Below are 56,430 nucleotides of genomic sequence, written 5' to 3'. Positions count from 1 at the left end.
TCATTGCCACCCGAATGGATCATCAGCCCGTAAGAGGCAATGAGCAGCACCTCGAAAAACACAAAGAGATTAAAGAGGTCACCGGTCAGGAACGCGCCCATGATCCCCATCAACTGGAACTGGAAAAGCGCGTGAAAATGCCGCCCCCGATCATCCCAGCCAGATCCGATCGCGTAGAGCAGCACGAAAAATGCCAAAACCGAGGTCAGCAGCACCATCAGGGTCGAGAGCCGGTCGCCTACGACAACGATGCCGAAGGGCGCGGCCCAGTCGCTCAGCCGGTAAAGCATCACGGTTCCATCTGAGGCTTCCCAGGCAAGACCGGCGGTGATCGCGATCAACGCCAACACGCCCGCCACGGAAAACACCCGCTGGATGCCGATATGATAGCGCGCCGCCAGCACGATGAACGGGGCCAGGATCGCGGGCAAAACAACGGGAAGGATGATCCAGTGGGTCATTGGGCCTCCTCCGCTGCGGGTTCAGCCGGGTCATCCACATGGTCGTCATCCGACCCCAGATAAGCGCCAAGCGCGATCATCACGATCACTGCCGTCATCCCGAACGAGATCACGATTGCGGTCAGCACCAGCGCCTGCGGCAGCGGGTCGGTATAGGTCTCGACACCTTTGATCAGGATGGGCGAGGCGCCGATGGTCAGTCGTCCCGAGGCGAAGAGAAAGACATTGACCGCATAGGTCAGCAGCGACACGCCCATGATCACGGGGAATGTGCGCAGTCGCAGCACCAGGTAAAGCCCGGCGGCGGTCAGGATGCCAATGGCAGAGGCGACAAGCAATTCCATCTTACACCTCTCCTTTCGTGCCGGGCTGGATCGGATCGGGCAGATCGTCGCGCGACGGATTGATATCCATCGCATGTTCGCTGTCGGGCATGTGGGCGCGCCGCGCCAGCCGCGAGAAGCTTTCAAGCGACAGCATGACTGCGCCGACAACCGCGAGGAAAACGCCCAGATCGAAGGCGGCAGCGGTGGCCAGCTCGAACTTGTCGAAGGGCGGGATGCGGTAATAGGCGAAATCCGACGTCAGGAACGGCTTGCCCACGAACCATGATCCGATGCCGGTCAGCCCGGCCACCAGCACGCCCGCGCCGATGATACCGTGATAGGGATAGTGTAGCCGCGCCGAGGCCCAGCTGAATCCGCTGGCCATATATTGCATCACCACCGCGATTGACACGATCAGCCCGGCGATGAACCCGCCGCCCGGTTCGTTATGGCCGCGCAGGAAGATGTAGAAACCCACCATCAGCGCCACCGGCATCAGCACGCGTGTCAGCACTACCATCATCATCGGATGCCGGTCTCCGGCACGGGGTTGATCCGGCAAGCGATTCAAGAGCCGGGCGCGCACCGGCCCTGACAGCAGCGTCTCGGTCAGGGCGTAAATCAGCAGCGCCGCGATGCCGAGCACGATGATTTCGCCAAAGGTATCGAAGCCCCGGAAATCGACAAGGATCACGTTTACCACATTGGTGCCACCGCCGCCCTTGTAGGAATTCGCCAGATGGAATTCCGAGATCGAGGGTGAGACGAAGTCGCGCAGCAGGAAGTGATAGGACATCGCCGCGGTAGCTACCCCTCCAGCGATGGCGACCGCCCCGTCGCGGGTGCGCCTGAGGACGCTGCTTTCAACCGGTGTCCGGTTGGGCAAAAAGTTAAGCGCTAGAAGCAGCAGAATGATCGTCACCACCTCGACCGTGATTTGTGTCATCGCTAGGTCAGGCGCGCTGAAATAGACAAACCCGATCGAGACCATCAGCCCGACAATACCGATCAGGATCAGCGACAAAAGCCGGTTGCGGTGTAAAAAGACCAACCCGCCGGTGGCCGCCACCAGCATCAACCAGCCCGCGACCGGTAGTGCGCCTGCGGGCTGCATAGCCCGCGTCATTTCGCCCAGGGTGCCAGTGCTCCAGGCATGCAGTCCGGCGGCGATCACTGTGACCGCCATGATCGCGCCGTATCGGGTAAACGCGCCATTATGCAGGGGGTGCGTCAGAACCCGGGACAAAGCCACAGAACCCGCAATTACGCCCTTCTCAAAGATTGTTTTCGCCTCGGGGCGTGGGGTGTTGTCCCAGAACCGCAATGCCGGTCGATAGGCCGCCAGCAGAGCAAGACCACCCAGAACCGCCACCAGCGACATGAAGAGCGGCGGTGTCAGCCCGTGCCAGAGCTTCAGATGCGCCTTGGGCATTTCCACCGTGCCGCCCAGCACGGCCTCGGTAACCATACGCACGTAAGGTTCGGCCAGAAACGGAGCGAGGCCGATGACCACCACCAGCAGCACCAGCAGCGCCGGAGGGAGCCACATGCCCGAGCCCGGATCATGCGGCTTGGTTGGGTAATCGTCGCGCACCGGACCCAGAAACACATGGCCGATCAAGCGAAAACTGTAAGCGGCGGAAAAGAGCGAGCCGACAACCACCAGAACGGGCATCATCCAGTGCGAGCCCCAGAGAACTGTGTGGGTGGCTTCCTCGAGCATCATTTCTTTCGACAGGAAGCCGTTCAGCGGCGGGATGCCTGCCATCGACAGCGCCGCGATGGTCACGATCACGAAGGTCACCGGCATCAGGGTACGAAGCCCGCCAAGCCTTCGGATATCACGGGTATGCGCTTCGTGGTCGATGATCCCGGCTGACATAAAGAGTGCCGCCTTGAAGGTGGCGTGGTTCAGGATGTGAAACACCGCCGCCATCGCGCCAAAGGCCGTGCCGGTGCCCAGCAGCATGGTGATCAGGCCCAGATGGCTGACCGTCGAGAAGGCCAGCAGTGCTTTCAGGTCGTGTTTGAAAAGCGCGATGACAGCGCCCAGCACCATCGTGACCAGACCCGCCGTGGTGACGATCGCAAACCATTCCGGCGTGCCCGACAGTACCGGCCACATCCGAGCCATCAGGAAGATGCCCGCCTTCACCATCGTAGCGGAATGCAGGTAAGCCGAGACCGGCGTCGGCGCGGCCATGGCATGCGGCAACCAGAAGTGGAACGGGAATTGCGCCGATTTGGTGAAACAGCCAAGCAGGATCAACAAAAGCGCGGGCACGTAAAGCGGTGATGCCTGGATCATCTCGCGATTCTCTAAGATCACGCTCAGGTCATAGCTGCCCACGATCCGGCCCAGGATCAGCATGCCACCGACCATCGCCAGCCCGCCCATCCCGGTCACCGCCAGCGCCATCCGTGCGCCCTGACGTCCTTCGGGCAAGTGCTTCCAATACCCGATCAGCAGGAAGGAGGATAGCGAGGTAAGCTCCCAGAAGATAAGCAAAAGCAAAACGTTATTGCTTAAAACAATGCCTACCATCGCGCCTTGGAATAGCAGCAGATAGGTAAAGAACTCGCCCATATTGTCATCGCGTGAGAGATAGGACCGCGCGTAGGTGATGATCAGCAGCCCGATGCCAAGGATCAGACTGGCAAAGAAAAACCCCAACCCGTCCAGCATCAGTGTGAAGTTCAGCCCCAGAAGCGGAAGCCAATCCACCCGTGCCATTACCACTTCACCGGCGATCACGGCGGGCAGGTTGGTCAGAAGGCCAATAAACGCGGCCAGCGAGACGATAAAGGTGACCCCGCCGCATGCCTGCCGCCCCGCGGTATTCATCAGACCTGGCAACAGCGCGCCGAAAAAGGGCAGTGCGACGATGATAAAGAGGCTCACGAAAACTCCTTTTGCGGGAACTTAAATCATTTACCCTTTTTGCAGAAGTTTCAACGCTATCTCAATACTAACCGGCCAAAGCCCTCAGTTCCGCTGTGATTTCGGCCTGAAACGGGTATTCCCGAGCCGTTCCTCACAGATTTTCCGACCTACTCTCGCGAATCCAGGGCGCGGCGGTGGAAACCGTCGAAAACATAACCGACCCGGCGGGCACATGGGCGATATCGGATCACCCATTCAGCAAAACCAAATCAATCAGACTTTCAGAGAGGAAGGCAAAAAACAAGCGCGCTGGGCCGCTGGTCACCGCAGTCATCCGGCATAGTAGCCTGCGCCGCAGGTTGTTACCCGGGCGAAGGCCATGATTTTATAACAAATACGATGTTGCGCAGTCAGAGCAGCTTGAGATCGCCAGCCATTTGACGCCCGTCGCGCCCATCCTGAAGCTCATAAGAAACCTTTTGATTGTCAGCCAGCCCTGTCAGGCCGGAGCGTTCGACGGCCGAGATATGCACAAAGACATCCTTGCCGCCATCTTCGGGTTCGATAAAGCCGAAACCCTTTGTTGTATTGAACCATTTCACGGTGCCGGTAGGCATGCCGCTTCTCCTTCTTGACTTCCAGTCCCCGGGAATATGCCGGGCCATGCGGCGAATGTGCCGCCGCGCTACCGATGATTGCATGGCCCCTGCAAAAAGCAAGTGAAACCCCGTGACCTTTGCGTTACCGATCGTTATGGAAGGTGGAAAATACCGGGGGGAACGATGGTTATTTATGGTCTCAAAAATTGCGATTCCTGCCGTAAGGCATTGAAATCATTTCCTGATGCTGAACTGCGTGATGTCCGCGCCGATGGCGTGCCCCAAAGCGTGCTGAAATCCGCCTATGCGACTTTTGGTGTAGCACTTCTCAATACCCGCTCTACAACCTGGCGTGGACTAAGTGATGCAGATCGCGCCACCGCACCGCTTGACCTGCTGACAGAGCATCCGACGCTAATGAAGCGCCCTCTGATTGAGCAGCATGGTCAGCTATATCTGGGTTGGAATGCCGAGGTTGAGGCCGCCCTACTTGGATAAACTGGCAGGAATGCCTATCTGCATCTCGTAAGTTGGAGGGTACTGATGCGTAATGCGGCACTTGTTCTGGGTATCATTGGCGGTGTTTTTGCCATGTTCGTCGGTTTTTTCGGCTATGGATATACCGAGGCGATCGAGCGGTTCGGCGAGATCGATGGCCTTGCCCATCAGGTGGACAACGTGGATTTGATCCGCATTGCCAGCTTCCTGTCCCCCGTGCTGGCCATCGCTGGTGGTGCCATGGCCAGTGCACGTGCTTTATGGGGGGGAATGTTGATGCTGATCTCAGCCGGGCTGATGTATTATGCCTTCGGTTTCAGTGTCTTCACCATGTTCCCCATCGGGTTTACCCTGCTGGGCGGACTGCTGGCCGTTGCAGCCGGAAAACCGGATGAGCCTAAAGCTCATTTTTAGGCTCGGCGTTGTTGGCGAGCACGCGGTCCACTGAAATCGGGCCTGCCCCTTTGAAAACGATCACCAACAGCAGGAAAATCCACAGCGCCCGCTGATCCATGATGATCGCGTCCGGCATCTTGTCGAACCATGCTCCGACCGACGCCGCCTCATTGATCACACCGTGGCCGTAGAGGTCTGTCAGAGTCTGCACTGCGATAAATCCGATCATACCAAGCGCAGCCAGACGGCTGAATAACCCGATAACGATCAACAGCGGCAGCAGGAATTCGGCATAGGTACCGGCCAGAACAACCAGCGTGTGAAAGATTGACAGTTCCGCTGCATCATAGTTCGCCGCTTCCATCGCCTTAGGGAAAATCTGGGCATATGCGTTGAAGGATGGGCTGAAGAGGCCAAGAAAGCCATCGCCCAGTTTGGTGGCGCCGGAGACCCAGAAATAGAACAGGAAGAGCGCGGCAAAGAGAAAGCGCGCGAGTGTCGGTAACAACCAGCTTGCGCGTTCAAGTCGACCGAACACGGCATCATGCAAGGAAATCAGCGCGTACATCAATCATCTCCAGTAGTTATGTGTGTGATGGCCTGGGCTGACAGCAGAAGGCCAAGGGCTTGCGACAGATCGAAGGTGTCATGTGCGGCCTGCGCGCTCTCGTTGGCATCCGCCAGCATTTCTCCCCGCATCATCGCGGCGATAAAATCTGCCGTTCCCGGTGAGATAGGGATCACTTCGGGGTCGAATTCCGGCCGATGGATAAGTACGTCCTGCGCACCACCGGTTGGCTTGGGCGCGCCGTCTTCAAGATTATAGGCCCATATCTGATGGATCGGCCAGGAAGAGCGGACAAGCCGCACGGATGGCGCAAGGTCGAACCGAGCCGATGCAAGCGCGTCCGGCGCCAAAGCCTGGAGGTCTTCAGGGTCGATTGGGGTCGCATCTGCAGAGTGATACGAGACCCGCACAGCTTGTTCCAGCCGGGCAACGTCGGGCAGATAGCCGATATGGGAGAGCTGCTCGATTCCGGCCAGAAAATCGGGGAAGGCCGCACCATATTGCATCATGATCGGCGTTTCGGGTGGATGCTGGCGCAGGAAGATACCCGACAGCCCCTTGAAATTCTGCTCGCCCAGTAACTTTGCGATGGCTGGGAAGCTCAACTCCAGCGCCTCCGTCAGGCTAACGGCGACATTATTGCGATAAACTGAAAACCGGCTGCCCGCAGGCTGGCCCAACCCGTCGCTCAACCCGCCGGGTACGGCTTGCGAAGGGTCCAGCAAAGCCGTGTGGAACGTTGTTTGTGAAACATTCATGCTGGCACTTTCTGAAGTGCATTGGCCGCGCGTTCGGCTTCTGCCGCCAGTTCAGCCCATTCGGGGATATTTGCATCCCACTCGATCAGGATGGGGCGAACACCGGATCTTTCCAGCGTGTAGTCCAGCAAGGTCCAGACCGGATCGGCGACTTCGCGTCCATGACTGTCGATCAGCAGTGGCGCTCCGTGGTCATCGGTTTCCTCATCATGTCCGCCCAGATGTATCTCGCCGACGCGGGCCAGCGGAAAGGCATCGATATAGGCGTAAGGGTCGATCTGTAGGTTCGTGGCCGAGACAAAGACGTTGTTCACATCCAGCAACAGGCCACAGCCGGTGCGTTTGGCTACCTCGTCGAGGAACTCGGTCTCGGCATAGGTACTTTCGTCAAAGGCCAGATAGCTTGAGGGGTTTTCCAGCAGCATCTGGCGGCCAACGACCTCTTGCACCTGATCAATGTGATCGGCAACACGGGAGAGGGTGGCCTTGGTATAGGGCAGGGGTAGCAGATCATTCAGGAAGTGGCTGTCATGGGTGGACCACGCCAGATGTTCCGAAAAACTCTCTGGTTGCAGCCAGTTGCAGATATGCTTGAGACGGGCGAGATGATCCGCATCAAGCTCCGTTTCACCACCAATGCTAAGGCCGACGCCGTGCACGGAAATTGCAAACTGCTCTGACAGATGGCGAAGCTGCGCAATCGGGCGACCGCCATCACCCATATAGTTTTCGGCATGGATCTCCAACCATTCCACCGGTGCGGCATCATTCAGGATATCGCTAAAATGCTGCGGTTTGTATCCCACTCCCGGCGCAGCAGGAAGGGCAGGGAATTTCGGTGAGTTATCCAGCATGACGATTGCTTTCAGTCAGGTCGGAAGCGGAAGGGGGGATGCGCATGTTCATCCTATGCGCATCCCGGGTTTGGTTAGGACGGCAGGTCGCGGCTCAGCTCTTCCAGCGAACCTTGACGTGGAGTGCCGTCTGCCGTTGCAGGCAGTTCAATCTCGGCACAGGTACCCGCGTCAACAAGCGTCCAGGCATTGCCTTGGTAATCGACGGTCGAGGTGCCTGCACAGGTGGTGCCTGCACCGGCTTTGCAGCCGTTTTCGCCTGCCAGAGCAACGCCATAGCACTTTTCTTTTCCAGCTGCGCTTACGCTAGTGGCCTGAGCTGCGATAGCTGCGGTGACTGCGCCAGCAATGGCTACGGTTTTCATCATCTTCGACATTCGGGAAGCTCCCTAATCAGTTACATCACGTCGCGTTTGGCGACGGGTTCATCTTATCGCCGTGGCGGCGATAGGTAGAACATAATTGCGGAGGTGGGCAGAAAACCACTCACGACATCGTTAGACACGGGCGTGTCAGGACGCGTGAAGCCGATAGGGTTGCGCAACTTTATGATTATAAAGGAAAATAGAGAAAGCTCTCGGCCGAAAGCTTGTGTAATGTTACAGCTTCCGGCCGAGGAAACGGGTGTTTGTTACAGCAAGTCGGGGGGCGTCGCCTCGCGGGCCAGTTCAATTGTAACAGTATCAAGCGGCTCAACGCTGGTTTGTTTCTGTCCCAGGCGTCGAACCGAGACAGTATCGTTCTCAATTTCCTTCATGCCGCAGGCCAGAATGACCGGCACTTTGCCAACCGAATGTTCGCGCACTTTGTAGTTGATCTTCTCATTGCGCAGGTCGGCCTCGGCTCGGATGCCCGCAGCGGTTAACGTATCAACCACTTTCTGCGCATAGTCGTTTGCCTCTGTGACGATGGAGGCGACGACTACCTGGTGCGGGGCCAGCCAGAAGGGTAGTTTGCCGGAATAGTTTTCGAGCATGATGCCGAGGAAGCGTTCAAAACTGCCGAGGATCGCACGGTGCAACATAACGGGGCGGTGTTTTTCGCCATCCGCACCGATGTAGGACGCGTCCAGCCGGTCGGGCAGGTTGAAATCCGCCTGGAAGGTGCCGCATTGCCATTCACGCCCGATGGCATCGGTCAGTTTGAAATCCAGTTTCGGACCGTAGAAGGCGCCTTCGCCGGGATCGACCTCGTAATCGTTGCGCACGCTCAGGATTGCTTTTTCCAGCGCTTCTTCCGCCTTGTCCCACACTTCGTCCGATCCGACCCGCACCTCGGGGCGCGTGCTCAGCTTGATGTCGAAGCTTGAGAACCCCGCATCGCGGTAGATATCCGACAGAAGGTCGATGAATTTCGAGGTCTCTTCTTCGATCTGATCTTCGGTGCAGAAGATATGCGCGTCATCCTGCGTGAACCCGCGTACCCGCATCAGCCCGTGCAGCGCACCATGCGCTTCGTATCGGTGGCACGAACCAAATTCCGCCAGACGCAGGGGCAGATCGCGATAGGATTTCAGGCCCTGATTGAAAATCTGAACGTGGCAAGGGCAGTTCATCGGCTTGAGCGCATTGGTGCGTTTTTCGTTGGCGTGCTCTTCGTCGATCTCCGTGATGTACATGTTTTCACGGTATTTATCCCAGTGGCCCGAGGCTTCCCAGAGTTTGCGGTCAACCACTTGCGGGGTCTTGATCTCCTGGTATCCGGCCTTGGTCAGCTTGCGACGCATGTAATCTTCGAGCGCGCGGTAGATCGTCCAGCCATTGGGGTGCCAGAACACCATGCCGGGGGCTTCTTCCTGAAAATGGAACAGTTGCATCTCACGACCCAAGCGGCGGTGATCGCGCTTTTCCGCCTCTTCGAGGAAAGTCAGATAGGCTTTGAGCTTTTCCTTGCCGGTGAACGCGACACCATAGATGCGCTGCAACATCGGTCGTTTGGAATCGCCGCGCCAATAGGCGCCGGCGACGCTCATCAGTTTGAAGGCGTCGGCGGGCAGCTGCCCGGTATGTTGCAGATGCGGACCGCGGCACAGGTCTTGCCAATGCCCATGCCAATACATGCGAAGCGGTTCATCTCCGGGGATCGCTTCAATCAGTTCGACCTTAAAGGGCTCGCCTGCATCCTCGTAGTGCTTGATCGCGCGGGCGCGCTCCCAGATCTCGGTTCTGACCTCGTCGCGAAGATTGATGATCTCTTTCATCTTCTTCTCGATCAGCCCCAGATCTTCGGGCGTGAAGGGCTCGGCGCGGTCGAAGTCATAGTACCAGCCGTTTTCAATGACCGGTCCGATTGTGACTTTTACATCGGGCCAAATTTCCTGCACCGCACGCGCCATGACATGGGCCAGATCGTGGCGGATCAGCTCATTCGCCTGTACTTCGTCCTTCATCGTATGGATGCTGATTTCCGCATCCCTTTCGATGGGCCATTGCAGGTCCCAGTGTTGACCATCCACGGTCGCGGAAATCGCCTTTTTCGCCAGCGAAGTTGAGATATCGGCGGCAATGGCGGCAGGGGTGATGCCGGCGTCATAAGAACGTGCATTGCCATCGGGAAAGGTAAGGGAAATCTGGGCCATCGGCCTTAAGCTCCTCGTCGGTTTGGCGCCCACGGAACGCCCGGTTGCGGGTTATTTACAGGGCGCCTATGTGACTTGAGCGGAATGCCAAGTCAAGCCTTACGCGGTTTCTTGCTGCCCAAAAAGGTGGCGTGCGCTTCTGCTATCTCATCTTAATGAATCTGCTAAGCGGTTGAAGGGGCAGCGATACTCATTTTGGGTGTGCGATAGTATCCCGTATTTGTGCGCCGCCGTATACATAGATATCCCGTAACATATTGACGCATTTATATAATTCTAGTGGACATGCCATCCGGCATGCGTATCTTTGGGCCTAATGCTGGTCGCAAAACCGGGACGCTGCAGAGACTGAGAAGGAGCTTATGATGACGTCGTATAACGTGAATTTCGAACTATCGGTTGAGGATGTCGAACTGATCGAAGCGGCATTGCAGAATTCCGGACAGGATTTGTCGAGCCGCCTTGTCAGTAGCGAGAAGCGGCAGAATGAAACTTTCCGCCCGGGGCAGGATTGCGACGAAACGTTGAGGCAGATACAAGATTTGCTGGGCCGTTTGCATAATCAGAAAGTGTTCTATCGCCCGCGAGCCGGGGCCTATATCGGCGGCTGATCGCGGTCGCAGCGGATTACGAAGAGCCGGGGTATCGCATCCCGGCTTTTTTATTTTCAGGGTATTGAACTGCTCTGTTGCGGCTGGAAGGTATGCACTTGTGCGCTAAAGTATACGAAAATATACTGTAACAGCCTGAAACAAAAAGGTATTTTCAATCGAAATCTAGATGGTTAATGTGCCGTTGAGCGCCCCTATAAAAGCGCTGAAAAAGTGTCGATGTCACGAGAAATGAACCGATGGTTTATGAACAGCAAGAAAACCGTACGTATGAGCGCGGCGACGCGGATGAGCGGGACGAGCCAGTCGCATCCTGGAGCGAGCCGGCATCACCGGTAACAGCCGTAATACCGCAATTGCCATGGCAAGGCGTCAGCACGGGGCGCGATGGTCTGCTGCGGCGTATCGAAAACGTTCTAGGCTCAATCAGCTGATCTGACCTGCGGCCAGTACTGCCTGTAATTGCCGGGTTGATTCTTTCCCGGTGATGCGTCCAAGTCGCTCTGACGAAATTTCGGTTCAGGGGACAGGATATGGCACAACCCGACTTTCTGGAAACGGCTTCCGGGCGCAGCATCGCCTATCACCAAATTGCCGGGGACGCACCCGGCGTGGTGTTTATGGGTGGGTTCGTTTCGGACATGCAGGGCACCAAGGCGGTCTATCTGGAAGATTGGGCGCGTCGGACAGGCCGGGCATACTTGCGTTTCGACTATTCCGGGCATGGGCAATCCTCGGGTGATTTTACCGAAGGGTCGATCGGCGACTGGGCCGCGGATGCCGCCGCCGCGGTTGGGGCGTTGTCCAGCGGGCCACAGGTTCTTGTAGGGTCCTCCATGGGGGGCTGGATTTCTCTGTTAACCGCGCGCGCCATGCCCGAGCGGGTGGCCGGGATGGTCACCATTGCGGCGGCCCCCGATTTTACGGAGGATTCGATGTGGGCGGGCTTCGATGACGCGCAGCGCTCCGAGATGATGGCAAAAGGCCGGATTTCACTGCCAAGCGATTATGGTGAGCCGTATGTCATCACCCGGCGCCTGATCGAAGATGGCCGCAACAGCCTGGTTTTGCGCGATCCTCTGCCACTTCCATTCCCCGTCCGGTTTTTGCAGGGCACGGCAGATGCCGATGTGGACATGTCGGTTGCATTGCGGCTGCTTGATCACGCCGAGGGGTCCGATATGCGTCTGACCCTCGTCGATGGCGCCGATCACCGGTTTTCCGACCCCGTCGCTTTAGCGCTGATCGAAAGCTCCATTGAGGACGTGTTGGCATTGGCGAGACAGGACTGAAGAAAGGAAGCATTGATGGATCAGCGCGTTTCCCTTATCACACTCGGCGTTCGGGACACCGAGCGTTCGGCCCGGTTCTACGAGGATCTTGGTTGGCGCAGGGTTGAGACACCCGATGGTGTGGTTGCCTTTGATCTGATTGGCCAGACGCTTGGCCTTTATTCACTAGACGCTTTGGCGGATGAAATTGGCCTGCCGGTCGATGATTTGGGGCATGGCGCCATGACGTTGGCCCATAACGTCTCTGAAAAAAGTGCCGTAGACGCGCTGATCGCGGCGGCGGACAGGGCCGGAGCGACAATCCTGAAACGACCTTCTGATGTGTTTTGGGGCGGGTATCATGGATATTTTGCGGATCCCGATGGTCATATCTGGGAAATAGCACATAATCCCTTTTCTCCCCTGTCGCCTGACGGCGCATTTCGCTGGAATGGCTTCGAGGTCACCACAAATAGTTGACGTTGCGCGCAGTTATGACAAGTTATGGTTGAGCGAAATCACAGGCACCTGGCCCAAGACATGAAGGATGCGACCCTATGCATACACCTGTAGTGTTTTTGCCGGGTTTGATGTGTGATCTGCGGGTTTTTGCGATGCAATTGCTCGAATTTGGCCGTGATCGGGCCGTCACTGTTGCCCCGGTTACGATGGGCGAGCGGATCGAAGAGATTGCTTCCAACATTCTGGATCGTGTGCCGCCGAAATTTGCCCTCGTGGGGTTGTCCATGGGCGGTATCGTTGCGATGGAAATTCTGCGCCGGGCACCGGATCGGGTGACACGCCTTGCCTTGATAAGCACGAATTCGCTTGCCGAAACACCGCAATCCGCTGCCGATTACGAACCCATGATCATCAAGCTGCGGTCTGGGAAACTGGAAGAGGCGGTTGAGGGCCTGATGCCGCCGGAACATATTGCGGCCGGTCCGGGGCGGGCCGCGGTGATGGCCGAGCTTCTGGAGATGGCTGGTGATATGGGCCCCGAGGCGATCATTCGTCAGATCAGGGCATTGCAACGCCGACGAGACTACCAATCGGTGCTGCGCCGCTGTCAGGTCCCTGCGCTCGTTCTTTGTGGTGATCAGGACAATCTGACGCCGGTCAAGCGCCACACGCTAATGTCCGAGCTGATACCCTATGCCAAGCTTGCCGTGCTGGAAGGGGTGGGCCATCTGCCGACATTGGAAGCCCCCAGTGCGACAAACGACGCCCTGCATAGCTGGCTGAAACAGCCATTTGTCTTGCAGTCTCGCGTAAAAGTCTGACCGGATCAGGCTGCGGCGTTCTTGTTCGCCGGCTGATCGACTTTGCCTTTTGGCTTTTTGCGCGGTGAGGTCCGTTTACGCGGCTCCGGCGCATCGCTGTTGGTATCGATGAAGTCCAATACCAGCGGGCGAATATTGTTACGCCAGCTGCGGCCCGCGAAGATGCCGTAGTGACCCGCGTCGGGTTCGACATAACTTGCCTTCTTGCTGTCAGGCAGTCCGGTACAGAGATTCAGCGCTGCAATACACTGACCCGGTGCGCTGATATCGTCTTTGCCGCCTTCGACGGTTTTGACCGCAACGTTGGTGATTTTACCGAAATCAATCCTATGACCATCCACCACAAACTCGTTCCGTGCGATTTCAAGGCCCTTGAAGATACGTTCGACGGTCGAAAGATAAAACTCCGCCGGCATGTCCATCACTGCAAGATATTCGTCGTAGAACTTGTTATGCGGGTCGCGATCGCTGGCCTTGCCCTGCGCGACGCGGGAAATCTGATCCATAAAGGCCTTCATATGGCGTTCGTTGTTCATCGACATGAACGAGGCAAGCTGCAACAGGCCGGGGTAGACCATGCGACCCACGCCGGGATATTTGAACCCCACACGTTGGATCATGGTTTCCTCAAGCTGACCCATGGTGACGCGCCGCCCAAAGTCGGTGACGTCCGTTGGCGTGGCATCGGGATCAATCGGTCCGCCGATCAGGGTCAGCGACCGCGGTTGAGCGTCGGGATCCTGCTCGGCAAGATAGGCCGTAGCCGCCAACGTCAGCGGAACCGGTTGGCAAACCGCGATGACGTGCAGGTCGGAGCCCAGTTCGCGCATGAAATCGACGAGGTAGAGCGTATAATCCTCGATATCGAACTTACCGGCCGACACGGGGATATCGCGGGCATTGTGCCAGTCGGTCACGTAGACCTCGCAATCGGGCAGAAGTGACCGCACGGTCGAACGCAGAAGTGTGGCGTAGTGGCCCGACATCGGCGCCACCAGCAGAACCCGGCGGGCCATTTCCTCGCGGCCTGAGACGTCGAAATGGATCAGATCCCCAAATGGACGGCTGATCACGGTTTCGATGTTGATCAGGTGATCGCGGCCATCCTCGCCTGTGATACTTTCAATACCCCAGTCGGGTTTCGTCACCATGCGTTGGAACGTGCGTTCGGTCACTTCGCCCCACGCAGCCATCCATTGGAAGGCAGGATTTGGCGCAAGGCTGAAAACCGGATATGATGAGAGCGAAAGGGCGGTGGCGCCCAACCACTGATTGGTGTTACGGAGGGTTTCCATCCAGTCATACGTGGCCATGTAGCGCATGTTATATCTCCTCGGGGCGGATCGCCCGGTTACATTCGTCGCACTGCCCTCCCGCAGCGCAACGCTATGCTGCATAGCAGAAACTCTAGAAGGATTTCTTCAATATGGCAACGCAAGAGGATACCGAAGCCGTGAATATCGAGAAGTTGAACGAAAACCTTGCGCGCGTCGAGGGGCTTTCAAAAAGGCTGGTAGAAGCATTTTCGCAACGTAATCCGGCCAACCCCTCACTTGGCGGGCCCTCACCGGATTTGTTTGCGAAAGCAGCCACTTCCTATTGGACCGAGATGCTTGAAAACCCCGGGAAACTGTTTGAGAACCAGCTTGAATATTGGGGCAAGTCGGTTCGGCACTACATCGATGCCCAGCAATTATTGCTGCAAAGCGGCACCACAGAGGACGCGGTTGCAGAAAAAACCGGGCCAAAAGACAAGCGTTTTGCGAATCCTTTATGGGACACAAACCCGTACTTCAAATACATCAAAGACCAGTATCAGCTAAACGCCCAGGCGATCGAACAGGCCGTGGATGGCGTGGATGACCTTGACGCCAAGGAGCAGCGACGCCTGGCTTATTTCTCGCGCCAGATCATCGACATGATGTCGCCGACGAATTTTCTGGGCACCAATCCCGATGCGCTGGAGAAGGCGGTTGAAACCGAAGGCGAATCGCTTGTCAAAGGGTTGGAGAATCTGGTCGCTGATCTTGAGGCCAATAACGGCGAGATGGTCGTGCGGCTGGCGGACGAAAGCGCTTTCGAGTTGGGCGGCAATGTCGCGACAACACCGGGCGAGGTAGTATTCCGCAACCGCATGATGGAACTGATCCAGTATGCACCATCGACTGAGCAGGTTCACGAAGTGCCGTTGGTGATCTTCCCACCCTGGATCAACAAGTTCTACATTCTGGACCTGAAAGAGCAAAACAGCCTGATCAAATGGATCGTTGATCAGGGGTATACGCTTTTTGTCGTATCCTGGGTGAATCCGGATAAGTCCTTCGCTGACATTGGCATGGAAGATTACATTGAAGAGGGTTTTCTGACCGCGATTCGGGAAGCGAAGGCAATCACCGGCCAGAAGCAGGTCAACGCCGTTGGCTATTGCATCGCGGGAACGACCTTGCATCTGACCCTCGCCTTGCTGGCCAAGCGCAAGGACAATAGCATCAAGTCTGCAACCTTCTTTACCGCGCTGACTGATTTTTCAGAGCAGGGCGAATTCCTACCGTTCCTTCAGGACGATTTCATTGACGGGATCGAGGAAGAAGTGAACGAGCAGGGCGTGCTGCGTTCGTTTATTCTGGGGCGAACGATGTCATTCCTGCGGTCGAATGATCTGATCTACACGCCCGCCATCAAAAGCTACATGATGGGCGAAACACCCCCGGCGTTCGATCTGCTCTACTGGAACGGCGACGGGTCGAACCTGCCAGCGAAAATGTCCGTCGATTATCTGCGCGGTTTGTGCCAGCGCAACGAGTTTATCGCGGGAGGCATCGAATTGTTGGGTGAAAAGCTGACGATCAACGATGTGAAAGTGCCACTGATGTCGATCACCTGCCAGACCGATCATATCGCGCCGTGGAAAGACTGCTATCGCGGGTTCCAGATGACTGGTGCCAAGGACCGGACTTTTATTGTATCGGAATCGGGCCATATCGCGGGGATCGTGAACCCACCATCCAAGAAGAAATATGGCCACTACACAAATGACGATCTGGGACTGAGACCCGACGACTGGATGGACGGCGCGGATTACCATGAAGGCTCGTGGTGGCCGCGCTGGGAAACGTGGCTGCGCAAGCGGTCAGGCAAGAAAATTGAAGCGAGGGAACCGGGTGATTCGAAGCATAAACCCCTGAGTCCCGCTCCTGGCACTTATGTAAGGCGCAAATCAAACGATTTATAATCAAGGTCTTAGAGGCTTTTAGAATTATTTTGCTGCAGTGCAGAAAAAAATACTTGAAATGCTGCGATGCAGCATGCATATTCTTGGCATACGCAGAACCGCGGTGGACCCGCGATGAACACCAAGGATTAGTACAATGGCAAAAGCACAAGACATCAACACCGTCATGAAAGACATCATGGGCGCATTCCCCGTCGACACCAAAGCGATGGAAGACGCGTTCAAGAACCAGGCCGCTCTGAGCGAAAAACTGTCGGGCGTTGCTCTGACAGCTGCTGAGCAATCGGCTGAAATCTCGAACAAATGGACCAAAGAAACTCTGGCCAAACTGAACGACATGACCAAAGCGAAAACCGAGCCGGCTGACTATGCAAAAGCCGTAACCGATTTCGCCTCGGCCAGTGCCGAAGTTGCCGCCGAGAACATGGCCGCCTTCGCTGAAGTTGCCAAGAAAGTCCAAATGGAAACTGTTGAGCTGCTGATGGCGGCTGGCAAAGACATCCAGGAAGACACAGCCAAAGTCGTCAAAAAAGCAACCGACGACGTGACAGCTGCTGCTAAAAAAGCTTCGGCCGTTAAGTAAGACCCGCTTTACGCACCCGATACCTCCCTGTCGGGTGCTCAAGCGAAGAGCGAGCCATTTCGGCTCGCTCTTTCTTTTTGTGCTGCAGTAGCATAAGCTTTGCTGCAGCGCTGCATTTTCGGGGAGGAACGCACCGTGGCTGACACCAAGAAACCGTTGCTGATCAAGCGTTACGCAAGCCGGCGGCTCTATAATACCGAAACCTCGGATTACGTTACGCTGGAAGATATTGCCGAGTTTATCCGCGACGGGCGTGAGGTGCAGATTATCGACCTGAAATCCGGTGATGATCTGACACGGCAGTATCTGCTGCAAATCATCGCCGAGCACGAAAGCCGTGGCGAAAACGTGCTTCCGATCAATGTGCTGAACGACCTTGTGCGTAGCTACGCCAGCCATGCGACCAGCATGGTGCCGGAATTTCTTCAGAACAGTTTCGAAATGCTGCGCGAAAGCCAGTCGAAGATGATGGAAAACATGACCAAGGCCAATCCTCTGACAGGGATGCCGGGGCTGGAGGCAATGCGTGCGCAGCAGGAGGCGTTCATGAAAGCAATGGCCGGTGGCCTGAGCAGCATGGGGACGACGGCGCAGGAGACCTCGGAAGACGAGGATGGCGACGACGACAATCTCGACGAGATCAAAAAACAGCTTTCGGATCTTCAGGACAAGCTGTCGAAATTGGGCAAATAGACTCAGATGGTTGATAGCCCGGGCCGAATAACCCTTTGGGGAATCGAAGTGTTCATGGCGGCCGCCGATGAGCGTTCGATCTCGGCAGCTGCCCGACGCTTAGGGGCCAGCCCATCGGCGGTCTCCCAGCAACTGACCAATCTGGAATCCGCTGTGGGCGCGACACTGCTGCAGCGAAATGCTCGGCCGATCCGTCTGACCCCGGCGGGCGAAATCTTGCACCGGCGCGCCCAGACCATTCTGAATGAAACCGCACAGGCCAGGGCAGAACTGGCAATGTCGGATCTTTCGCGTCTGACACGATTCCGTCTGGGTATGATCGAAGACCTCGAGGCGGATGTGACGCCACAGCTTTTGACCCATATGGCGGGTGAGCTAAAGGGCTGTCAGTTTCTGCTTGAGACCGGTGCCAGTCATTATCTCTATGACCAGTTGGATGCGCGGTCGCTGGATGTGATCGTGGCGGCCGAGCTTGGCGCCGAGGAGGAATGGGTAGAGGTGCATCCGCTCATGCGCGAGGGTTTTGCCATCGCCGCCCCGCGCGGCGTCATCGACATGGACGGTGATCGTTTGCGTCAGCTAAAACGCCTGCCCCTGATCCAGTATACACAACGGCAGTATATGGGCCGTTTGATTGCCTCGCATCTTGCCCGGCAAAATATTACGCTGCCGCATCGTTTTGAGATCGACAGCTACCACGCCATTCTGGCGCTCGTGGGGCAGGGGGCGGGATGGTCGATTCTGACCCCGCTGGCGCTGATGCGCGCGCGGCGCTTCGCTGATCAGATTGACGTTTTTGAGTTGCCGTTCGAGCCACTCTCGCGCACCATTTCGCTCACTGCTCGTAAAGACATATTGCAGGACATGCCCGCGCAGGTGGCAGAGACGCTGAAACCGATCCTGAACGACACGATCGTGACGCCGGTTATTAAGAAATATCCGTTTCTTGCCGATACGCTGACGGTTTTCTGATAGGCTCAGCGTTAGGCGGCGATAGCGGGTACACGTCGACCGGTCAGACCTATCCGATCAACAAAAATCTAATAAAAGCTCTGGGGGTCGATATCGACACTTAACCTAAGCTGGTTTGATATTCTGACCTGACCGATCCAATCGGCAAGGGCGGTTTGCAGGGCGACGCCTTTAGGCGCCTTTACCAGCAGGCGCACGCGGTGGCGTCCGCGTATGCGTGCAATCGGAGCCGGGGCAGGGCCGAAAACCTGTGCCCCTATCCGGCGCAGGGGCGTATCCCGGCGGGCAAGGTCATTTCCCAGATCAAACACTTCCTGCATGTCAGGTGAAGACAGGATGATCCCAGCCATCCTACCGAATGGGGGAACCCCGGCATGTTGCCTTTCATTCGCTTCGGCACGCCAGAATCCCACCTCGTCGCCAGACAGGATGGCACGGATGACAGGGTGTTCGGGCTGAAATGTCTGTAGCAGCGCCGTGCCCTTGCGGGTACTGCGCCCCGCGCGCCCGGCAACCTGCCGCATTAGCTGAAAAGTTCGCTCGGCTGCCCGCAGGTCCGACCCCTGAAGCCCCAGATCCGCATCAATCACGCCGACAAGTGTCAGTAGTGGAAAGTTATGGCCCTTCGCCACAAGCTGGGTGCCGATGATGATATCCGCACCCCCCTCGGCAATCTGTTCGATCTGGGCTTTTAATGCCCGCGCCGATCCGAAAAGATCCGAGGAGAGGGTGGCGATGCGGGCATCGGGAAAAAGCTGAGCAGCCTCTTCGGTCAGGCGTTCGACGCCCGGGCCGACCGCGGCCAGCCTGTCTTCGGCCTCGCAGGAGGGGCAGGCAGAAGGGATGGGTCGGGTTTCGCCGCATTGGTGGCAGACCAGGCGCTTGAGAAACCGATGTTCGACCATCCGCGCATCGCAGTGATCGCAGCCCACTTGCTGCCCGCAGGCTCGGCACAGCGTGATCGGCGCATAGCCGCGTCGGTTGATGAACAACAGAGCCTGCTCGCCCCGCGTAATCCTGTCGTTGACAGCGGACTGCAAGGTTGGCGAAATCCACCTGTTCGACGGCAGTTTTTCGACTCGCATGTCGATGGGCCGGATATCCGGCATCACCGCGTCGCCGAATCGCGAGGTTAGCTCAAGCTTGCGATACTTTCCCGCCTCGGCATTGGTCCAGCTTTCAAGGCTGGGCGTGGCCGAGGCCAGCACAACTTGTGCCCCGCAGATCGACGCCCTGAGTACCGCCATGTCGCGCGCATTATAAAGCACGCCGTCCTCTTGCTTGTAGGAGGTGTCATGTTCCTCATCGACCACGATCAGCCCGAGGTTCTGAAACGGCAGGAACAGTCCAGAGCGTGCGCCCACAACCACCTGTGCCGCTCCCTGACCCACCATTTTCCAGACCCGGCGTCGTTCGGTCATGGTCACGCCCGAGTGCCATTCCGCCGGGGCCGCGCCGAACCGTGCGGTAAAGCGGGTCAGGAATTCAGCGGTCAGGGCGATCTCGGGCAACAGAACAAGCGTCTGGCGTCTCTGCCGCAGGGCCTCGGCGACCGCCTCAAGGTAGACCTCGGTCTTGCCCGATCCGGTGACACCGCGTAGCAGGGTAGTGCCATAGTCGCCAGATTTTATGCCGCTTATCAGTGTCTTGGCAGCGGTTTCCTGATCCTCGGTCAGATCCTTGCGGTCGAGATCGGGGTCAAGCGGCGGGAAGGGCAGATTGCGCGGTGAGGCCTCCTCATGCACAACGCCCTGTTTAACCAGCCCCTTGACCACCGAAGGCGAAACACCGGCCTGTTCGGCCAACTCCTTGAGGGTGAACGACAATCCGCCATAGGTGCGCAAAACCTCGATCACGCGGCGGCGCGCATCTGTGACGCGGTCCGGGTCGCCCTGTCCAATACGATAGATTTTCTGCATCGATGGCGGGTTACCCAATCCCGGTGCGCGGGTCGCCAGCCGCAGCATCGCGGGCATCGGTGTCAGCGTATAGTCAGCGGCCCGCCGCAGAAAATCCCGCATCTCCAGCCGCATCGGGGCTACGTCCAGCACCCGGATGATCGCGCGTGCCTTGCTGAGGTCAAAACCACCAGTCCCCGCCCCCCAGACAACCCCCGTCACCTTGCGCGGCCCCAGCGGTACCTCGACGAAAGCACCAAGGTGGCAACCGCCTTCGGGAGCCTTGTAATCCAGTGTGCCCCCAAGTGGCTGCGTCGTCAGCACCGCCACTAGTGATCCGGGGTCGAAGAAGCTGGGCAGATCGGCGGTCAACAGGCGCTCCGGTTCAGGGGTTTCGGCATCACACCCAATGAGGTAAACGCTAGAGGCAGAAACTCCAACCCGCGCAAATGGATCCCATACATGAAATTTTTCGTAGATACCGCCGAAGTTGATCAGATTGCCGAACTGAATGACCTCGGCATGGTTGATGGCGTGACCACCAACCCATCGCTGATCATGAAATCGGGCAGGGATATTCTGGAAGTCACCAAGGAAATCGCCGACATGGTCGATGGTCCGGTCAGTGCCGAGGTGGTCGCGACCGAGGCTGACGCGATGATCGCCGAAGGTCGCAAGCTGGCCAAGATTGCCGATAATATCGCCGTGAAAGTGCCGCTGACATGGGCCGGTCTGAAAGCCTGTAACGTGCTGACGAACGAAGGCAACATGGTGAATGTCACTCTCTGTTTCTCGGCCAATCAGGCGCTTCTGGCGGCAAAGGCTGGCGCGACTTTCATCAGTCCCTTCATCGGGCGGCTGGATGATATCAATCTCGATGGGATGGACCTGATTTCGGATATCCGCCAGATCTATGACAATTACGGCTATGAAACTCAGATTCTTGCGGCCTCGATTCGCTCGGTGAATCACGCCTATCAATCCGCGATGATCGGCGCAGATGTCATGACTGCACCGCCTAAGGTAATCAAGCAGATGGCTGAGCATGTATTGACCGACAAAGGGTTGGAAGCATTTTTGTCAGATTGGGAAAAAACAGGGCAGAAAATCCTGTGATCCCATGCTATAAGGGCGAAAAAGAAAACTGAGGCGTTTAATGAGTAGCAAGCCCGAGCTCGAAGACACCCTGCGTGAGCATATCATCGCGCAGCCTGACGTTATTCTTGAAGATCAAGACCTTATGCGGGCTCTGGTCGCGGCGAACGAGCGCGCAATGGGCGATAATATCGTCGATTTGCGCGGCATCGCCATGAAACGGCTAGAGGCACGGCTGGACCGGCTGGAAGATACGCATCGCAGCGTCATCGCTGCGGCTTACGAAAACCTGGCGGGCACTAATCAGGTGCACCGGGCGGTTCTACGGATGCTTGACCCGGTGGAGTTCGAGGCGTTCCTGATGGATCTCGGTGGCGAGGTGGCGGGCATTCTTCGGGTCGACATGATCAGGCTGGTGCTTGAGACCGTGCAGGATGAAAGCGATCCCGCGGTCAAGAAGCTGGGTGATGTTTTGACCGTCGCCGAGCCGGGGTTTATCGAAACCTATCTGGATACCGGGCGAAACACACCCGTGCGTCCGGTCACTCTAAGGCAGACCCACGAGGGCGATATGCGGATCTATGGCCGGGGCGCCGAGTTTGTTCGGTCCGAGGCCTGCCTCATGCTGGATTTCGGCGATGGGCGCTTGCCGGGGATGCTGGCACTTGGCTCGGAAGACCCGCATCAGTTCACGCCGCAGCAAGGTACTGACCTTCTTGCCTTTTTTGCGGGTGTTTTCGAACGGGCCATGCGCCGCTGGTTGTCATGATCTCATCTGCCGCTCGCGATGCGTTGCAGGGCTGGCTCGACGCTCGCAAAGCGCTTGGCGGGGCGGCAGAGAATACCATTGACGCCTATGGACGTGATGTCGCCGGTTTTCTGGCGTTCATGACGGAACACCGCGGCGAAACCCAGGGCCTCTCCGCGTTGGCGCGAATTTCGGTAGGCGATATGCGCAGCTGGATGGCGTCGGTGCGCGGGCAGAATGTGAGTGCGCGATCGCTGGCGCGGAAACTGTCAGCTGTGAAAAGCTTCTATCGCTGGCTGTCCGAGCGTGAAGGTTTTGAGCCAACCGCGGTGTTGGCGACCCGTTCGCCCAAGTTCCAGCGCAAACTGCCAAGGCCCCTGTCGGCTGAAGCGGCGCGGGACGTTATTGAAACCGTTGAGTTTCAACATGATACCCCATGGGTTGTCGCACGTGATCAGGCGGTGTTGACGGTACTTTACGGCTGTGGGCTGCGCATCTCCGAAGCGCTTGGTCTTACTGGGCGCAATCTGCCACTGGATGAAGTTTTGCGCATTACTGGTAAGGGTGGCAAGGAAAGGATCGTCCCGGTCATTCCCGCAGTGCGTCAGGCGATGGCCCGGTATCTGGCCCTATGCCCGCATCCGCAAGCCGATGACCTGCCGGTCTTTCGCGGTGTCAGGGGCGGTAAGCTGAACCCGCGCATCGTCCAGAAACTGATCGAAGGCGTTCGCCTGCAGCTTGGCCTGCCTGCGAGTGCAACGCCGCATGCGATGCGGCATAGTTTTGCCACCCATTTACTCAATGCTGGCGGAGACCTGCGCGCCATTCAGGAACTGCTCGGCCATGCCTCCTTATCCACTACACAGGCCTACACAGCGGTTGATACCGCCAGGTTGATGGAGGTCTATCAGGCCACCCATCCCAAAGCCTGATTGCACCTGCAGCAACTTTTCTGCATGAGGAACACATGACGCGTGAATTCAAGGCCTTAGCCGTTCATCTCTTTACCGCGACGGGGGCGGTGTTTGCCATGCTGGCGATGCTGGCTGCGGTGGACGAAAAGTGGAGTCTGATGTTCCTGTGGCTGGTCGTGGCTTTCGTTGTAGACGGCATTGATGGCCCGTTGGCGCGCAAATACGAGGTCAAGACCTATAGCCCGCAGTTCGACGGCAATATCCTCGATATGATCATCGACTACCTCACTTATATCTTCATCCCGGCCTTCGCACTTTTCAAATCGGGCCTTTTGCCGGGTTGGACAGGCTGGTTCGCGATCATCGTCATTACCTTTGCCAGCGCGCTATATCTTGTCGATACACGCATGAAAACAAGGGATAATTCCTTTTCCGGCTTCCCCGCATGCTGGAATATGCTGGTGCTGGTTCTCTTCGCGATCGAGCCTAATTTCTGGATCAGCCTCGTGCTTGTCGCGGTGCTGGCGGTGGCGATGTTCACACCGCTGAAGTTCATCCACCCGGTCCGGACCGAGCGGTGGCGGACACTTTCATTGCCCATCGCCCTTGCCTGGACCTTCTTTGCCGGATGGGCCGCCTGGGTCGATTTCCATCCACAAAGCTGGGCTCATTGGGGGCTGGTGGTGACATCGCTCTATCTGATTTTTGTCGGCATCGTGCAACAGATTGTTCCGGCACGCGGCTGAGGTGCCAAAACGTACGGGACGTACGTTCCGTATGCATAAAACGTACATAATCAGATCGGCCTCAGAGGGGGCACTTACGGAATATGCTTGCGGGCTCAGATCAGCAGGCCAGCGGCCTTTTCGTGGCGCAACAGCCAGACCTTGGTTTCAACCCCGCCCATGCCCGAAAATCCACCGAGGGTCGATGCGCCCAGAATCCGGTGGCAGGGAATGATCACCGGGATCGGATTGCCGCCACATGCGCCGCCGATGGCCTGCGCGGGAACGCCCAGTTCGGCGGCCAGATCGCCATAGGTCCGCGTCTCGCCCAGAGGGATGGCGTACATCGCATCGCAAACTGCGCGTTGCAGATCCGAGCCATCGACGTGGAGTGGCAGATCGAAGGTTTCAAGCTCACCCGCGAAATAGACGCGGAGCTGATCGACAGCGGCCTGTAATTCTGGCGTGATCTCACCCGAGGGATCATCCACCCACCGCACGCGAAAGATTTTGCCGTCACGGGCATCAACGGTCAGCGGGCCGATGGGTGTATCGAGAGAGGCGGAGGGCATGGAGATAGTGTGGTCGAACTTGCGATGCCCCTCAACCCGGAAGTTGCGGGATTTCATAACCTGCCTGATTTCAGACAAGCCAGCCAGGTGCAGCGAGACATGATGCGTCTACCCACGCCCTATGAGCAGAGACTTGCAGGCGAAGAGGTTCGTGCCGCTATTCGCTAAAATTCGAAGCAGTTCCGGGCCAGTGGTTTACCGAAACGCAGTCGATTTCCCGCAATTTGCCACGCACTCCAATTTTAGAACGAGTAAGATATGGTACCGGATTCATCGTTTTCGCTCCCTCGGTTCGCCAGGGCATCCGCTATACCTGCGGCGTTTTTTATCTCGGCAATCGTTACATGGCCGATATTGGCAGAAATGGAACTGTTCGAACGGTTTTATGAGTACAGCCGTGCGCATGAAGATTGGGATCTTGATGAGTTCGCTCTTCTTATCCTGAACCTTACGGTAGCTTTGATTTTTTCAATTGGTTTCCAATGGCGCCGGCTGAAAAAGCTTACTCTTGAACGCGAAGCCCAGCGTCAACGCGCCGAAAAAAATGCCCGCCACGATCCGTTGACGGGGTTGATGAATCGCCGGGCTTTCTCATCCGCGCTGGAGCAAATTGCGGATAAAGCCTCGAATGCAGATGAAAGAGGTATCGCGATGATCGATCTGGACCGGTTCAAGCCGGTCAACGATCTGCATGGCCACGCTGCTGGCGACCTGACACTGCAGACGGTGGCTCGAAGGCTGCGAGAAGAGGTTGGGCCGGACAATGTTCTGGCACGGCTTGGTGGTGACGAATTTGCGGTGATTTTCGAGAGTTCGGCTGATGTGCTTAAGATCGAGCGTGTGGTCCGGCGGATACTGCACACGATGGAAGATGCTGTCGAATACGAGGACAATCAGATTTTTATCAGTTGCAGCATCGGGCTGGTCAAATGGAATACCGCAACGTCCTGCGCCGAGGCGCTTCGGCGGGCCGATAAAGCCTTATATATGGCGAAGAATGAAGGCCGAGGCCGATTTGCCTGGTATGACGCTGAATTGGATCGCCAGTCCCACGAACGGGCAGAGATCGAAGCTGAATTGCGAGAAGCGATCATCAAATCCGATATCGAACCGTGGTTTCAGCCAATTATTGAGATCGAATCGAACAAGCTGATCGGATTTGAGATTCTAGCGCGTTGGAACCACAAGACGCGCGGTCAGATACCGCCCGATGTATTCATCGCTATTGCCGAAGATAGCGGCCAGATCGGCAGCCTTGGTCATAGCATATTGCGACGCGCCTGCATGTTAGCCACGCAATGGGATTCTGCGCTTTCGATTTCCTTCAATGTTTCGCCTTACCAGTTCCACGATCCAAAGTTGGTGGATCAGATCAAAGAGATACTGAAGGAAAGCGAGTTTGATGCGCGCCGGCTGACAATCGAAATTACGGAAAGTTCGGTCATTCATGATTTCAATGTTGCGCGGGCAAAACTCGATGCGTTGAAAGATCTAGGAGTCGCAGTAGCCCTTGACGATTTCGGAACCGGATATTCCAGCCTGGCAAGCCTGCGGCAACTGCCGTTTGATCGGATAAAGATTGACCGGAGCTTTGTCACCAACATCGCCGCGGAACCGCAAAATCAGAAAATTGTCACGGGCATTATGGCGCTTGCAAACGGGCTTGAGCTTGATGTGACGGCGGAGGGTATCGAGTCATCGGAGGACCTTGGTTATCTTCAGTCGCTGAATTGCTCGCTGGGGCAAGGTTTCCTGTTCGAAAAGGCGGTGCCCGCCGACCAAGTCTCATGGTTCCTGGAATCTAAGTGGGGCGACCTGAGAGTTGATCCAATTGAAGAGGGTTTCGAGCCACCCGAACACCTGCGTGATGCGGGCTGAAATCTGTGCGCAAAGCCGCTTCAGGCACGAATCTGACGCAGGGTGATCAGATATTTCAGCCGGATCGGTAGGGTTTCAATTCCTGTATGCGGGGACAGGGTTAGTATTGTTCGCTTTGTTCTTGATGAGGTGGTCGACGACCTGGATTTCGGCGAGCGGTGAGCAGCGTCTTGGAAAGCGTCCAGTGGACGCTTTCAGCCGCAAACGGGGAAAGACCCCGCAGACGTGTCACCATCGCCCTCACCCCCGATTCATCCGGTTTTCGATCAGATCGTCCACCACTGAGGGATCAGCGAGAGTCGAGGTATCGCCCAGGGCGCCGTAGTCGTTCTCGGCGATCTTGCGCAGGATGCGGCGCATGATCTTGCCCGAGCGGGTCTTGGGCAGGCCGGGGGCCCACTGGATCAGGTCCGGGGACGCGATTGGGCCAATTTCCTGGCGGACCCAGTTGCGCAGTTCCACCTTGAGCTCGTCGGTATATTCCTCGCCACCCATCAGCGTCACGTAGCAATAGATGCCCTGGCCCTTGATCTCATGCGGGTAGCCGACCACGGCGCTTTCCGAGACTTTGGGGTGGGCGACCAGCGCTGATTCCACCTCCGCCGTGCCCATGCGGTGGCCCGAGACGTTGATCACGTCATCGACGCGGCCGGTGATCCAGTAATCGCCGTCGGCATCGCGTTTGCAGCCGTCACCGGTAAAGTAATAGCCTTTGTAATCCGAGAAATAGGTCTTCTCGAACCGCTCGTGATCGCCCCAGACGGTGCGCATCTGGCCGGGCCAGCTGTCGCGGATGCAGAGCACCCCTTCGACATCATTGCCGTCGATTTCGGCGCCGGTGGTCGGCTCCAGCACGACAGGCTCGATCCCGAAGAACGGCTTCATCGCCGAGCCGGGTTTGAGCGCGTGGGCGCCGGGCAAGGGGGTCATCAGGTGACCGCCGGTTTCAGTCTGCCACCAGGTGTCCACGATCGGCACGGTGCCGCCGCCGACGATGTTGTGATACCACTCCCAGGCTTCGGGGTTGATCGGCTCACCCACCGTGCCCAGAACCTTTAGGTCGCTCAGGTCGCATTTGTTCACGTAATCATCGCCCTGGCCCATCAGCGCGCGTATCGCGGTGGGGGCGGTGTAGAACTGGTTGACCTTGTGCTTTTCGCAGACCTGCCAGAAGCGGGAGGCGTCGGGATAGGTGGGAACACCTTCGAACATCAGCGTGGTCGCGCCATTGGCGAGCGGTCCGTAGACGATATAGGAATGGCCGGTGACCCAGCCCACATCCGCGGTGCACCAGTAGATATCGCCCTCGTGATAGTCAAAAGTCAGCTCGTGCGTCATCGCCGCGTAGACAATATAGCCGCCAGTGGTGTGAACCACGCCCTTGGGCGCGCCGGTGGAACCGGAGGTGTAGAGAATAAACAGAGGATCTTCAGCATTCATCGGCTCGGGCGGGCAATCGGCGCTGACATTGGCCTGAACCTCGTGCAGCCAGTGATCGCGGCCATCTTCCATTGCCACATCGCCGCCGGTGCGCTGGACGACCAGCATCTTGCAGTCATGGGTGACGTTCTTGAACGCCTTGTCGGCATTGACCTTGAGCGCGGTGTTGCGACCGCCGCGTGGGGCCTCGTCTGCGGTGATCACCAGTTTCGCCTCGGACCCGTTCACCCGCGCGGCCAGCGCATCGGGCGAGAACCCGGCGAAGACGATGGAGTGGATGGCGCCGATCCGGGCGCAGGCCAGCATCGCGTAAGCCGCCTCGGGGATCATCGGCATATAGAGAACAACGCGGTCGCCCTTGCCCACGCCAAGCGCCTTATAGGCATTGGCCATCTTGCAGGTGTTCTCGTGCAGCTCCTTATAGGTGATGTGTTTCGCGGGTTCATCCGGGCTGTCAGGTTCCCAGATGATCGCGGTCTGATCGCTGCGGGCTTCAAGATGCCGGTCGATGCAGTTGGCGGCGATGTTCAATTCGCCGTCCTCAAACCATTTGATCGAGACGTTGCCGAAATCGTAGCTGACGTTTTTGACTTTGGTATAAGGCTTGATCCAATCGATGCGTTTGCCTTGTTCAGCCCAGAATGCGTCGGGGTCTTTGATCGAGGCGGCGTACATCTCATCATATTTCGCAGCGTCGATATGCGCGCCGGCGGTGAAATCATCGGAGGGAGAATAGGTTTTATCGGTCATCTCTGTCTCTTTTTAATTGTATACAGTTGAATACTGTATGCCCGCGCGGCGCGCTGCAATCAACAGGCCAACACATGGCAATTGGTCTCAGATCGCCAGATATTCGGCGCGCAGTTCCTCGTTTTCAAGCACTTCTGCAGCGGTGCCATCAAAAACGATGCCGCCGGTGTCGAGAATCACGGCGCGATCGGCGAGTTCCAGCGCACGCACGGCGTTCTGTTCCACGATGATTGTGGTGATGCCCTGCTCCTTGATGATGCGCAGGGTCTTTTCGATTTCATCGACGATCACCGGGGCGAGCCCCTCGTAAGGTTCGTCCAGAAGAAGCACCTTGATATCGCGGGCAAGTGCGCGGGCCACCGCCAGCATCTGCTGTTCGCCGCCCGAGAGTGTCACGCCCTCCTGCTTGCGGCGTTCGCGCAGGCGGGGGAAGAGTTCATAGAGTCGGTCGAGCGACCAGCCGATCGGCGGGGCGATCTGGGCGAGTTGCAGGTTTTCCTCGACCGTGAGGCCGGGGATGATACGGCGATCTTCGGGCACCAGGCCGATCCCCGCGACCGAGGCCTCGTGCGAGGCCATCTTGTGCAACGGTTGGTGGTCCAACCAGATCTCACCATGGTTCAGCTGAGGGCTGTCCATCCGCGCAATCGAACGCAGGGTCGTGGTCTTACCCGCGCCGTTGCGCCCCAGAAGCGCGAGAATTTCGCCTTCGTGCACATTAAAGCTGATGTCTTGTACGATATAGCTTTCGCCGTAATAGGATTTCATACCCCAGACCGACAGGAAGGCGGGGGCGGTTTCGGCAACATTCTTGCCTTTGGAGAAGTCGGGTTTGACGTTCATTTTATTGTCCCCCTTACTCATGCCGATTCACCAAGATACGCTTCGCGCACCTTGGGATGGCCTTTGATGTTGTCAGGCGTGTCTTCGACCAGCGGCGTGCCCTGGGCCAGAACGGTGATGCGTTGCGCAAGCGAGAACACCACATGCATATCATGCTCGATGATGGCGATGGTGATGTCGCGCTCATCACTGATCTGCTTCAGCAGGTCGATCGTGTTGTTGGTGTCGGCCCGCGCCATGCCGGCGGTGGGTTCGTCCAGCAACAACAGCCGCGGGTTTTGACTGAGGCACATGCCGATCTCAAGCCGGCGCTTGTTGCCGCGCGACATCGAGGCGGAGTTGTCGTGCCGCTGGTCTGCCATGTTGAGGCTTTCCAGCATGTGCTCGGCCTGTTCGATGATCGTTTTTTCATTCGATGAATTTTCGATCGCGTGCATGCGGAAGGCGCCGTCACGCTTGGCAAAAATCGGGATCATCATATTTTCCAGCACGCTCAGCTCGCCGAAGATCTCGGGCGTCTGGAACACGCGGGAAATGCCCATCTGGCAGATCTCGTAGGGTTTGCGCCCCAGCACCGACTGGCCGTCGAACATGACCGAGCCGGTATCGGGGATAAGCTTGCCGATCAGCACGTTGAGCAGGGTCGATTTGCCCGCGCCGTTGGGGCCGATGATGGCGTGGACGCTGTTTTCCTGAACGCTGAGGTTCACATCCCCCAGGGCCTGCAGACCGCCGAAGCGTTTGTTGACGTTCTTGACTTCAAGAATTCCCATCTGTCCGTCTCCTTATTCCGCAGGGGTGGTGGATTTGGCGGTTTCGTCTTCGGCCGTGTCCGAGGCCTTCTTGCGGGTGAACAGGCGCTTGATGCGCTGTCCGCCTTCGACAAGGCCGCCGGGCAGGAAGATGACGATCAGCATGAACATCACACCCAGGGTCAGGTGCCAGCCCTTGCCCACGAAGGGGTAGATGAGGGTGACCATGAGATCCTCAAGCCCGTCGGGCAGGAAGGAAAACCAGTTGTGCAGGACTGTGCTGTTGATCTTCGAGAAGATGTTCTCGAAATACTTGATCAGGCCAGAACCCAGCACCGGGCCAATGAGCGTGCCCGCGCCGCCAAGGATGGTCATCAGCACCACCTCGCCTGAAGCCGTCCACTGCATCCGTTCGGCACCGGCAAGCGGATCCATCGCCGACAGAAGACCACCGGCCAGACCGGCATACATGCCCGAGATCACGAAGGCTGCCAGCGTGTAGGGACGGGCGTTGAGGCCGGTATAGTTCATCCGCGTGTTGTTCGATTTGATCGCCCGCAGCATCATCCCGAAAGGCGAGCGGAAGATGCGGATCGACAGGTAAAACATCACGATCATGATGATGGCACAGAGGTAATATCCGGCGTTGAACTGAAATTCCCAACCGCCGATCTGCAGCTTCTCGGTTGCGCGCATCGAAAGGCCGAAGAGATGCGGTAGGTCTGGTGCGCTGGCGGAATGGAAAATCTGAGGATCGTCGGCATAGACCTGCAGGCCGGTTTCGCCGTTGGTCAGGTTGAACTTGGGGTTCGACAGGACCGAATAGGCCAGCGCAAAGGACATCTGGGCAAAGGCCAGCGTCAGGATCGAGAAATAGATCCCCGAGCGGCGCAGGCTGACGATGCCGATCAGATACGCGAAGATGCCCGAGGTGAGGACGCTGAGTAAAATGCCCGGCAGGACGTTATAGCCCAGCAGCTTGAACATCCAGACGCAGGAGTAGGAGCCCACCCCGAGAAAGGCAGCGTGGCCGAAGCTGAGATAGCCGGTCAGGCCGAAGAGGATGTTGAACCCGATGGCGAAGATGCCGAAGATCACGAATTTCTGCATCAGGTCCGGATAGCCCGCATTGAATTGCGCCATGCCGGAACTGCTGGGGAAAGGGTTGAGGATGAAAGGTGCCAGCAACGCCAGGGCGACGACGATGAGCAGCAGGTTGAAGTCTTTCTTGGTCAGTCCGAGCATGGCTTAATCCTCCATCACGCCTTTTTTGCCCATCAGGCCCCGCGGACGCGTCAGCAGGATGATAATGGCAACAAGGTAGATTATGATCTGGTTGATGCCTGGGATGGTGGTGGTGGCCCAGGTGGTGGAGGCGAAACTTTCGAGAATACCCAACAGGAAGCCGGCCGCGACGGCACCGGGCAAAGAGCCCATGCCGCCGACAACCACAACCACGAAACTCAGTACAAGAAAGTCCATGCCCATGTGATAGTTGGGCGGGTTGATCGGTGTGTACATCACGCCTGCAAGCCCTGCGACCGCCGCGGCGATGCCGAACATGATGGTAAAGCGCTTGTCGATGTCGATACCCAGAAGGCCGACGGTTTCGCGATCCGCCATTCCCGCCCGCACCACCATGCCGAAGGTGGTGAACTGCAGGAAGGCAAACACTGCACCGATGATCAGGGCTGCAAAGCAGAAATAGATCAGCCGCCAGTAGGGATAGATGATGACATTGGGGTCAAAGCCGAACAGGGCTCCGAAATCCGCCGCGCCCTTCAGGGCGTCGGGCGCCGGGGTCGGGATCGGGTTGGCGCCGTAGAAATACTTGATGATTTCCTGCAGCACGATGGCCAGGCCAAAGGTCACCAGGATCTGGTCGGCATGGGGGCGTTTATAGAAATGCTTGATCAGCCCGCGTTCCATGATGAAGCCGACGGCGATCATCACCGGGATCGCAAAGAAGATTGCCAGCGGCACCGACCAGTCGATGATCAGGCTACCGGTCTCGGGTCCGAACCAGTTATGGACGTAAGGGGTTTCGACCTTCAACGGATTGCCGAGAAAGTCTTTCTGGGTCTCGTCGATCGTGATCGTGCTGAGGCTCAGAATGCGCTGCAGGAAGACCGCGCAGAAGGCGCCGATCATGAAGAGCGCCCCGTGGGCGAAATTCACCACGCCGAGCGTGCCGAAGATCAGGGTCAGTCCGAGGGCGATCAGCGCATAGGCCGAGCCCTTGTCGAGACCGTTGAGTGTCTGAAGGATGATTGCGTCCATTGTTCCCACCCGTGGGTTAAGAAATGTGGCTAATGTACCGGATAAGGGTGTAAAGACCCGGCCGCCCGTTGGGCGGGCGACCGGGGTACAAGGGCTTTAGGCGCCCGGGTTGCATTCGCCGAGCGTTGCCTCGTCACCGCCGAACATCGGGTGGTTCGGGGCATAGGTGACCTGTTCGACCGGGGTGATCTCGACGATCTCCAGCGTGTCGTAGGCGGATGTCGGGTTCTGCGCACCGCGCACAACAAGAACGTCCTTGAAGCACTGGTGATCTTCGGCACGGTAGAGCGTTTTACCGTTGCCCAGCCCGTCGAATTCGAAGCCTTCCAGGGCCTCGACCACACCACAGGGGTTGAAGGTTCCGGCACGTTCGCAGGCATCGGCATAGAGCAGCACTTGCGCGTAGCAGGTCTGAGCCGAGTTTGATGGCGGTTTGCCGTATTTCTCGCCGAATGATTTGACGAACTGCTTGGAACCTTCGTTCTCAAGCTGCCAGTTGTAGTTCATCGACCCCAGAACGCCCTTGATGTTTTCGCCCGCACCTGCGGCCATCAGCTCCGAGTAGAGCGGCACGACGATCTTGAAGTCCTTGCCGTTCACCTGCTTGTTGAGCAGATCGAACTGGATCGCGTTCGACAGCGAGTTCACCATGTTGCCGCCATAGTGGTTCAGGACCAGCACGTCGGCACCCGAGTTCAGAACCGGGGTGATGTAGGACGAAAAGTCGGTCGATGCCAGCGGGGTCTTGACCGTGTTGACGGTTTCCCAGCCCAGAGCCTCGGTCGAGGCCACGATCGATTCTTCCTGGGTCCAGCCCCAGTTGTAGTCGGCGGTCAGGTGATAGGCGCGGCGGTCCGTGCCCATTTCGTTGGCCAGCACCGGTGCCAGTGCGGCACCCGACATGTAGGCGTTGAAGAAATGGCGGAAACCATTAGCTTTCTTGTCCTTGCCGGTCGTGTCATTGGCATGGGTCAGGCCCGCCATGAAAATCACGCCCGCTTCCTGACACAGGCCCTGCACGGCCACGGCCACGCCCGAGCTTGAGCCACCATTGATCATGATGGCGCCGTCTTTTTCGATCATCGACTTGGCCGAGGCGCGCGCGGCGTCGGACTTGGTCTGGGTGTCGCCGGTGACAAAGGTGACCTTCTTGCCCAGGATGCCGTTCCCTTTCAGCGCTTTCGAGGTGAAGGTGTTGAGGCACCCGCCGTCGCCTTCGCCATTGAGATGCTCGACCGCAAGCTGCTGTGCCAGAAGCTCGTCGCTGCCTTCATCGGCATAGGGGCCGGTTTGCGGCACGTTGAAGCCCAGTGTGACCGTGTCGCCCTGCGGCGCGTTGGTAAAGCCCGCATGAGCAGCTGCGCGCAGATAGGTCGGCAGCATCAGACCGCCGCCGGCGATGGCGCTGGTCTTTAGCAGTCCCCGACGTGTCAGGTTAGATTTGGACATTGATATCCTCCCGTTAAGAAATTCGTGGGGAGGGCCTCCTCTGCGCCTCCCCCGATGGCACAGTTGTGCAAACGGATTATCGCCTGAGGAGAGAAAATTTCGCAACAAATGCTTTTGCTAAAACAATATTTTTGTAAAAAAATGAACAATTTATACCCAGCCTTTGTAAAAAAGTTTATAGTACTCAGGAGAAGTGACCTGAATCGTTGGGAAAATCGGGATGGCGGAAAGCTCGATCATCGGCACCAGAATTCGCGAGAGGCGGGTGCGGCAAGGGATCAAGCAATCCGCCCTTGCCGCGCAGGTCGGGATTTCGCCCTCTTACCTGAACCTGATCGAGCATAACCGGCGCAGGATCGGAGGCAAAATTCTGAATCAGCTGGCCGAGGCGCTGGAGGTGGAGCCATCGCAATTGTCGGAAGGTGCGCAGGCGGCGCTGATCGCCAGCCTTAACGAAGCCCGGGCGGGGCGGGCAGTCACGCGCGCCCGGGCCGAAGAGTTTGCCGGGCGGTTTCCCGGCTGGGCGCAGCTTCTGGTCGATCTACACAATCAGAACACCACGCTTGAGCAGAGCGTGCGCACGCTGACAAACCGGCTGGCGCATGATCCGCATCTGGCGGCGTCGCTGCATGACGTGATCTCAACGGTGACGGCGATCCGGTCCACGGCCTCGATCCTGGTCGAGACCAAGGAGCTTGAACCGGAATGGCAGGGCCGGTTTCACCGTAACATCAACGAAGACAGCAGGCGGCTGGCGGAGGGCGCGGAAAACCTGGTGCGTTATCTGGAAGCCGCACCCGATACCGAGGCGGAGATAAAATCACCACAGGATGAGCTGCATGCCTATCTGGCCGAGAAGGGATTTCACTTTCCCGCACTCGAAGGTGATGCCAGCGAAGCGGCGGTGGAGGTGGTGTTGGATGCGGCACAAGGCATCGAATCCGAGGCGGCGCGGCAGCTGACGCGGGGCGTTTTGCAACAATATCGCGCGGATGCCGCGTGTCTGCCTCTGAAGCCGGTGCTGGAGGCGGTCGCCCGGGTCGGGCTGGAACCTGATCTGCTGGCGGCCGAGCTTGATGCTGACATGCCGACGCTTTTCCGGCGGCTGGCGATGCTGCCAGAGGTCGAGATCGGGCCGGTAGGATTGGCTATCTGCGACGGTGCAGGGGCGTTGATCTTTCGCAAGCCCCTGCCGGAATTTTCCATGCCGCCGGTGGGCAGCGCCTGTAGCCTGTGGCCGCTTTATCAGGTGCTGGCGCAGCCGCAGGTGCCGGTTCAGGTGCTGGTACGGCAGGTCGGGCGTGACGCGCAGGTGGCACGCGCGCTGGCGGTGACGGAACAGGTGCACCCGGCGGGGTTCGGGACACCGGCGCTGATGCGGGCGCATATGCTGATGTTGCCGGTTGCCGGTGCCGCGCAGGGCGGTGCCCGGGATGTAGGCGTTACCTGTCGGATCTGCCCGCTGGCGAATTGCGTGGCGCGGCGCGAGCCGTCGATCATCACAGGTGGGTTTTGACAGTTGCGGCATCTGCGGGGATAGTTGCCCGGGCGCGGGCAGGTAAAGAATTGATCGGAAAGGGGAGGCCGATTGAATGGGTAAGCAGGTATTACTGATCGAGGACGAGCCGAACATCATCGAGGCGATCCGGTTTATCCTGTCACGCGATGGCTGGGACGTGCGGACGCATTCAAATGGTCTCGATGCCTTTGAGGCGGCGCGGGCGCGATTACCCGACGTGATCATCCTGGACGTGATGCTGCCGGGCAAAAGCGGTTTTGACATTCTGGCCGAGATCCGGGCCGATGCGGCGCTGGCCGATACGCCGGTGCTGATGCTGACCGCGCGCGGCCAGAAGAAGGACCGCGAAATGGCCGAGCGCGCCGGCGCCAGCCATTACATGACCAAACCGTTTTCCAATGCCGAGATCCTGGAAACCGTCCGCCAGATGGTGGTGCCATGAGTGCGGCGCCAAAACCCGGCCCCGGCCCGGTTTTCGTCGAGCGTCGGGCCTATCGGCGGCGCCGACTGGTGGATGCGGCCCGGCTGTTGCCGATCCTGGGCGTGGCGCTGGTCTGTCTGCCGCTGCTCTGGACCGGGGAGCGCGAGCAGCCGATGTCGACCACCTATGCGATGATCTATTTCTTCGGTCTCTGGCTGGCGTTGGTGATCGGCGCGGCGCTGCTGTCGCGCTATCTGAAGGCGACGCCCGAACCCGGCGATGCCGCGGACGGGGCGACCCCGTCAGAAAACTCTGTCGCCGGGTCTGCGAACGGACCCGCCGGGGGGGCGTAGATGGCGACGCTCAACATCCTCGTTCTGGTCTGTCTGAGCTATGTGGCGCTGCTGTTTGCGGTGGCCTTTGCTGCGGATCGCGCGGCGCTGCGGGGGCGCGGCACCTGGTTGCGGTCCCCGCTGGTTTACACGTTGTCGCTGTCGATCTATTGCACCGCCTGGACCTTCTATGGCGCGGTCGGCTTTGCCGCCCGATCGGGGCTGGAATTTCTGACCATCTACCTGGGGCCGACGCTGGTGGTGATCGGCTGGTGGTGGGCGCTGCGCAAGATGGTGCGCGTCGGGCGCAGCCAGCGCATCACCTCGATCGCCGATCTGATCAGCTCGCGCTATGGCAAGTCCAACACGCTGGCGGTGTTTGTCACCGTGCTGGCGGTGGTTGGCACCACACCCTATATTGCCTTGCAATTACAGTCTGTTACCTTTTCTTTCGCCGCCTTTGCCGAAACCGGGCCGGGGACCGGGCAGGCGTTGAACCGGGATGTGACGGCGTTCTGGCTGGCGCTGGGTCTGGCGCTGTTCACCATCCTTTTCGGCACCCGTAACCTGGACGCGAACGAGCGCCATCACGGCGTGGTCATGGCCATCGCGCTGGAAGCGGTGGTCAAGCTGTTTGCGCTGCTGGCGGTGGGCGTCTTTGTGGTCTGGGGCCTGTCGGGCGGTGTCAGCGAAACCCTGGCGCGGATTGATGCGTCGAAGATCGCCACATGGGATGTCTCGGCCAGCCGCTGGGTTGGCGTGACGGCTTTGTCGGCGGCGGCGTTTCTGTGCCTGCCACGGATGTTTCAGGTGATGGTGGTTGAAAACGAGGATGAGGACCATCTGCGCACCGCCGCCTGGGCGTTTCCTGCCTATTTGATGCTGATGAGCCTTTTCGTGGTGCCGATCGCGGTGGTGGGACTTGATTTGCTGGAAGGAACCAACCCCGACCTTTTCGTGCTCAGCCTGCCGCTGTCGCAGGGGCAGGACGGGTTGGCGATTCTGGCGTTTCTGGGCGGGTTTTCCTCGGCCACGTCGATGGTGATCGTGGCGGCGATTGCGCTGAGCACCATGGTATCGAACCACATAGTGATGCCGATCTGGCTGAACATGACCGGCGGCAGCGCGGTGATATCCGGGGATGTGCGGCAGGTGGCGCTGCTGGCGCGGCGATTGTCGATCGCGGGCGTGGTTTTTCTGGGCTACCTCTACTTCACTATATCCGGTGGCGGTACGGCGCTTGCCAAGATCGGGCTGGTATCTTTCGCTGGTGTTGCGCAGTTCCTGCCTGCGCTTCTGGGCGGGCTGTTCTGGCGGGGGGCAACGCGAATGGGCGCGATGACCGGGCTGGCCATCGGGTCCGTGGTCTGGCTTTACAGCCTCTTTCTGCCCAGTTTTGGCCCAGCGGTGATCTTGTCGGAAGGGATCATGCAGCAGGGTCTGCTGGGACTGAGCTGGCTCAGACCGCAGGCGCTTTTCGGCTCCGAGGGAATGGATCCGCTGGTGCATGCCGTAATGTGGTCGATGCTGCTGAATACCGCCGGGTTTGTGCTGGTCTCGTTGCTGAGTTTTCCCAAACCGATTGAGCGGTTGCAGGGCGCGCAATTCGTCAATGTCTATGAGCATTCGCCGACCAGTGGCGGCTGGACCGGCGGGTTGGCGCAGACCGAGGATTTGCTGATCATGGCGCAGCGGATCATGGGCCCGACGCAGGCGCAGACCTTCTTTGCCGGGGCCGCCGGGGGGCAGGGGATCGGTGGCTATCTACCCGAGCCGAGCCCCGACTTCCTGCAGGCGCTGGAGCGTGAATTGTCAGGCTCCGTGGGCGCGGCAGCGGCGCATGCGATGGTCGGGCAGATTGTGGGGGGCGCGAGCGTATCGGTCGAGGACCTGATGGCGGTCGCGGATGAGACCGCGCAGATTATGGAATATTCCAGCAAGCTTGAGGCAAAATCGGCGGAACTGACCCGCACCGCGCGTAAATTGCGCGAGGCGAACGACAAGCTGACGCAGTTGTCGCGGCAGAAAGATGCGTTCCTCAGCCAGGTCAGTCATGAGTTGCGCACGCCGATGACCTCGATCCGGGCCTTCTCCGAGATTTTACGTGATACCAAGGGATTGAAAGCCGGTGAGGCAGGAAAATATGCCTCTGTCATCCATGACGAAGCGATCCGGCTGACTCGGCTTCTGGATGATCTGCTGGATCTGAGTGTACTTGAGAACGGGCAGGTGAACCTGAATGTGCAATCCGGCACACTCGCGGATTTGCTGGATCGGGCTGCCGCCGCAGCGGGCGGGGAGGCGGCGACGCTGAAGATCCGGCGGCGGCGCGGGGATGAGGACATCATATTATCCACCGACCTCGACAGGCTGGCGCAGGTCTTCATCAACCTCATCGCCAATGCCCGTAAGTACTGCGATGCGGCGCAGCCGGTCCTGACCATCGAAACCCGGATGTCGGGCGAGACCCTGCTGGTCGATTTCACCGATAACGGCTCGGGTATTCCGGTCGATAAGCAAGATGTGATCTTTGAGAAATTTTCGCGCATTGGTGACACCAAGGCCGGTGGTGCCGGGCTGGGGCTTGCGATCTGTCGCGAGATCATGGCGCGGCTGGGCGGTCAGGTCACCTATCTGCCGGGGCAACAGGGCGCCGCCTTTCGTGTCAGCCTGCCGCTTGAACAGCGTGTGGCGGCGCAATAATTCAGCGATTTAAAGAACTTCGTAACCATCTCTGAATTAGGGTCGTGCCCACGGCCCCGATAGTGGGTAGCGGCGGAACGCATGGGTATCGACGAAAAAAAATCTATCATACATCGCAAGGCGAAGGGCGGCCGCGACGAATTTGACGCACGCGTTATGTCCTCCGCCAAGTCATTGCGGTTGTCGTTGGCGAAGGTGGCCGACAAGATGTTTGGGCTGGCAGTGACCGTCACAACCGTCGAGCAGGTGAAGCTGTCACATCAGGATGTGAAGACGGAAGCGGGTGATGACGGGTTGCTGCTGCTGCTGGACGGCCCTGTAGGCGCGCGTGGCGCGGTGGCGGTCGATACACAGGTTCTGACCGCGTTGATCGAAGTGCAGACAACCGGCGGCGTGCGGCAGGGCGACTCTCCCTCCCGTCCGGTTACGCGCACCGATGCAGCGATTGTGGCGCCGTTCATGGACGCGGTTCTGCGCCGCTACGATACGCAGCTGACCGAGGCTGATCCGGATCATGTGGAGGAAAACTATCGCTTCGGCGACATGATCGAAGATGCCCGAACGCTGGCGCTGGCGCTGGAGGCGCCGGAATACGACCTCTATCGGTTGACGCTTGATATCGAAGAGGGAGCAAAGACAGGCATTCTGAAGCTGTTGCTGCCACATCGCGAGATTGTCCAGATGGCGGCCCGGTCCGGTGACAGGAAATCCGACAACAGCGGCGGTCTGGAAAAGCACCTGCTCGAGGCGCAGGTGGTGATGGATGCCGTTCTGACACGGCTCAGGCTACCGCTTAATGAAATTTGCGCATTGCGCCCGGGTATGACAATCCCGCTGGATGCCGGCGCTCTGTCCAAGACGCAGCTGGTGGTCAGCGGTGGGCATGTTGCGGCCAAAGCCAAGATGGGGCAGGTGAACGGCATGCGCGCCGTCCGGTTGCTGGCGCCCGCAACGACCGAGACCTTGCCGGAGACGGGGCCATCGGGGCGCCTGCTTAAAGCGGACCGATCCACACATAATACAGCGATGCAGGATGACGTAGTCGATGGAGTGGCCCATCCTGCTGAGGAGGCGCCAGTGTCGAGTGGTCCGGGTAGCGCAATGACAGATACATCCCCGCCGCCCGGAGGCGCGAAGCCAGATGAACTGGGTAACACCGAGGCCGATCAAGCTGGCGCAGGTGATGCAGGAGAGCTGAGTGCTGAGGAGCTGGCGCTGGCTGCCAACGCCCTTCAGGCATCCGTGCGGGACGAGCGGGAAAATGCCTGATACCAGGACGTTCAGGCAGCTTTGATCGCGGGCTATCTGATGTTGCAACGATCTGACGCGCGGGTTGTACAGGGCACGGTGGCCAGGTGTTGCGCGGTTTAGGTTGACGCCGTCATAGTTTGTTTATCGGCACTTTCAGGAATACATCGCCATTTTCGTCGGCAGAGGGCATCTTGCCCGCGCGCATGTTCACCTGAAGCGACGGGATAATCAACTTAGGCATGGGCAGCGTCGCATCGCGGCTGTCGCGCATTTCCACGAATGCTTCGCAGGTGGTATTGCCGCCGACATGCACATTGCGGGCCTTTTGTTCTGCCACGGTTGTTTCCCATGCAAATTCATCCCGGCCGGGGGCCTTGTAATCATGCCCGACAAAAATCCGCGTTTCGTCGGGTAACGACAGGATTTTCTGGATCGAGTTGTACAGCATTTCGGGCGAGCCGCCTGGAAAATCGCAGCGGGCGGTACCGAAATCCGGCATGAAGAGCGTATCGCCAACAAAGGCCGCGTCGCCGATCACATAGGTCAGGCAGGCGGGCGTGTGGCCGGGGGTATGCAACACGTCACCGCGCATCTGGCCGATATGAAAACTGTCGCCTTCGACAAAAAGCCGGTCGAATTGGGAGCCGTCGCGCTGAAACTCGGTGCCTTCATTGAAGACCTTGCCGAACGTGTCCTGAATGACGCGAATCCGGTCGCCAATACCGATTTTTCCGCCAAGTCTTTCCTGGATATAAGGGGCGGCCGACAGATGATCCGCGTGGACGTGACTTTCAAGTAGCCACTGTGCCTCGTATCCTTCGGCGTTTATGAAATCGATGATCCGATCGGCGGATCGGGTATCCGTACGGCCCGAGGCATAGTCGAAATCCAGTACGGTGTCGATTACGGCGCAGGCGCTGCCGGTCGGATCGCGGACCACGTAGGAAATCGTATTGGTGGCTTCGTCGAAAAATGCCGTCACGTCGGGTGACATGCGCTTCTCCTGCGGTGGGGTTGTGGGACAGTTTATGAACCAAGAGTGAAGCAGGCGGGTTGATCTGTGTCAAGGTAACACGGCAGCCGCTGGGCCAAGCTGCTTGGGTGAGTAAGAGCACGGTAAGATCACATCCGGATGTTGCGCTACACTCGTCGTTGATCAGGAAGACGTACATGTAGCCACAACGGGAGCGGGCACGAAGCAGATGGCAATGCGCCGCTTGACAGGCTGTTTATTGCCAACGCCCTCGTTGCTCCAATTGACACAAATATGTCAAAATGCCCATGTAGTAGTCGTTTACAAAGTATTAATGGTTCGGTGCTTAGCTCGCTGGATTGTCCGACTGGTAAATCGCGGAAAATCACGTTATAGTTGTATCAATGGCCTGGGAGATACTTACATGAAAAATTTAGATTCGCGGCTTGATCTGTTGATACACAAGATCAAGCAGGAAAGTCCGAGTGCCCGGTTTCGGCTGCAACCTCAACTGGGGCGGCTGATAAATGAGTTCGCGGCGCAGGGGACCAAGGTGGAGCGCGACATAAAACTGCTGAACGAAGAGCTGCAGAACGAGGCGATCGAGGCCCAGTTCGACAATATGCCTGTCTGACCAGGCGCCGCCCGGCGCTTGCGTACCCCTGAAATCTTCGTAGTAATTGTACTATGGGGATCAATTAGAGATATCGGGGAGGGGCAGGCGATGGCGGAGTTGCGTCAGGAACGGCAGGAAAATGTCGCGATCCTCACCCTGGACAGGCCCGTCGCAAATGCCCTTGTTCCATCGTTGCGGGCCGAACTGGCAGAGGCGCTTGAGGCCGCTCTGAGCGATGCGGATGTGCAGGCGATCGTGCTACGCAGCGCAGGCGCGGATTTTTCAATCGGCCTTGACCTTACGGAATATGATGCGCCGGCGCAGTCGCCACAGATCGGTGATCTTTGCCTGCAGATCGAAAATTCGCCGAAACCCGTGATCGCCGCGCTGCATGGGACGGTGGCGGGTGCAGGGTTCGAGCTTGCGCTGGCGGCGCATTTGCGGATTGCCGCTGAGGGTACGCGCGTTGGGCTGCCTGAAATCAGCCTGGGCCTTATACCGAGTGGCGGTGCGACGCAGCGGTTGCCGCGTATGGTGGGAGGACAGGTGGCACTGGACCTGATGTTGTCGGGGCAGCTTGTTGGCGTGTCCGACCCGCGGATCGACATGATCATCGACAAGGTCGTGCTAGGCCCGCCGCGCGAGGCGGCGGTGGTTGTCGCGCAGGAGGTAGCCGCGTCAGGTGAGTGGGTGCGGGCGCAGGACCGCTTTGCCGGCCTGTCGGACCCTCTAGCCTATCAGCGGTCGGCGGCCGGGATCACCGCTAATTTGCGCAATAAAAACAGTGCCGAGGCCGATATCGTGCATTGCGTCGAAGCGGCACAGTTGCTGCCCTACGCGCGCGGTCTCGAACTGGAGCGCACCCTTTATGGCGAACGCCTCAAGACGCCCGACGCCCGCGCACGCCGGCACATTTGTGTGGCCGAGCGTCGTGCGATGATCATGGCGGAAAGGGCAACCGGGCGCGCCAATGTGGTGAGCGATGTGTTGATCCCGGGAACAGGCGCGCTTGTGACAGAACTGTCGGTGGCCTGCCTCAATGCCGGGCTGAATGTCATGCTGTTGGCGCAAGATGTGGCCGAGACAGATGCGCTCAGGGAACGGATCCGGGGCATCTACGACGGCGCCGTAACGCGCGGGGTTCTGGTGGCGGAGGCGCGCGATGCTTTGCTGACAAGGCTTTCCGGCGCCTGGCCCGCGGATGCACTGGCGCGCACCCAGTTGGTGTTGGACACGCACCAGATTGATCTGCAGCGCTATCTTCACAATCTGAACCCGCTGGCAATCTGGGCGTCGGTGACGGATGGAGGTGCCCTGCCACAGACTGCCCCGCCGGGACTTGAGGGGCGGCACATGGTGTTGCGGGTATACCGTCCCGCGTCGAGCGCCAAGCTGGTAGAACTAGGCGTGCCGTCGGGGACTGCTGCCGATAGCGTCGTAACCCTGGCTCAGCTATTCACCGGGATGGACCGGCAGGTGATCCGTTGTGAACATGTCGACGGCATGGTTGGCAGTAACATGTCTGCTGCATTCTGCGCGGCGGCGCTGACATTGGTGCGGGCCGGGGCCAATCCTTATCGGATCGATGCCGGAGCCGAAGCATTAGGTTTCGTGAAAGGGCCGTTCCATCTGATGGATCGCGAAGGGTTGGCCGATGTGGCAAAACGGCTGGCTGGTCGCGATGCTGTCACACCCGCGGTAATGGCGGTGCTGGAGAGCCGGATCGCTGCCGGAGCAACCGGTCGGGCGGCAGGGCGGGGTTTTTATCACTATGATGACGCGGGCGCCCACCCTGACCCAGATCTGCCAAAGACCGCAGGCGAGGCAGCAAGCTGGACAGAGGCAGAACTTGGCGCGGCGCTTGAGGCTGCCCTGGTGAATGAAGCCGCGCGGCTGCTACGGTTGAAGGTTGTTCAGCGCGCCTCGGATATCGATCTGGTGGTGGTTGTCGGTTTTGGGTTTGAACGGGCGAAGGGCGGGCCCCTTTTCCAGGCCGATCTGAAAGGGCTTCTGGGGGTGATCAGGGAGATGCAGCGATGTGCCCCGCTATCGGAGCCGTTGTGGCGGCCGGAGCCGATGATCGAGGATATGGTCAAGAACGGCACGGGTTTCTTTGGTCGGCCAACCTGAGCGTTACGAGAGCAAAACCCCCACGACCACCAGCATCAGCCCGGTCATGGACAGAAACAGTGCACCGGTGTTGAGCGGTACCACCTTCTGAAGCTTCTGTCGCAGCGCTTCATCGTCAAGCCCGGCCTTGCGCGCCTTCCAGACCGTAGCGATACACCAGACAAGTCCGACCAGACCAAGCAGCGACACGAAGGTGCCGAGCCAAACAAGTGCTTCCATCCTCTTAGTCCTCTGCCGCTACCGTGAATGCGATTTGCGCCTACTGGATGTGGACGCTGACTGCAAGTGGCTCGGCAGCCAGTTTGCATCTTGCAGGGCTCGGACGCGGGCGCTACTCAGGGGCCTCATTCCGAGTGGAGGCAGGCAATGAATGATATGACATCAGACGCGACATACCGGGTAACAGCGGACGAGCTGCGCCAGTTCATCGAACGGTTCGAGCGGCTGGAAGCAGAGAAGAAGGACATTGCCGAGCAGCAGAAAGAGGTGATGGCCGAAGCCAAGTCGCGCGGTTACGATACCAAGGTTCTGCGCAAGGTCGTTGCTCTGCGCAAGCGCGACAAGGACGATATCGCCGAGGAAGAGGCGGTGCTGGAGATGTACAAGGAAGCGCTCGGGATGTAAGGGCGGTCAGGGCGTTATCAGATTGATGCCCGGAATGCGCTGTATGGCAAACAGATCTTCGTCGTAAAGCTCGGTCAGGTGCGCGACCAGTTGCTCGGTCCAGCCGGGCACATCAAGTTCCTCTTCGATCGCGGAATCGTCGGCAAACTTGTCCAGAAAGGCAGCGATAACCCTGCGCTTCTGAATTTCGGTCATGCCTGAATGCGATGCGATATAGGCCTCGAAACGCTGCATGCCGGGCCGGGTCATGATATCGCCGAGCAGAGCGAATTCGCCGTCCAGCGCCACGGTGGCATCCAGTCCGGCCATTTCACGCATGATCTCCGCCCAGATCAGGGGGGTGTCTTCGTTGCACCAGATGGTGATTGGAAGATTCGGATAGGCGTCCCGCAACCGATGGATCAGGTTTGACCAGCAGAACTCGGCCGGTTCGGTCCCGCGAAGAAATTCGGCCATGGCTGTGAAATTGGCCGCATCAAACACCGCAGGCAAAAAAGAGGCGGGGTTGCGGATAGCAAAGAAGAATTCGAGCTGATCATGCGGAAACATCTGGTGGAAATAACCCAGCCGCGCCTCGGCCGACGGGTAGAAACGACCACCGCCCGCGGACATCCGGGGGGTGCCAAAAAAGCCGGGCCCGGAAAGGATCAGCCGCTCCGGCTCCTGTTCGGGAGAGACCGCGTTCATCACGACGTCGCGAGCATCTTCACCAACTGACGTTTCTGCAGCGTCGCGCAACAGCTTGCGTATCAGGTTGCGATAGCTTGCGGGATTGGGGGCATGCGTACCCCACTGCGCCAGCACCTCACTGTTTTTTATCAGGTTGGCGACAAGCTTGCCTTCATCCGTCATATGCGCGCCAGTGTGTAGAACGACCTGCATCCGTGCCCCTGATCGAGTTCTTGTTGTGCGCAATATACGGAGTTTTGTAGGTAATTAAACAGGTTAGCACGAGATCTCATTGACGATCAGTGTGGCCGGAAAATCGCGACGCCGCAATTTTCGAAATTTTGCAGCATTCTGTGTTTAATTTCGCCTTGAACTGACGATTATTCCTGCGTATCCCGGTCACCGCGCCCCTATAGCTCAGCTGGTAGAGCAACTGATTTGTAATCAGTAGGTCCGCGGTTCGAGTCCGTGTGGGGGCACCATTAAAATGAATTTTACTTTGTAAATATAATAACTTAGTGGAATTAGTTTTAGTCCAGCCCCATCTTTGGCCCCATTTTAAGCGTTTAGGCTTTCCCTTTAGTGTTGAGCCGGTGCCATCTTGAAAAACTTGATTGTTTATCAAAATTGGCCGCCACTGTATTTTCCTGTTCTTTACAGCGAGAACGCCATGTCCAGCCCAATGGCCCGCCTGAAGAAATAGGACAAAGTGTTTGACCCTTAAGCCTTTGCGGACAGGGGTAGGCTGTTTCCGTCATTGCGGAAAGGATTTCCCATGGACCGCCTGTAAAAACCGGCAAAGCTCTAACACCTCATGCGCGCGTAATGCGCAGAAAAAACGATCCGCCCCAGAGGCTGGATGCTGGTATGTCGGGAATATCTACTTTTCTCTACTTTAGATAAGTGCAGCAATTTTCGTGCTCATGCTCGAAATCACCGGCCCCAGAGTTGAGGGTTTCTGTATTTGCACTTTTTGCGCCCTCCATAGACCGCCTCGCGCCGCCATCAATCATACCACATCCCATACCTCTCAATGAAACGATATGGGCATCATCGAAAGAAATCCAATAGATTACGCCGATCGACTATGATCATGAAAATAAGGGCGATACAGCACTCGTTGCTATCCGAGTGAATAATTGTTTAGTGTAAGGTGGCGGAGGAGGTGGGATTCGAACCCACGGTAGACTTTCACCTACGTCGGTTTTCAAGACCGGTGCATTCGACCACTCTGCCACTCCTCCGACTGGTTCCTTCCTAACCAACCCTTTTTGATTCTGAAAGCGCCTGTTTTCGTGGAAATTTGCCGAGCCCGCACCTGCAGACTTTTCTTGTAGCCGACAACTCGCTAGACTGCGCGCGCGGGGCCACAACAGCCGTCAGAGCGCAGGACATGGCCAGCATCGGGGAACAGCGCCAAAAGGCGCTATTACAGGCAAAGGGCAAGCTATGATTTTTTATCACAGAGGCCGTAGAACCAGTTGGCGTAATGCCGCGCTGGCCGGGGTTGGAATGTTACTGCTGTCAGGATGCGAAGAAGGGGCCAAATTCAACCCGTTCAAGCAACTGGGTCAGAAAACTGAGACCGCGGAGGCAGCTACTGCCGAGGCCGGCTCATCGGTCAAGCTGATCGAGCGCGATGTTGAAGCACCGGAGGTTTTTCAGGTCACGGATCAAGGTCTCTGGGATGGGAGGCCGTCTCTGGGCGGTGTCTGGGTGGCGCATCCAGATGTGAAAGAGCCCGAACGGGTCATCATCCGAAACAACGATAATTCGCAGTTTGTGATTGGTGCATTATTCCGCCGTGAACGGGCGAACCCCGGTCCGGTTCTTCAGGTGTCATCTGATGCGGCGGCTGCGATCGGTATGTTGGCAGGCGCTCCGGCGAGCCTTAACGTGACCGCGTTGCGCCGCGAACAAATGCCTGATCCCGAGGCCGTGCCTGCGCCGGTTGAAGAGCCGGAAGAGCCCGCCGAGGTCGAAGTGAGTTCGCTAGACCCGGTCGCCGGAGCGGCGGCCGCACTTGATGAGGCCGAGATCGCCGAAAGTGCCTCTGCCGCGCCGGAAGCCGCAGTGGAACCTGCCGCCACTTCGCAAGTCGCTTCCCCCACGCCGGTATCGACGTTGGATAAGCCCTTTATCCAAATCGGTATATTCAGCGTTGAGCAGAATGCCGATAACACTGCAACTGCCATGCGCCAGGCAGGTATGGTGCCCATGGTGAAGGAAGGAACGTCGCAGGGCAAATCCTTCTGGCGTGTTATCGTTGGGCCCGCCAGCAACAAATCCGAACGTGATATTCTGCTGAAAAAGATAGCAGACTCAGGATTTGACGACGCCTATCCCGTAACAAACTAGAAGCTGATGATCATGAATCGCTTTCTTCGACCGTTGACCCCGATCTTGTTCATTTGGGCGTTTGCCATGCCCGCAACCGCCTTTGATACGCAGGCCAAGGCCGCTTTTGTGATGGACATCACCACTGGCACGGTCCTGATGAACAAGAACGCGGACACGCCCCTGCCACCAGCGTCAATGTCCAAGCTGATGACGCTTTATGTTGCGTTCGAGGCGATCCGCGATGGCCGGTTGTCGCTGGAGGAAGAGTTGCCCGTGTCGACCCACGCGATGAGCTATGGTGGCTCGACGATGTTCCTCGACACGACGGACAAGGTGCGGGTGGATGACCTGCTGCGCGGGATAATTGTCCTGTCGGGCAATGATGCCTGCGCCGTTATCGCCGAAGCGCTCAGTCCGGACGGGACCGAGGCCGGGTTTGCCCGGTTCATGACGCAGCGCGCGCAGCAGATGGGCATGACCAATTCGACCTTCATGAATTCCAACGGCTGGCCCGCGCCGGGTCATGTCATGAGCGTACGTGATCTGGCGTTGCTGGCACGTCACCTGATCGAGGATTTTCCTGAATTCTACCCGATGTTCGCCGAAACCGAGTTTGAATTTGACGGGCGCGCGCCGAAAAACACCCAAAACCGTAACCCGTTGCTAAAGCTGGGCATCGGTGTGGACGGGTTGAAAACCGGCCACACGGTCAAGGCTGGATATGGTCTGGTCGGATCGGCAAAGCAGGGTGATCGTCGGGTTGTCTTTGTGGTGTCGGGACTGCCCAGCGTGAAGGTTCGCGCCGAAGAAAGCGCATCGATCGTCAACTGGGCCTTTCGGCAATTTGTCGAAAAGTCGGTCGTGAAGGCTGGGGCGCAAGTCGCCAGGGCTGATGTATGGATGGGCGGCGCCACCAGCGTCGGGTTGACCGTGGCCGAGGATGTCGTGACGCTTGTGCCGGTTCTGGGAAATAGCGACCTCAAGGCTCAGGTGGTCTATACCGGACCGCTTCGCGCACCGATCACCAAAGGCGATGAACTGGCAGATCTGGTTTTTGCCCCCGAAGGTCTGCCGGAAACACGGATCAAACTTGTTGCAGCCGAGGATGTCGCCAAGGGCGGTTTTCTGGCACGGTTGCGCACGGTATCGGGTGTCTTGCTGACACGCTTGCGGCAGAGCTCCGAGGGTGGGTTTTGAACGAACAGGGCCGATTTATCACGTTCGAAGGCATCGATGGTTCTGGAAAATCCACGCAAGCGCGTCTGCTGGCGGAATATCTGTCCGCCCAAGGCCGCGAGGTGGTGCTGACGCGTGAACCCGGCGGTAGCCCCGGTGCTGAAGACATCCGAAAGCTGGTACTCGAAGGGGATCCCGATCGGTGGTCGGCAGAGACTGAACTCTTGCTCTTTACGGCAGCGCGACGTGACCATCTTGAGCGTTTGATCACCCCGTCGGTTGCGGCGGGGAAACTGGTTATCTCTGACCGTTTTGCTGACAGTACTCGTATGTATCAGGGTCTTGGGCGCGCCGCCCTGCGGGGATTGGTGGATCAGCTGCATGAATTGATGATTGGTCGCGAACCTGACCTGACCGTGCTGATTGACATGGACCCTGAGGTGGCGTTGGAGCGGGCGCTTGCGCGGGCGGGGGAGGAAGAGCGTTTTGAAGCTTTTGGAGGCGAGATGCAGCGCCGCATGCGCGAAGGTTTCCTTGCGCTGGCGAAAGAATTTTCCGGACGGTTTGTAGTTATCGATGGCGGACGCTCGGTCGAAGAGGTGGCCGTCGATGTGCAGCGCGCCGTCAGTGGTCGTTGCTGATGGCTGATGCTCCATTACCCGAACCGGATCGTGTCGACGGCGCCCCGCATCCGCGAGAGACTGACCGGCTGATCGGTCAGGATGCTGCGGAAGCAGCGTTTCTTGAAAGTTACAACGCGGGCCGTATGCATCACGGCTGGCTGATCACCGGGCCGCGCGGTGTGGGCAAGGCGACGATGGCCTGGCGGATCGCGCGGTTTCTGTTGGCTACGCCCGAGGCGGAGGAGGACGGATTGTTCGGTGATGCGCCCGTGCAACCGACTACGCTGGCTATCCCCGATGATCACCCTGTTGCACGGCGCCTGCTGGCGGGATCGGACCCGGGGCTGTTTCACATTACCCGCAGCGTCAATGATAAGACCGGGCGCTTGCGCGACATGATCGTGGCGGATGATGTGCGCCGTCTGAACCAGTTTCTGCAACTCAGTGCCACGGATGGCGGGCGTCGCGTGGTGATCCTTGATTGTGCGGACGAGATGAACGTGCAGGCTGCCAATGCACTGCTGAAAATGCTCGAAGAACCGCCCGCGCGAACGATCCTTCTGCTGGTCAGCCATCAGCCTTCGCGGCTCTTGCCGACAATTCGGTCGCGCTGTCGTGAATTGCGCTTGTCACCACTAGGTGCTGCTGACATGGCCGCCGCCCTCGAACAAGCGGACGTGGAGGCGCCCGAGGATACCGCCGCCCTTGCGGAGCTTTCGGGCGGTTCTGTCGGCGAAGCGGTGCGGCTGATTAATCTGGGCGGCTTGAAAACCTATGCCGAATTGGTGGCGATAATTGCCAGCTTGCCCCGGCTTGATCGTGCACGGGCGCTCAAACTGGCCGAAGCCGCCGCGACACGAGGGGCTGAGGATAAGCTAGACATGCTGCTGGGTCTCACCGATCTGCTTCTTGCCCGCCTGGCGCGCAGCGGGGCGGCGGGTATGGTGCCGGAACATGAAGCTGCTCCAGGTGAGGCCGAAATGCTGGCACGGCTTTCCGCAACACGGGTAAAAGGTCGCGCCTGGGCTGAATGCGCCCAGGAAATCGGCGCGCGCGCACGACATGGCCGGGCGGTCAACCTTGACCCTGCCGCGCTCGTCCTAGATACGGTGTTCAGGATAGAGAAAACCGCCGCGGGATAGGCCCGCAAAGGGCCCTGTGATGACCGACCAGATCCAGATTACCGATAGTCACTGTCACCTTGATTTTCCGGATTTTGATGCCGAACGCGATACCGTAATTGACCGCGCGCTAAGCACGGGCGTCACCCGGATGGTCACCATCTGCACCAGGCTGCGGCTGGAGCCTCAGGTGCGGGCCATCGCCGAAAAATATCCCCCGGTTTTCTATGCGGCCGGGACACATCCGATGAGCGCGGCAGACGAGCCTCTGGCCAGCGTCGAGGATCTTGTGGCGCTTGCCCGACATCCCAAATTCGTGGGCATTGGAGAAACCGGTCTGGACTATCACTACACCTCGGAAAGCGCTGATGTTCAAAAGAAATCTCTGCGTATTCATATTGAGGCAGCGCGCCAGACTGGCTTGCCGCTGATCATCCATGCGCGGGCAGCCGATGACGACATGGCGCGCATTCTATCCGAGGAATATCGCAACGGTACCTATAGCTGCGTCATGCACTGCTTCTCGTCCGGGGCCGGGCTGGCCAAGTCGGCGCTTGATCTGGGGTTTTACCTGTCGATGTCAGGCATCGCGGCCTTTCCCAAAAGTCAGGAATTGCGCGATATCTTTGCTGCCGCGCCGTTGGATCGCATCCTGGTCGAGACCGACGCGCCTTATCTGGCGCCGCCACCCTATCGCGGCAAGCGCAATGAGCCTGCCTACACGCTTCACACAGCGCAGAAAGGGGCCGAGATATTCGGGATGGACTGGCCCGCCTTCGCGGCACAAACCCAGGTCAATTTCGACCGTCTGTTCTGGAAGGCTGCTGAATACGAGGATGCGGCCTGATGGCAGAACTCCGCTTTACCATTCTGGGCAGCGGCTCTTCCGGCGGGGTGCCCCGACTGGGCGGGCACTGGGGCGAATGCGACCCGGAAAACCCGCGCAACAGACGCCGTCGCTGCTCCATGCTGGTCGAGCGCATAACGGACGCAGGGACAACCCGCGTGCTGATCGACAGCTCACCGGATCTGCGTGCGCAGCTGCTTGATGCCGGTGTCGGTGAATTGGATGCGGTGCTCTACACCCACGCCCATGCCGATCACGTACACGGGCTGGACGATCTGCGTATGATCGTCTTTAACATGAAACGCCGCTTGCCGGTCTGGGCTGACGGACCTACGCAGGAGGCGCTTTTTTCACGCTTTGGCTACGCCTTCGTGCAACCCGAAGGCTCGCCATATCCGCCAATCCTCGACATGTTCACGATAGACGGCGATGTGGTGATCGACGGGGCAGGCGGCGCGATCACGCTGGAGTCGTTCAAGGTAAATCACGGCTCGATCGACGCGCTTGGTTTCAAAGTTGGGGGGATGGCTTATTTGCCTGATGTGGCACAGATCCCCGATGATGTCTGGCCGATACTGGACGGGTTGGAGTGTTGGGTGCTCGACAGTCTACGCCGCACACCGCACCCGACCCATACGCATTTCGAACAATCGGTCGAGTGGATGAAACGTGCCCGGCCCAAGCGCGGTGTGCTGACCAATATGCATATCGACCTGGATTATCAGGCGGTGATTGACGAAACGCCCGACTGGATCACCGCCGCCTATGACGGCATGGTGATCTCCCTGCCGGACTGAGCGGGGTATGCAGGCCCTTCTGGACGTTATCCTGCCGGTTTTTGTGGTCACCGGCTTTGGCTATCTGGCGGTCTGGCGCGGCTGGTTTTCGGATACCGGTGTCGACGGGTTGATGAATTTCACCCAGAAATTTGCCATCCCCTGCCTGCTGTTTACGGCCATTGCCCGGCTCGATCTGGGACAGAGCTTTGACTGGCGTCTCTTGGCCAGCTTTTATACTGGTGCTCTGACCGGGTTTCTGCTGGGGCTTCTGGGCGCGCGCTACCTGTTTGGCAGACCCTGGGAAGATGCCGTCGCCATCGGGTTTTGCTGCCTTTTTTCGAATACGGTGCTGCTGGGCCTGCCGCTGACGGAACGAGCTTACGGTGCTGACGCGCTCAGCGTGAATTACGCCATCATCGCCCTGCATTCGCCGTTCTGCTATGGGATCGGCATTACCGCGATGGAGATCACCCGTGCGCGCGGATCATCCGGCGTGGCGCTGACGGGCAAGGTGTTGAGGGCGATGTTCTCCAACGCGCTGATCATGGGGATTGGGCTTGGGTTTTTCGTTAACCTCACCGGTTTGCCACTGCCCGGTGTTCTGAATGACGGGCTGGACCTGCTGGTGCGCGCGGCCCTCCCGGCCGCGCTTTTCGGATTGGGCGGCGTGCTGGTGCGCTATAAGCCCGAAGGGGATTTACGCGTCATTCTATATGTTTGCGCGATCGCGCTCATTGTGCACCCGCTGATCACTCGCGGGCTAGTCGCCGGGTTTTCACTGCCGACCGAGGCGGTGCGCTCCGCCGTGCTGACCGCGGCGATGGCACCGGGCATCAACACCTATATCTTTGCCAATATGTACGGGGCTGCCAGACGGGTGGCGGCGTCCAGCGTGCTGATTGGCACGGCATTGTCGATCATCACGGTCTGGGTCTGGCTGGGTCTGCTGCCTTAGTCGGTTTCAGGCGGCGCACCACCAGTAAAGGCATTGCCATTGGCATAATCACAAGGCGCCTCCTGCATCTCCAGATGCAGACCAGTGCCGGTATAGGGATGCGCTCGCGCCAGACTTTCATCCACCTCGATGCCAAGGCCCGGAGTTTCAGGTGGAATGATAAAGCCGTTTTCGATCTTGATAGTGTCTTTGATCAATGCCCTGTGGAAGTCGGTGTCGATGGTCTCGGCCAGCAGAAGATTAGGGATCGACGTGGCGAGGTGTATATTTGCGGCCCATTCCACCGGACCCGCATAAAGATGCGGTGCCATCTGGGCATTATAGACCTCGGCCATGGCGGCGACCTTCTTCATCTCCCAGATGCCGCCGGCGCGCCCCAATGCGGGTTGCAGGATCGTGGCTGCACCTGATCGCAGTACCGGGGCGAATTCTGCCTTGGTGGTCAGGCGCTCGCCGGTCGCGACAGGGATCGAGACGGCATTCGCGACCTTGGCCATTTCGCCAACATTATCCGGTGGAATGGGCTCCTCGAACCAAAGCGGTGAGTAGGGCTCCAGCGCCTTGCCAAGCCTTATCGCGCCCGCTGTGGTGAACTGCCCGTGCGTGCCGAAAAGCAGATCCGCCTTCGTCCCGACGGCCTCGCGGATGGCTTTGCAGAAGGCCACGGATTGGTCGATATCGCTCATCGCGGGCATATGGCCGCCGCGAAGCGTGTAAGGGCCTGCCGGGTCAAACTTGATGGCGGTATAGCCCTGATCGACCGCCGCGCGGGCGCTTTCGGCGGCCATCTGTGGCGACGTCCAGAACGCGTTGATGTTGTGCTGGGGCAGGGGGTAGAGATAGGTATAGGCGCGGATGCGTTCGTTCATCTTGCCGCCCAGAAGTGCCCAGACCGGCCGTTCCCGTGCCTTGCCCAGAATGTCCCAGCAGGCGATCTCGAGCCCTGAAAACGCGCCCATTACAGTCAGGTCAGGGCGCTGTGTAAAGCCCGCGGAATAGGCGCGCCGGAACATCAATTCGATGTTTTCCGGGTTTTCGCCCTGCATGTGGCGCGCGAATACATCTTCGATGACCGGCTTCATCGCCTCAGGCCCGACGCTTGAGGCATAACATTCCCCCCAGCCGACGAGGCCGGTATCGGTGGTCAGCTTGACCAGTATCCAGTATCGCCCGCCCCAGCCGGGCGCGGGGGGCGCGGTGACGATGATGTCGAGATCTTGCAGGCGCATGAGCAGGCTCCAAAGCGGGTTTCGACCACGGTGCCCCGCCCCAGGTGGTGGAGCAAGTCAGAAAACGGCGGACCGGCGTCGGATTTGGTTTACTCGGGACGCATGGTGGCGACCAGTTCGGCCACTTTGAGCCCGAATTTTCGCATTTCGGATTTATTGATGATCGTGCCGCTGGCGGTGAGATACATCCAGTCTGTTGCATCCAGCACGTGACCGCCGGCCTCTTCTGGAAGGATGATCTTGTAGCGCAACATAACGGTTGATCCCGATACAATTCCCTGCGCTTCGCCGACGATATCATCGGCGGTGGCAGTGAATGTATTTCCCGGTCCTATTTTCAAGAACCATTTTCGGTTCTGCTTCTTGCCGTTGGAATAGGTGAAATCTTCGGAGAGGGTGCCTGTGTCGCCGTCCCAGGTGCCGATCATTTTGGCGACAAAGCTGTTCGTAATCCTGCCATTTGAGCCATAGATGACCCCCTCGGATTGTATGGGGCCGGAAAGGTGTTCTTTCAGCGAGAATGCTGGCACCGTCCCGGCATAGTCTTCGGGGTTTTGGGCGCGGAAGCTCAGGAAGAGGTTTTTCGCAACGACACCGATGAGGACCAGCAGCAAAAGGGCGGTAAGGAATTTCATACGGGTTGCTCCGCGGTTGGAAGTGCTAGGACCAGGCCCAGGGCACAGAGTTTCAGAAGGCAGGGAATGACTGCGTAAGCGATGGTCAGGGTGGTCAGCGCCATTGCGCTGTTCGCGTCGCCGGGGGAAAAACCACTGAGTTGCAGCGCGGGCAGTACCGCGAAGGCAGCGATGGCAAGCCCCAGCTTGCCCGCAAAGGACCAGATCCCGAAAGCGGTCGAGGCATTCAGGCCCGCCTGTGTCAGCACAATGGAAAACATTGCGGGCAGCACAACCATGTCAGCACCCAATGCGGCCCCCGATGCGATGCAGATCGCGGCAAAGCCTGTCAGATTTCCCGGCGTCAGAAAGGCGGCCCCAACGAACCCGACGATGGCTAGCGGCATTGCGATCAGCAGCGTTGTTTTCGCGCCCACGCTGCGGCTGATTTTTGTCCATAGGGGCACGCTCAATCCGGCGCTCAGAAAGAACAGGATCAGCAGCGGACCCGCTTTTCCTGGCAGGTTCAAACGATCTTCGACGAAGAACAGAAACAGGGTCGAGGTAATCGCAACCGGGAGGCTGTTGACCAGTGCCAAAACCAGCAAACGAATGGCTCCCGACCCCTGGAGGCCCGACAGGGAAAGCGTGTCACCGGTGATCGGTTTGCGTTGCCAGATCGGGCGCGTGGCGACCAACGAAAAAATCGCGATGGCCCCTAGGAAATACCCGAAAGCGGTATAATCCTGCTCTGCGGTGCCTGCGAGAGCAAAGGTCGATGGCGCAATGGCGGCAAGCACGACGCCGGTCAGCATACCGCCTTCGCGCCATGCAGCGAGCGTCATCAGCTCTTGCGGCTCCGGCCGTTTCGCAAGCGTGGCGCTGCGTCCGTAAAGCAGTATCATCCCAAGACTGTAGGCGGAAAACAGCAGTACCAGCACTGCAACCAGCCAAACGATAACGCCTTGTCCGGGTTGCAGTGAAAACAGAAGTGGGAAACCCACAGCCAGCCCAAGTGCCGCGAGGGCCGCGTAGAGGGCCTGGGCGCGCGGCCAGCGATCAATCGCCCAGCCAATCAACGGATCCTGAACCAGATCAACCAGCCGGATCAACAGCAGGATGGTGCCGATTGCCCCAAGGCTTATACCCAGCTCGACCGACGCATAACGCGGCAGATGGATGTAAAGCGGGATGCCCGCTGCCGCGAGCATAAGCGCATAAAGGCTGACACGTGGATATAGCACTATTGCCCTTTCAGTCGTCGCGTGAAGGATTTCGAGCGCGTATTGTCCCCCAGAAAAATCGCCATGAACCGTTGTTTGATGTCTGGATAGGCGAGCGAGCATGCGCGCGTGCCATTTCGCCAGAACATGACTTCATCCCGGCCGTTTGTGATAGCAAGATACTTGTCACCCCGGCGGACATCGTCAAAACAGCGTTCCAGCTGGTCGCGCACGGGCACAGGAGGGCCGGTTCTATCCATCTCTTTCAGGGTCGACAGAACCAGATCCCTCTGGGTCAGCCTGCGATAGTAGTTCAATTCAAGGCCAAAGTCGCGTTGCCAGTTCAACGGCTCACCGCCAACGGTGAAAAGTCT

At 58.4% G+C, this 56,430-nt stretch carries 55 protein-coding genes and 2 tRNA genes (2 of these 57 running past the window's edge); 31 read left to right on the top strand and 26 right to left on the bottom strand.

The window, feature by feature from the left end:
- The 4 genes from LC334_RS10965 to LC334_RS10950 form a co-directional block, all read right to left on the bottom strand.
- On the bottom strand, window positions 1-461 hold the start of the coding sequence (locus LC334_RS10965; RefSeq protein ID WP_085800448.1) for a monovalent cation/H+ antiporter subunit D. 1,084 nt of this gene lie to the left of the window's left edge; only the first 461 of its 1,545 coding nucleotides appear in the window; its start codon is at window positions 459-461; the stop codon falls past the left edge of the window.
- Window positions 458-805, bottom strand: a complete 348-nt coding sequence (locus LC334_RS10960) for a Na+/H+ antiporter subunit C (RefSeq protein WP_085800449.1) — start codon at window positions 803-805, stop codon at window positions 458-460. Before LC334_RS10960 ends, LC334_RS10965 begins: the two co-directional genes overlap by 4 nt.
- Before the next feature lies 1 nt (window position 806).
- Window positions 807-3,689: a monovalent cation/H+ antiporter subunit A gene (locus tag LC334_RS10955; RefSeq protein ID WP_085800450.1), complete on the bottom strand. Its 2,883-nt coding sequence runs from the start codon at window positions 3,687-3,689 to the stop codon at window positions 807-809.
- A 392-nt stretch (window positions 3,690-4,081) separates the two neighbouring features.
- Window positions 4,082-4,288 carry a cold-shock protein gene (locus LC334_RS10950; protein ID WP_085800451.1) on the bottom strand — a complete coding sequence of 69 codons (207 nt, stop codon included), beginning with the start codon at window positions 4,286-4,288 and terminating at the stop codon, window positions 4,082-4,084.
- A 165-nt stretch (window positions 4,289-4,453) separates the two neighbouring features.
- Here LC334_RS10950 and LC334_RS10945 point away from each other — a divergent pair, with 165 nt between their 5' ends.
- Both LC334_RS10945 and LC334_RS10940 read left to right on the top strand, forming a co-directional pair.
- A complete protein-coding gene (locus LC334_RS10945; protein ID WP_085800452.1) occupies window positions 4,454-4,768 on the top strand; it encodes an arsenate reductase family protein in 315 nt (104 codons plus the stop codon).
- A 45-nt stretch (window positions 4,769-4,813) separates the two neighbouring features.
- Window positions 4,814-5,182 (top strand): hypothetical protein, encoded by a 369-nt coding sequence (locus LC334_RS10940; RefSeq protein WP_085800453.1) that lies wholly within the window; start codon window positions 4,814-4,816, stop codon window positions 5,180-5,182.
- On the opposite strand, the gene LC334_RS10935 is transcribed toward LC334_RS10940, so the two are convergent.
- The 5 genes from LC334_RS10935 to thrS form a co-directional block, all read right to left on the bottom strand.
- Entirely contained in the window at window positions 5,166-5,732 is a 567-nt protein-coding gene (locus LC334_RS10935; RefSeq protein ID WP_085800454.1) for a DoxX family protein, read from the bottom strand. The genes LC334_RS10940 and LC334_RS10935 overlap by 17 nt on opposite strands.
- The gene (locus LC334_RS10930) at window positions 5,732-6,490 is read right to left on the bottom strand and encodes an HvfC/BufC N-terminal domain-containing protein (RefSeq protein WP_085800455.1); all 759 of its coding nucleotides are present in this window, start codon (window positions 6,488-6,490) and stop codon (window positions 5,732-5,734) included. The genes LC334_RS10935 and LC334_RS10930 overlap by 1 nt, the downstream gene beginning before the upstream one ends.
- Window positions 6,487-7,344, bottom strand: coding sequence for an MNIO family bufferin maturase (gene bufB, locus LC334_RS10925; RefSeq protein ID WP_085800456.1), 858 nt, complete (start codon window positions 7,342-7,344; stop codon window positions 6,487-6,489). Before bufB ends, LC334_RS10930 begins: the two co-directional genes overlap by 4 nt.
- Window positions 7,345-7,418: 74 nt before the next feature.
- Complete coding sequence (locus tag LC334_RS10920) at window positions 7,419-7,721, bottom strand: BufA1 family periplasmic bufferin-type metallophore (RefSeq protein ID WP_085800457.1); 303 nt, start codon at window positions 7,719-7,721, stop codon at window positions 7,419-7,421.
- A 254-nt stretch (window positions 7,722-7,975) separates the two neighbouring features.
- Window positions 7,976-9,922 (bottom strand): threonine--tRNA ligase, encoded by a 1,947-nt coding sequence (thrS, locus tag LC334_RS10915; protein WP_085800458.1) that lies wholly within the window; start codon window positions 9,920-9,922, stop codon window positions 7,976-7,978.
- Between the two features lie 365 nt (window positions 9,923-10,287).
- Between thrS and LC334_RS10910 the strand changes: the two genes are divergently transcribed.
- The 4 genes from LC334_RS10910 (at window position 10,288) to LC334_RS10895 (ending at window position 13,087) form a co-directional block, all read left to right on the top strand.
- Window positions 10,288-10,533, top strand: a complete 246-nt coding sequence (locus LC334_RS10910) for a hypothetical protein (protein WP_085800594.1) — start codon at window positions 10,288-10,290, stop codon at window positions 10,531-10,533.
- A 533-nt stretch (window positions 10,534-11,066) separates the two neighbouring features.
- On the top strand, window positions 11,067-11,825 hold the full coding sequence (locus LC334_RS10905; RefSeq protein ID WP_085800460.1) for an alpha/beta fold hydrolase: 759 nt from the start codon (window positions 11,067-11,069) through the stop codon (window positions 11,823-11,825).
- 15 nt (window positions 11,826-11,840) lie between these two features.
- Window positions 11,841-12,284, top strand: coding sequence for a VOC family protein (locus LC334_RS10900; RefSeq protein ID WP_085800461.1), 444 nt, complete (start codon window positions 11,841-11,843; stop codon window positions 12,282-12,284).
- Window positions 12,285-12,361: 77 nt separating this feature from the next.
- Window positions 12,362-13,087, top strand: coding sequence for an alpha/beta fold hydrolase (locus tag LC334_RS10895; protein ID WP_085800462.1), 726 nt, complete (start codon window positions 12,362-12,364; stop codon window positions 13,085-13,087).
- Window positions 13,088-13,092: 5 nt separating this feature from the next.
- Here the strand turns inward: LC334_RS10895 and phaZ are convergent, their stop codons facing one another.
- Window positions 13,093-14,409, bottom strand: coding sequence for a polyhydroxyalkanoate depolymerase (gene phaZ / locus LC334_RS10890; RefSeq protein WP_085800463.1), 1,317 nt, complete (start codon window positions 14,407-14,409; stop codon window positions 13,093-13,095).
- A gap of 104 nt (window positions 14,410-14,513) precedes the next feature.
- Between phaZ and phaC the strand changes: the two genes are divergently transcribed.
- The 4 genes from phaC to LC334_RS10870 all read left to right on the top strand — a co-directional run bounded on the left by phaC (window position 14,514) and on the right by LC334_RS10870 (window position 18,567).
- On the top strand, window positions 14,514-16,319 hold the full coding sequence (gene phaC, locus LC334_RS10885) for a class I poly(R)-hydroxyalkanoic acid synthase (RefSeq protein WP_085800464.1): 1,806 nt from the start codon (window positions 14,514-14,516) through the stop codon (window positions 16,317-16,319).
- Window positions 16,320-16,455: 136 nt separating this feature from the next.
- The gene (locus LC334_RS10880) at window positions 16,456-16,902 is read left to right on the top strand and encodes a phasin family protein (protein ID WP_085800465.1); all 447 of its coding nucleotides are present in this window, start codon (window positions 16,456-16,458) and stop codon (window positions 16,900-16,902) included.
- Window positions 16,903-17,037: 135 nt separating this feature from the next.
- Complete coding sequence (gene phaR, locus LC334_RS10875) at window positions 17,038-17,595, top strand: polyhydroxyalkanoate synthesis repressor PhaR (protein ID WP_085800595.1); 558 nt, start codon at window positions 17,038-17,040, stop codon at window positions 17,593-17,595.
- A 6-nt stretch (window positions 17,596-17,601) separates the two neighbouring features.
- Entirely contained in the window at window positions 17,602-18,567 is a 966-nt protein-coding gene (locus LC334_RS10870; RefSeq protein ID WP_085800466.1) for a LysR family transcriptional regulator, read from the top strand.
- A gap of 68 nt (window positions 18,568-18,635) precedes the next feature.
- Here the strand turns inward: LC334_RS10870 and LC334_RS10865 are convergent, their stop codons facing one another.
- Entirely contained in the window at window positions 18,636-20,837 is a 2,202-nt protein-coding gene (locus LC334_RS10865; protein WP_085800467.1) for a primosomal protein N', read from the bottom strand.
- 90 nt (window positions 20,838-20,927) lie between these two features.
- Between LC334_RS10865 and fsa the strand changes: the two genes are divergently transcribed.
- The 4 genes from fsa to LC334_RS10845 are packed head-to-tail and all read left to right on the top strand — an operon-like array spanning window position 20,928 to window position 23,968.
- Entirely contained in the window at window positions 20,928-21,581 is a 654-nt protein-coding gene (gene fsa, locus LC334_RS10860; protein ID WP_085800468.1) for a fructose-6-phosphate aldolase, read from the top strand.
- Between the two features lie 40 nt (window positions 21,582-21,621).
- On the top strand, window positions 21,622-22,329 hold the full coding sequence (locus LC334_RS10855; protein ID WP_085800469.1) for a DUF484 family protein: 708 nt from the start codon (window positions 21,622-21,624) through the stop codon (window positions 22,327-22,329).
- Window positions 22,326-23,240 (top strand): tyrosine recombinase XerC, encoded by a 915-nt coding sequence (locus LC334_RS10850; RefSeq protein ID WP_085800470.1) that lies wholly within the window; start codon window positions 22,326-22,328, stop codon window positions 23,238-23,240. Before LC334_RS10855 ends, LC334_RS10850 begins: the two co-directional genes overlap by 4 nt.
- 35 nt (window positions 23,241-23,275) lie before the next feature.
- Window positions 23,276-23,968 (top strand): CDP-alcohol phosphatidyltransferase family protein, encoded by a 693-nt coding sequence (locus tag LC334_RS10845; protein ID WP_085800471.1) that lies wholly within the window; start codon window positions 23,276-23,278, stop codon window positions 23,966-23,968.
- Between the two features lie 95 nt (window positions 23,969-24,063).
- On the opposite strand, the gene LC334_RS10840 is transcribed toward LC334_RS10845, so the two are convergent.
- The gene (locus LC334_RS10840; protein WP_085800596.1) at window positions 24,064-24,519 is read right to left on the bottom strand and encodes a methylated-DNA--[protein]-cysteine S-methyltransferase; all 456 of its coding nucleotides are present in this window, start codon (window positions 24,517-24,519) and stop codon (window positions 24,064-24,066) included.
- 363 nt (window positions 24,520-24,882) lie between these two features.
- Here LC334_RS10840 and LC334_RS10835 point away from each other — a divergent pair, with 363 nt between their 5' ends.
- Window positions 24,883-26,397, top strand: a complete 1,515-nt coding sequence (locus LC334_RS10835; protein ID WP_176237688.1) for a putative bifunctional diguanylate cyclase/phosphodiesterase — start codon at window positions 24,883-24,885, stop codon at window positions 26,395-26,397.
- 240 nt (window positions 26,398-26,637) lie between these two features.
- Here LC334_RS10835 and acs read toward each other — a convergent pair whose 3' ends face one another.
- The 6 genes from acs to LC334_RS10805 form a co-directional block, all read right to left on the bottom strand.
- On the bottom strand, window positions 26,638-28,587 hold the full coding sequence (gene acs / locus LC334_RS10830; RefSeq protein ID WP_085800473.1) for an acetate--CoA ligase: 1,950 nt from the start codon (window positions 28,585-28,587) through the stop codon (window positions 26,638-26,640).
- 87 nt (window positions 28,588-28,674) lie between these two features.
- Window positions 28,675-29,430, bottom strand: coding sequence for an ABC transporter ATP-binding protein (locus LC334_RS10825; RefSeq protein WP_085800474.1), 756 nt, complete (start codon window positions 29,428-29,430; stop codon window positions 28,675-28,677).
- 17 nt (window positions 29,431-29,447) lie between these two features.
- Complete coding sequence (locus LC334_RS10820; RefSeq protein WP_085800475.1) at window positions 29,448-30,203, bottom strand: ABC transporter ATP-binding protein; 756 nt, start codon at window positions 30,201-30,203, stop codon at window positions 29,448-29,450.
- 12 nt (window positions 30,204-30,215) lie between these two features.
- Window positions 30,216-31,427, bottom strand: a complete 1,212-nt coding sequence (locus LC334_RS10815; protein ID WP_085800476.1) for a branched-chain amino acid ABC transporter permease — start codon at window positions 31,425-31,427, stop codon at window positions 30,216-30,218.
- A gap of 3 nt (window positions 31,428-31,430) precedes the next feature.
- Window positions 31,431-32,462: a branched-chain amino acid ABC transporter permease gene (locus LC334_RS10810; protein ID WP_085800477.1), complete on the bottom strand. Its 1,032-nt coding sequence runs from the start codon at window positions 32,460-32,462 to the stop codon at window positions 31,431-31,433.
- A 96-nt stretch (window positions 32,463-32,558) separates the two neighbouring features.
- Window positions 32,559-33,911: a substrate-binding protein gene (locus LC334_RS10805; protein ID WP_085800478.1), complete on the bottom strand. Its 1,353-nt coding sequence runs from the start codon at window positions 33,909-33,911 to the stop codon at window positions 32,559-32,561.
- Between the two features lie 220 nt (window positions 33,912-34,131).
- On the opposite strand from LC334_RS10805, the gene LC334_RS10800 reads away from it, so the two are divergent.
- From LC334_RS10800 to LC334_RS10780, 5 genes are all read left to right on the top strand, one after another.
- Complete coding sequence (locus tag LC334_RS10800; protein WP_085800479.1) at window positions 34,132-35,427, top strand: helix-turn-helix transcriptional regulator; 1,296 nt, start codon at window positions 34,132-34,134, stop codon at window positions 35,425-35,427.
- A 76-nt stretch (window positions 35,428-35,503) separates the two neighbouring features.
- Complete coding sequence (locus tag LC334_RS10795; RefSeq protein WP_085800480.1) at window positions 35,504-35,872, top strand: response regulator transcription factor; 369 nt, start codon at window positions 35,504-35,506, stop codon at window positions 35,870-35,872.
- Window positions 35,869-36,204 carry a hypothetical protein gene (locus LC334_RS10790; protein WP_139836378.1) on the top strand — a complete coding sequence of 112 codons (336 nt, stop codon included), beginning with the start codon at window positions 35,869-35,871 and terminating at the stop codon, window positions 36,202-36,204. The genes LC334_RS10795 and LC334_RS10790 overlap by 4 nt, the downstream gene beginning before the upstream one ends.
- Window positions 36,205-38,886 (top strand): sensor histidine kinase, encoded by a 2,682-nt coding sequence (locus LC334_RS10785; RefSeq protein ID WP_085800481.1) that lies wholly within the window; start codon window positions 36,205-36,207, stop codon window positions 38,884-38,886. It abuts the gene before it with no gap.
- Between the two features lie 81 nt (window positions 38,887-38,967).
- Entirely contained in the window at window positions 38,968-40,155 is a 1,188-nt protein-coding gene (locus LC334_RS10780; protein ID WP_085800482.1) for a FliM/FliN family flagellar motor switch protein, read from the top strand.
- 112 nt (window positions 40,156-40,267) lie between these two features.
- Here the strand turns inward: LC334_RS10780 and LC334_RS10775 are convergent, their stop codons facing one another.
- Window positions 40,268-41,131 carry an MBL fold metallo-hydrolase gene (locus tag LC334_RS10775; RefSeq protein ID WP_085800483.1) on the bottom strand — a complete coding sequence of 288 codons (864 nt, stop codon included), beginning with the start codon at window positions 41,129-41,131 and terminating at the stop codon, window positions 40,268-40,270.
- 403 nt (window positions 41,132-41,534) lie between these two features.
- On the opposite strand from LC334_RS10775, the gene LC334_RS10770 reads away from it, so the two are divergent.
- Window positions 41,535-41,744, top strand: a complete 210-nt coding sequence (locus LC334_RS10770; protein ID WP_085800484.1) for a hypothetical protein — start codon at window positions 41,535-41,537, stop codon at window positions 41,742-41,744.
- Window positions 41,745-41,834: 90 nt separating this feature from the next.
- Window positions 41,835-43,856 (top strand): enoyl-CoA hydratase/isomerase family protein, encoded by a 2,022-nt coding sequence (locus LC334_RS10765; protein WP_085800485.1) that lies wholly within the window; start codon window positions 41,835-41,837, stop codon window positions 43,854-43,856.
- Window positions 43,857-43,859: 3 nt separating this feature from the next.
- Here LC334_RS10765 and LC334_RS10760 read toward each other — a convergent pair whose 3' ends face one another.
- Complete coding sequence (locus tag LC334_RS10760; protein WP_085800486.1) at window positions 43,860-44,075, bottom strand: hypothetical protein; 216 nt, start codon at window positions 44,073-44,075, stop codon at window positions 43,860-43,862.
- A 147-nt stretch (window positions 44,076-44,222) separates the two neighbouring features.
- On the opposite strand from LC334_RS10760, the gene LC334_RS10755 reads away from it, so the two are divergent.
- Window positions 44,223-44,480 (top strand): DUF2312 domain-containing protein, encoded by a 258-nt coding sequence (locus LC334_RS10755; protein ID WP_085800487.1) that lies wholly within the window; start codon window positions 44,223-44,225, stop codon window positions 44,478-44,480.
- Window positions 44,481-44,486: 6 nt separating this feature from the next.
- Here the strand turns inward: LC334_RS10755 and LC334_RS10750 are convergent, their stop codons facing one another.
- The gene (locus LC334_RS10750) at window positions 44,487-45,362 is read right to left on the bottom strand and encodes a hypothetical protein (RefSeq protein ID WP_085800488.1); all 876 of its coding nucleotides are present in this window, start codon (window positions 45,360-45,362) and stop codon (window positions 44,487-44,489) included.
- 193 nt (window positions 45,363-45,555) lie between these two features.
- Here LC334_RS10750 and LC334_RS10745 point away from each other — a divergent pair.
- Window positions 45,556-45,631, top strand: a tRNA-Thr gene (locus LC334_RS10745).
- Between the two features lie 672 nt (window positions 45,632-46,303).
- Here the strand turns inward: LC334_RS10745 and LC334_RS10740 are convergent.
- Window positions 46,304-46,393 (bottom strand) — tRNA-Ser (locus LC334_RS10740).
- 268 nt (window positions 46,394-46,661) lie between these two features.
- Here LC334_RS10740 and LC334_RS10735 point away from each other — a divergent pair.
- Genes LC334_RS10735 through LC334_RS10705 form a run of 7 tightly spaced genes read left to right on the top strand, consistent with a single transcriptional unit; the run spans window position 46,662 to window position 52,990 of the window.
- Window positions 46,662-47,507 carry an SPOR domain-containing protein gene (locus tag LC334_RS10735; protein ID WP_223412952.1) on the top strand — a complete coding sequence of 282 codons (846 nt, stop codon included), beginning with the start codon at window positions 46,662-46,664 and terminating at the stop codon, window positions 47,505-47,507.
- A 12-nt stretch (window positions 47,508-47,519) separates the two neighbouring features.
- Window positions 47,520-48,686, top strand: coding sequence for a D-alanyl-D-alanine carboxypeptidase family protein (locus LC334_RS10730; protein WP_085800597.1), 1,167 nt, complete (start codon window positions 47,520-47,522; stop codon window positions 48,684-48,686).
- Entirely contained in the window at window positions 48,683-49,306 is a 624-nt protein-coding gene (tmk, locus tag LC334_RS10725; protein ID WP_085800490.1) for a dTMP kinase, read from the top strand. The genes LC334_RS10730 and tmk overlap by 4 nt, the downstream gene beginning before the upstream one ends.
- A complete protein-coding gene (locus LC334_RS10720; RefSeq protein ID WP_085800491.1) occupies window positions 49,306-50,430 on the top strand; it encodes a DNA polymerase III subunit delta' in 1,125 nt (374 codons plus the stop codon). The genes tmk and LC334_RS10720 overlap by 1 nt, the downstream gene beginning before the upstream one ends.
- Before the next feature lie 19 nt (window positions 50,431-50,449).
- On the top strand, window positions 50,450-51,256 hold the full coding sequence (locus LC334_RS10715; protein WP_085800492.1) for a TatD family hydrolase: 807 nt from the start codon (window positions 50,450-50,452) through the stop codon (window positions 51,254-51,256).
- Window positions 51,256-52,053, top strand: a complete 798-nt coding sequence (locus tag LC334_RS10710) for an MBL fold metallo-hydrolase (RefSeq protein WP_085800493.1) — start codon at window positions 51,256-51,258, stop codon at window positions 52,051-52,053. The genes LC334_RS10715 and LC334_RS10710 overlap by 1 nt, the downstream gene beginning before the upstream one ends.
- A 7-nt stretch (window positions 52,054-52,060) precedes the next feature.
- A complete protein-coding gene (locus LC334_RS10705) occupies window positions 52,061-52,990 on the top strand; it encodes an AEC family transporter (protein ID WP_085800494.1) in 930 nt (309 codons plus the stop codon).
- Here LC334_RS10705 and LC334_RS10700 read toward each other — a convergent pair.
- The 4 genes from LC334_RS10700 to LC334_RS10685 form a co-directional block, all read right to left on the bottom strand.
- Window positions 52,987-54,219 (bottom strand): mandelate racemase/muconate lactonizing enzyme family protein, encoded by a 1,233-nt coding sequence (locus LC334_RS10700; RefSeq protein ID WP_085800495.1) that lies wholly within the window; start codon window positions 54,217-54,219, stop codon window positions 52,987-52,989. The two genes, LC334_RS10705 and LC334_RS10700, sit on opposite strands and share 4 nt — an antisense overlap.
- An 89-nt stretch (window positions 54,220-54,308) precedes the next feature.
- Window positions 54,309-54,854 (bottom strand): DUF3833 domain-containing protein, encoded by a 546-nt coding sequence (locus LC334_RS10695; RefSeq protein ID WP_085800496.1) that lies wholly within the window; start codon window positions 54,852-54,854, stop codon window positions 54,309-54,311.
- Entirely contained in the window at window positions 54,851-56,077 is a 1,227-nt protein-coding gene (locus tag LC334_RS10690) for an MFS transporter (protein ID WP_085800497.1), read from the bottom strand. Before LC334_RS10690 ends, LC334_RS10695 begins: the two co-directional genes overlap by 4 nt.
- Window positions 56,077-56,430, bottom strand: the 3' portion of a protein-coding gene (locus LC334_RS10685) for a hypothetical protein (RefSeq protein ID WP_085800498.1). 141 nt of this gene lie beyond the right edge of the window; 354 of the gene's 495 nt are visible here — the last part of the coding sequence; its start codon lies beyond the right edge, outside the window — the gene reads right to left on this strand; it ends in the stop codon at window positions 56,077-56,079. Before LC334_RS10685 ends, LC334_RS10690 begins: the two co-directional genes overlap by 1 nt.

Origin of the sequence: Roseovarius aestuarii, from assembly GCF_019966515.1 — a bacterium.
GTDB lineage: Bacteria > Pseudomonadota > Alphaproteobacteria > Rhodobacterales > Rhodobacteraceae > Roseovarius > Roseovarius aestuarii.
The sequence above is the reverse complement of the archived record's forward strand: the minus strand, read 5'-3'. Positions and strand labels throughout refer to the sequence as shown.

Bases quoted from the DNA above. Each gene is read 5' to 3' on its own strand.
- LC334_RS10960 (WP_085800449.1), bottom strand. From the start codon at position 805: ATGGAATTGCTTGTCGCCTCTGCCATTGGCATCCTGACCGCCGCCGGG.
- LC334_RS10950 (WP_085800451.1), bottom strand. From the start codon at position 4,288: ATGCCTACCGGCACCGTGAAATGGTTCAATACAACAAAGGGTTTCGGC.
- LC334_RS10945 (WP_085800452.1), top strand. From the start codon at position 4,454: ATGGTTATTTATGGTCTCAAAAATTGCGATTCCTGCCGTAAGGCATTG.
- LC334_RS10940 (WP_085800453.1), top strand. From the start codon at position 4,814: ATGCGTAATGCGGCACTTGTTCTGGGTATCATTGGCGGTGTTTTTGCC.
- LC334_RS10935 (WP_085800454.1), bottom strand. From the start codon at position 5,732: ATGTACGCGCTGATTTCCTTGCATGATGCCGTGTTCGGTCGACTTGAA.
- LC334_RS10930 (WP_085800455.1), bottom strand. From the start codon at position 6,490: ATGAATGTTTCACAAACAACGTTCCACACGGCTTTGCTGGACCCTTCG.
- bufB (WP_085800456.1), bottom strand. From the start codon at position 7,344: ATGCTGGATAACTCACCGAAATTCCCTGCCCTTCCTGCTGCGCCGGGA.
- LC334_RS10920 (WP_085800457.1), bottom strand. From the start codon at position 7,721: ATGTCGAAGATGATGAAAACCGTAGCCATTGCTGGCGCAGTCACCGCA.
- thrS (WP_085800458.1), bottom strand. From the start codon at position 9,922: ATGGCCCAGATTTCCCTTACCTTTCCCGATGGCAATGCACGTTCTTAT.
- LC334_RS10910 (WP_085800594.1), top strand. From the start codon at position 10,288: ATGACGTCGTATAACGTGAATTTCGAACTATCGGTTGAGGATGTCGAA.
- LC334_RS10905 (WP_085800460.1), top strand. From the start codon at position 11,067: ATGGCACAACCCGACTTTCTGGAAACGGCTTCCGGGCGCAGCATCGCC.
- LC334_RS10900 (WP_085800461.1), top strand. From the start codon at position 11,841: ATGGATCAGCGCGTTTCCCTTATCACACTCGGCGTTCGGGACACCGAG.
- LC334_RS10895 (WP_085800462.1), top strand. From the start codon at position 12,362: ATGCATACACCTGTAGTGTTTTTGCCGGGTTTGATGTGTGATCTGCGG.
- phaZ (WP_085800463.1), bottom strand. From the start codon at position 14,409: ATGCGCTACATGGCCACGTATGACTGGATGGAAACCCTCCGTAACACC.
- phaC (WP_085800464.1), top strand. From the start codon at position 14,514: ATGGCAACGCAAGAGGATACCGAAGCCGTGAATATCGAGAAGTTGAAC.
- LC334_RS10880 (WP_085800465.1), top strand. From the start codon at position 16,456: ATGGCAAAAGCACAAGACATCAACACCGTCATGAAAGACATCATGGGC.
- LC334_RS10870 (WP_085800466.1), top strand. From the start codon at position 17,602: ATGGTTGATAGCCCGGGCCGAATAACCCTTTGGGGAATCGAAGTGTTC.
- fsa (WP_085800468.1), top strand. From the start codon at position 20,928: ATGAAATTTTTCGTAGATACCGCCGAAGTTGATCAGATTGCCGAACTG.
- LC334_RS10855 (WP_085800469.1), top strand. From the start codon at position 21,622: ATGAGTAGCAAGCCCGAGCTCGAAGACACCCTGCGTGAGCATATCATC.
- LC334_RS10850 (WP_085800470.1), top strand. From the start codon at position 22,326: ATGATCTCATCTGCCGCTCGCGATGCGTTGCAGGGCTGGCTCGACGCT.
- LC334_RS10845 (WP_085800471.1), top strand. From the start codon at position 23,276: ATGACGCGTGAATTCAAGGCCTTAGCCGTTCATCTCTTTACCGCGACG.
- LC334_RS10840 (WP_085800596.1), bottom strand. From the start codon at position 24,519: ATGCCCTCCGCCTCTCTCGATACACCCATCGGCCCGCTGACCGTTGAT.
- LC334_RS10835 (WP_176237688.1), top strand. From the start codon at position 24,883: ATGGAACTGTTCGAACGGTTTTATGAGTACAGCCGTGCGCATGAAGAT.
- acs (WP_085800473.1), bottom strand. From the start codon at position 28,587: ATGACCGATAAAACCTATTCTCCCTCCGATGATTTCACCGCCGGCGCG.
- LC334_RS10825 (WP_085800474.1), bottom strand. From the start codon at position 29,430: ATGAACGTCAAACCCGACTTCTCCAAAGGCAAGAATGTTGCCGAAACC.
- LC334_RS10820 (WP_085800475.1), bottom strand. From the start codon at position 30,203: ATGGGAATTCTTGAAGTCAAGAACGTCAACAAACGCTTCGGCGGTCTG.
- LC334_RS10815 (WP_085800476.1), bottom strand. From the start codon at position 31,427: ATGCTCGGACTGACCAAGAAAGACTTCAACCTGCTGCTCATCGTCGTC.
- LC334_RS10810 (WP_085800477.1), bottom strand. From the start codon at position 32,462: ATGGACGCAATCATCCTTCAGACACTCAACGGTCTCGACAAGGGCTCG.
- LC334_RS10805 (WP_085800478.1), bottom strand. From the start codon at position 33,911: ATGTCCAAATCTAACCTGACACGTCGGGGACTGCTAAAGACCAGCGCC.
- LC334_RS10800 (WP_085800479.1), top strand. From the start codon at position 34,132: ATGGCGGAAAGCTCGATCATCGGCACCAGAATTCGCGAGAGGCGGGTG.
- LC334_RS10795 (WP_085800480.1), top strand. From the start codon at position 35,504: ATGGGTAAGCAGGTATTACTGATCGAGGACGAGCCGAACATCATCGAG.
- LC334_RS10790 (WP_139836378.1), top strand. From the start codon at position 35,869: ATGAGTGCGGCGCCAAAACCCGGCCCCGGCCCGGTTTTCGTCGAGCGT.
- LC334_RS10785 (WP_085800481.1), top strand. From the start codon at position 36,205: ATGGCGACGCTCAACATCCTCGTTCTGGTCTGTCTGAGCTATGTGGCG.
- LC334_RS10780 (WP_085800482.1), top strand. From the start codon at position 38,968: ATGGGTATCGACGAAAAAAAATCTATCATACATCGCAAGGCGAAGGGC.
- LC334_RS10775 (WP_085800483.1), bottom strand. From the start codon at position 41,131: ATGTCACCCGACGTGACGGCATTTTTCGACGAAGCCACCAATACGATT.
- LC334_RS10770 (WP_085800484.1), top strand. From the start codon at position 41,535: ATGAAAAATTTAGATTCGCGGCTTGATCTGTTGATACACAAGATCAAG.
- LC334_RS10765 (WP_085800485.1), top strand. From the start codon at position 41,835: ATGGCGGAGTTGCGTCAGGAACGGCAGGAAAATGTCGCGATCCTCACC.
- LC334_RS10760 (WP_085800486.1), bottom strand. From the start codon at position 44,075: ATGGAAGCACTTGTTTGGCTCGGCACCTTCGTGTCGCTGCTTGGTCTG.
- LC334_RS10755 (WP_085800487.1), top strand. From the start codon at position 44,223: ATGAATGATATGACATCAGACGCGACATACCGGGTAACAGCGGACGAG.
- LC334_RS10750 (WP_085800488.1), bottom strand. From the start codon at position 45,362: ATGCAGGTCGTTCTACACACTGGCGCGCATATGACGGATGAAGGCAAG.
- LC334_RS10735 (WP_223412952.1), top strand. From the start codon at position 46,662: ATGTTACTGCTGTCAGGATGCGAAGAAGGGGCCAAATTCAACCCGTTC.
- LC334_RS10730 (WP_085800597.1), top strand. From the start codon at position 47,520: ATGAATCGCTTTCTTCGACCGTTGACCCCGATCTTGTTCATTTGGGCG.
- LC334_RS10720 (WP_085800491.1), top strand. From the start codon at position 49,306: ATGGCTGATGCTCCATTACCCGAACCGGATCGTGTCGACGGCGCCCCG.
- LC334_RS10715 (WP_085800492.1), top strand. From the start codon at position 50,450: ATGACCGACCAGATCCAGATTACCGATAGTCACTGTCACCTTGATTTT.
- LC334_RS10710 (WP_085800493.1), top strand. From the start codon at position 51,256: ATGGCAGAACTCCGCTTTACCATTCTGGGCAGCGGCTCTTCCGGCGGG.
- LC334_RS10705 (WP_085800494.1), top strand. From the start codon at position 52,061: ATGCAGGCCCTTCTGGACGTTATCCTGCCGGTTTTTGTGGTCACCGGC.
- LC334_RS10700 (WP_085800495.1), bottom strand. From the start codon at position 54,219: ATGCGCCTGCAAGATCTCGACATCATCGTCACCGCGCCCCCCGCGCCC.
- LC334_RS10695 (WP_085800496.1), bottom strand. From the start codon at position 54,854: ATGAAATTCCTTACCGCCCTTTTGCTGCTGGTCCTCATCGGTGTCGTT.